This is a genomic window from Streptomyces gamaensis (genome assembly GCF_042656465.1).
Taxonomy (GTDB): domain Bacteria; phylum Actinomycetota; class Actinomycetes; order Streptomycetales; family Streptomycetaceae; genus Streptomyces; species Streptomyces gamaensis.
The window spans coordinates 1-40,786 of the sequence record NZ_JBHSPB010000003.1 but is presented as its reverse complement, the minus strand read 5'-3'; the positions used below and the strand labels follow the sequence as shown (position 1 = coordinate 40,786).

Annotated in this window: 31 protein-coding genes and 10 tRNA genes; 22 read left to right on the top strand and 19 right to left on the bottom strand. The window is 72.6% G+C overall.

The window, feature by feature from the left end; all coding sequences use genetic code 11:
• Nucleotides 1-97 precede the first annotated feature (97 nt).
• On the top strand, nt 98-748 hold the full coding sequence (locus ACFP1Z_RS05085; RefSeq protein WP_390314663.1) for a hypothetical protein: 651 nt from the start codon (nt 98-100) through the stop codon (nt 746-748).
• 143 nt (nt 749-891) lie between these two features.
• On the opposite strand, the gene ACFP1Z_RS05080 is transcribed toward ACFP1Z_RS05085, so the two are convergent.
• A complete protein-coding gene (locus ACFP1Z_RS05080) occupies nt 892-1,623 on the bottom strand; it encodes an SLATT domain-containing protein (RefSeq protein ID WP_390314662.1) in 732 nt (243 codons plus the stop codon).
• 283 nt (nt 1,624-1,906) lie between these two features.
• Here ACFP1Z_RS05080 and purD point away from each other — a divergent pair, with 283 nt between their 5' ends.
• From purD to ACFP1Z_RS05050, 6 genes are all read left to right on the top strand, one after another.
• Nucleotides 1,907-3,157, top strand: coding sequence for a phosphoribosylamine--glycine ligase (purD, locus tag ACFP1Z_RS05075; protein WP_390315049.1), 1,251 nt, complete (start codon nt 1,907-1,909; stop codon nt 3,155-3,157).
• Nucleotides 3,158-3,458: 301 nt separating this feature from the next.
• Nucleotides 3,459-6,038: a hypothetical protein gene (locus ACFP1Z_RS05070; protein ID WP_390314661.1), complete on the top strand. Its 2,580-nt coding sequence runs from the start codon at nt 3,459-3,461 to the stop codon at nt 6,036-6,038.
• 194 nt (nt 6,039-6,232) lie between these two features.
• Nucleotides 6,233-7,750 (top strand): N,N-dimethylformamidase beta subunit family domain-containing protein, encoded by a 1,518-nt coding sequence (locus tag ACFP1Z_RS05065; RefSeq protein ID WP_390314660.1) that lies wholly within the window; start codon nt 6,233-6,235, stop codon nt 7,748-7,750.
• A 93-nt stretch (nt 7,751-7,843) separates the two neighbouring features.
• Entirely contained in the window at nt 7,844-8,743 is a 900-nt protein-coding gene (locus tag ACFP1Z_RS05060; RefSeq protein ID WP_390314659.1) for a phosphoribosylaminoimidazolesuccinocarboxamide synthase, read from the top strand.
• An 86-nt stretch (nt 8,744-8,829) separates the two neighbouring features.
• A complete protein-coding gene (locus tag ACFP1Z_RS05055) occupies nt 8,830-9,516 on the top strand; it encodes a response regulator transcription factor (RefSeq protein WP_390314658.1) in 687 nt (228 codons plus the stop codon).
• Nucleotides 9,517-9,743: 227 nt separating this feature from the next.
• Nucleotides 9,744-11,105 carry a sensor histidine kinase gene (locus ACFP1Z_RS05050; protein WP_390315048.1) on the top strand — a complete coding sequence of 454 codons (1,362 nt, stop codon included), beginning with the start codon at nt 9,744-9,746 and terminating at the stop codon, nt 11,103-11,105.
• Nucleotides 11,106-11,184: 79 nt separating this feature from the next.
• Here ACFP1Z_RS05050 and ACFP1Z_RS05045 read toward each other — a convergent pair.
• The 10 genes from ACFP1Z_RS05045 to ACFP1Z_RS05000 all read right to left on the bottom strand — a co-directional run bounded on the left by ACFP1Z_RS05045 (nt 11,185) and on the right by ACFP1Z_RS05000 (nt 16,340).
• A tRNA-Gly gene (locus ACFP1Z_RS05045) sits at nt 11,185-11,257 on the bottom strand.
• Between the two features lie 34 nt (nt 11,258-11,291).
• Complete coding sequence (locus ACFP1Z_RS05040) at nt 11,292-11,972, bottom strand: response regulator transcription factor (RefSeq protein ID WP_390314657.1); 681 nt, start codon at nt 11,970-11,972, stop codon at nt 11,292-11,294.
• Entirely contained in the window at nt 11,969-13,243 is a 1,275-nt protein-coding gene (locus ACFP1Z_RS05035) for a sensor histidine kinase (RefSeq protein WP_390314656.1), read from the bottom strand. Before ACFP1Z_RS05035 ends, ACFP1Z_RS05040 begins: the two co-directional genes overlap by 4 nt.
• A gap of 122 nt (nt 13,244-13,365) precedes the next feature.
• Nucleotides 13,366-14,160, bottom strand: a complete 795-nt coding sequence (locus ACFP1Z_RS05030) for an ABC transporter permease (protein WP_390314655.1) — start codon at nt 14,158-14,160, stop codon at nt 13,366-13,368.
• Nucleotides 14,160-15,182, bottom strand: a complete 1,023-nt coding sequence (locus ACFP1Z_RS05025; RefSeq protein ID WP_390314654.1) for an ABC transporter ATP-binding protein — start codon at nt 15,180-15,182, stop codon at nt 14,160-14,162. Before ACFP1Z_RS05025 ends, ACFP1Z_RS05030 begins: the two co-directional genes overlap by 1 nt.
• A gap of 136 nt (nt 15,183-15,318) precedes the next feature.
• Nucleotides 15,319-15,391: transfer RNA gene (locus ACFP1Z_RS05020), tRNA-Gly, on the bottom strand.
• A gap of 79 nt (nt 15,392-15,470) precedes the next feature.
• Nucleotides 15,471-15,542 (bottom strand) — tRNA-Gly (locus ACFP1Z_RS05015).
• A 45-nt stretch (nt 15,543-15,587) separates the two neighbouring features.
• A tRNA-Gly gene (locus tag ACFP1Z_RS05010) sits at nt 15,588-15,659 on the bottom strand.
• 45 nt (nt 15,660-15,704) lie between these two features.
• Nucleotides 15,705-15,776: transfer RNA gene (locus ACFP1Z_RS05005), tRNA-Gly, on the bottom strand.
• Between the two features lie 246 nt (nt 15,777-16,022).
• Complete coding sequence (locus tag ACFP1Z_RS05000; RefSeq protein ID WP_390314653.1) at nt 16,023-16,340, bottom strand: histone-like nucleoid-structuring protein Lsr2; 318 nt, start codon at nt 16,338-16,340, stop codon at nt 16,023-16,025.
• Nucleotides 16,341-16,697: 357 nt separating this feature from the next.
• On the opposite strand from ACFP1Z_RS05000, the gene purS reads away from it, so the two are divergent.
• From purS to purM, 6 genes are all read left to right on the top strand, one after another.
• Complete coding sequence (gene purS / locus ACFP1Z_RS04995; protein WP_390314652.1) at nt 16,698-16,970, top strand: phosphoribosylformylglycinamidine synthase subunit PurS; 273 nt, start codon at nt 16,698-16,700, stop codon at nt 16,968-16,970.
• Nucleotides 16,967-17,653, top strand: a complete 687-nt coding sequence (purQ, locus tag ACFP1Z_RS04990; protein ID WP_390314651.1) for a phosphoribosylformylglycinamidine synthase subunit PurQ — start codon at nt 16,967-16,969, stop codon at nt 17,651-17,653. Before purS ends, purQ begins: the two co-directional genes overlap by 4 nt.
• A complete protein-coding gene (gene purL, locus ACFP1Z_RS04985) occupies nt 17,650-19,899 on the top strand; it encodes a phosphoribosylformylglycinamidine synthase subunit PurL (RefSeq protein ID WP_390314650.1) in 2,250 nt (749 codons plus the stop codon). Before purQ ends, purL begins: the two co-directional genes overlap by 4 nt.
• A 147-nt stretch (nt 19,900-20,046) precedes the next feature.
• Nucleotides 20,047-20,784, top strand: a complete 738-nt coding sequence (locus ACFP1Z_RS04980) for a sterol carrier family protein (RefSeq protein WP_390314649.1) — start codon at nt 20,047-20,049, stop codon at nt 20,782-20,784.
• Nucleotides 20,785-20,898: 114 nt separating this feature from the next.
• Nucleotides 20,899-22,416 (top strand): amidophosphoribosyltransferase, encoded by a 1,518-nt coding sequence (gene purF, locus ACFP1Z_RS04975; protein WP_390314648.1) that lies wholly within the window; start codon nt 20,899-20,901, stop codon nt 22,414-22,416.
• Between the two features lie 42 nt (nt 22,417-22,458).
• Nucleotides 22,459-23,535 carry a phosphoribosylformylglycinamidine cyclo-ligase gene (gene purM / locus ACFP1Z_RS04970; RefSeq protein ID WP_390314647.1) on the top strand — a complete coding sequence of 359 codons (1,077 nt, stop codon included), beginning with the start codon at nt 22,459-22,461 and terminating at the stop codon, nt 23,533-23,535.
• Nucleotides 23,536-23,684: 149 nt separating this feature from the next.
• Here purM and ACFP1Z_RS04965 read toward each other — a convergent pair whose 3' ends face one another.
• On the bottom strand, nt 23,685-23,939 hold the full coding sequence (locus tag ACFP1Z_RS04965) for a DUF3073 domain-containing protein (protein ID WP_390314646.1): 255 nt from the start codon (nt 23,937-23,939) through the stop codon (nt 23,685-23,687).
• Between the two features lie 407 nt (nt 23,940-24,346).
• Nucleotides 24,347-25,462: a Leu/Phe/Val dehydrogenase gene (locus ACFP1Z_RS04960; protein WP_390314645.1), complete on the bottom strand. Its 1,116-nt coding sequence runs from the start codon at nt 25,460-25,462 to the stop codon at nt 24,347-24,349.
• Nucleotides 25,463-25,665: 203 nt separating this feature from the next.
• On the opposite strand from ACFP1Z_RS04960, the gene ACFP1Z_RS04955 reads away from it, so the two are divergent.
• The gene (locus tag ACFP1Z_RS04955) at nt 25,666-26,511 is read left to right on the top strand and encodes a DUF8083 family protein (protein WP_390314644.1); all 846 of its coding nucleotides are present in this window, start codon (nt 25,666-25,668) and stop codon (nt 26,509-26,511) included.
• Between the two features lie 538 nt (nt 26,512-27,049).
• Complete coding sequence (gene bldC, locus ACFP1Z_RS04950) at nt 27,050-27,256, top strand: developmental transcriptional regulator BldC (protein WP_003949541.1); 207 nt, start codon at nt 27,050-27,052, stop codon at nt 27,254-27,256.
• Between the two features lie 585 nt (nt 27,257-27,841).
• Here bldC and ACFP1Z_RS04945 read toward each other — a convergent pair.
• The 6 genes from ACFP1Z_RS04945 to ACFP1Z_RS04920 all read right to left on the bottom strand — a co-directional run bounded on the left by ACFP1Z_RS04945 (nt 27,842) and on the right by ACFP1Z_RS04920 (nt 32,980).
• Nucleotides 27,842-28,033, bottom strand: a complete 192-nt coding sequence (locus ACFP1Z_RS04945) for a DUF6274 family protein (protein WP_390314643.1) — start codon at nt 28,031-28,033, stop codon at nt 27,842-27,844.
• Nucleotides 28,034-28,134: 101 nt separating this feature from the next.
• Nucleotides 28,135-28,209 (bottom strand) — tRNA-Asp (locus ACFP1Z_RS04940).
• A 148-nt stretch (nt 28,210-28,357) separates the two neighbouring features.
• Nucleotides 28,358-32,365, bottom strand: a complete 4,008-nt coding sequence (hrpA, locus tag ACFP1Z_RS04935) for an ATP-dependent RNA helicase HrpA (protein WP_390314642.1) — start codon at nt 32,363-32,365, stop codon at nt 28,358-28,360.
• A gap of 330 nt (nt 32,366-32,695) precedes the next feature.
• Nucleotides 32,696-32,769 (bottom strand) — tRNA-Phe (locus ACFP1Z_RS04930).
• Between the two features lie 24 nt (nt 32,770-32,793).
• Nucleotides 32,794-32,868 (bottom strand) — tRNA-Asp (locus ACFP1Z_RS04925).
• Nucleotides 32,869-32,907: 39 nt separating this feature from the next.
• Nucleotides 32,908-32,980: transfer RNA gene (locus ACFP1Z_RS04920), tRNA-Glu, on the bottom strand.
• A 195-nt stretch (nt 32,981-33,175) separates the two neighbouring features.
• Here ACFP1Z_RS04920 and ACFP1Z_RS04915 point away from each other — a divergent pair.
• The 7 genes from ACFP1Z_RS04915 (at nt 33,176) to ACFP1Z_RS04885 (ending at nt 40,685) form a co-directional block, all read left to right on the top strand.
• Nucleotides 33,176-33,526: a metallopeptidase family protein gene (locus tag ACFP1Z_RS04915; protein WP_390314641.1), complete on the top strand. Its 351-nt coding sequence runs from the start codon at nt 33,176-33,178 to the stop codon at nt 33,524-33,526.
• A 269-nt stretch (nt 33,527-33,795) separates the two neighbouring features.
• The gene (locus ACFP1Z_RS04910) at nt 33,796-34,314 is read left to right on the top strand and encodes a hypothetical protein (protein ID WP_390314640.1); all 519 of its coding nucleotides are present in this window, start codon (nt 33,796-33,798) and stop codon (nt 34,312-34,314) included.
• A 255-nt stretch (nt 34,315-34,569) separates the two neighbouring features.
• Nucleotides 34,570-36,756: a DEAD/DEAH box helicase gene (locus ACFP1Z_RS04905; protein WP_390314639.1), complete on the top strand. Its 2,187-nt coding sequence runs from the start codon at nt 34,570-34,572 to the stop codon at nt 36,754-36,756.
• Nucleotides 36,757-36,889: 133 nt separating this feature from the next.
• Nucleotides 36,890-36,962 (top strand) — tRNA-Lys (locus ACFP1Z_RS04900).
• A gap of 340 nt (nt 36,963-37,302) precedes the next feature.
• Entirely contained in the window at nt 37,303-38,148 is an 846-nt protein-coding gene (locus ACFP1Z_RS04895) for a DUF6227 family protein (RefSeq protein ID WP_390314638.1), read from the top strand.
• Nucleotides 38,149-38,384: 236 nt separating this feature from the next.
• Nucleotides 38,385-38,588: a cold-shock protein gene (locus tag ACFP1Z_RS04890; RefSeq protein WP_390314637.1), complete on the top strand. Its 204-nt coding sequence runs from the start codon at nt 38,385-38,387 to the stop codon at nt 38,586-38,588.
• A 225-nt stretch (nt 38,589-38,813) separates the two neighbouring features.
• Nucleotides 38,814-40,685, top strand: a complete 1,872-nt coding sequence (locus tag ACFP1Z_RS04885; protein ID WP_390314636.1) for a DEAD/DEAH box helicase — start codon at nt 38,814-38,816, stop codon at nt 40,683-40,685.
• The last annotated feature ends 101 nt before the right edge of the window (nt 40,686-40,786 follow it).

Below are 40,786 nucleotides of genomic sequence, written 5' to 3'. Positions count from 1 at the left end.
CGCGCCTGCCTCGTCCCTGAGGCTCCGTCCCCGTGGCCCCGTCCCTGAGGCTCCGTCCCCGAGGCCCCGTCCCGTACCCGACCGAGAGTGAGCTCACGTGGCCTGTGATCTCTGGCTTGTCCCCCTCGTCGACGTGCTGTGCCACAGCCCCGACAACCCCTTCGCCGAGGAACTCGCCGTGTACGACAAGGCGCTCGGCGAGGCCGGGCTGCCGTCCGTGCCCGTCTTCGGCTACATGCCGGGCCTGTCCGGGGACGTGGCCCCGGTCGCGGGCTTCGACTACGACGCGCTGCACTTCCTGCGCCGCGCCCATCTGCTGAACCTGTGCGGGCTGCCGGTCACCCCCGTCGACGAACTCGGCGGCGACTACGAGCAGTTGCTGGAGATGTTCGAGGCCACGGCCCGGCAGTCGCACCTGGTGTGGCACTACGACCACGCCGGGGCGTACGTGCCGGTCGACTTCGCCCACCCGCTGTCCAATGACGAACTCCTCGCGGGCGGCGGACCGTTGGGGTCCAGCCAGGGGCTGCTGCGGGAACTGGAGTCCGTGGCCCCCGCGCTGGGCATCGACCCCGCCGACCCGCCGGCCGTCCCGGCCCCGCCGCAGCGCCCCACCGGCCTCGACGAGCGCGCCGCCCCGGGCCCGTACGACGCGAGCCCCTTCGCCCGCGAACGGCACGTCTGGCTGGGTCTGTACGCGGCGGCGACGCGCAGCCTGGGACAGGGCTCGATGATCGTGTTCAGCTGAGAGCGGCTGAGAGCGGCTCAGCAGGTCGGGCGAAGTTCACTGCGGTACGGCAGCGCCCCGAAGGGGCGCGGGGACCTGCGTGACCAGCCACGACGGCGCCGCAGTCGGTCGACGACCCGTTCGCGGCACTTCCAGCGGAGCGCTCAGCGGGGCGACTCCGGCGGCCGCTGACGCGGCATGTTCGGACGCGTGCCCGGCGCCATCGGGAAGCGCGGCATGGGGCCGCCGCCCTCCCCGCGGGGGCCCCACGAGACCAGCGACTGCGTCAGCAGCGGCGTCGGCCCCGCCCGGAACTCCACCATCCAGTCGGCGGTTTCGGCCCGCACCAGCTCCGAGACGTCCTCGGAGAAACGGCGCAGCACCGTCAGACAGCGCTCGGCGGCCTCACTGGCCGTGCCCTCCGTCGGGCCGAGCACCTCGCGCACGCACTCCGAGGCCCAGTCGAACTGCAGGGCCTCCAGGCGCCGTTGGACCGCCTGCGCCGTCGACACCGCACGCATCCAGCCCGACGTCAGCCCGAAGAAACGGTCGCAGGCCAGGCACGCCACCGCGCCCAGCAGCACGACGAAGCCCCAAGCGGCCCCGGTACGAAGGACGGTGGTCAGCTGCAGCAGCGGCAGCAGCGCGCCGACGAACGCGAAAGCGGCGGCCCCCACGCGCAGCGCGCGCGCCCAACGGCGTTTCCACGCGCGGTCGGCGAGATACCAGTCGACCAGATACAGCGCCCCTCTCTCGACCCAGCGGTACAGCTCGTCGAGACGCTCCGCGGGCTCCCCCCAGTCACCGAGGGGGAAGGTCCGGCCGCGCAGGTCGCCCCGGATCCTCACACCCTGCTCCCGGGGGAGCCCCTCGGGCTGCATCTCCGGCTGGCTCACCCGTGCACTCCCTCTGCCGTGGCGGATCGCGAGCCCCCTTCCTACCGCCGAACGGCTGGCCTGCGACACAAGATCCCCGGTTTTTGGCCCGTAAGCGCTGCGGAATCCGGTATAGGAACCGGCCGGATGCACTCGAAAGGGTGGCAACCGTTTCCGGGGAACCCGTCCCACCTGCGGTGCCCCGCCGGCGCCGGGGCGCCGTGATGACGCCCCGGGGCCCGGTTCCCCGGCGGGTCCGTGCCCCGCCGGGGAGATGTGTCGACGAGGCAATAGGGTGACTGCTGTGAAGGTCCTCGTCATCGGCGGCGGCGCCCGCGAACATGCCCTGTGCCGCTCACTGTCCCTCGATCCCGACGTCACCGCGCTGCACTGCGCCCCCGGCAACGCCGGGATCGCCGAGGTCGCCGAGGTGCACCCGGTGGACGCCCGCGACGGCGCGGCCGTCCGCGCGCTGGCCGCCTCGCTGGAGGCGGACCTGGTGGTGATCGGCCCGGAGGCCCCGCTGGTCGCCGGTGTCGCCGACGCCCTGCGCGAGCACGGCGTCCCCGTCTTCGGCCCGTCCGCAGAGGCGGCCCGGCTGGAGGGCTCCAAGGCCTTCGCCAAGGACGTCATGGCCGCCGCGAACGTCCCCACCGCCCGCGCCTACGTGTGCACCACCCCCGACGAGATCGACCGGGCGCTCGACGCCTTCGGCCCCCCGTACGTGGTCAAGGACGACGGGCTCGCCGCCGGCAAGGGCGTCGTCGTCACCGCCGACCCCGCAGCGGCCCGCGAGCACGCGCTCGCCTGCGGCCGCGTGGTGATCGAGGAGTTCCTGGACGGGCCCGAGGTCTCCCTCTTCGCGGTCACCGACGGCGAGACGGTCGTCCCGCTGCAGCCCGCCCAGGACTTCAAGCGCGCCCTCGACGGCGACGAGGGCCCCAACACCGGTGGCATGGGCGCCTACTCGCCGCTGCCGTGGGCCGACGCCGGGCTCGTCGACGAGGTGCTGCGCACCGTGCTGCAGCCCACCGTCGACGAACTGCGGCGCCGGGGCACGCCGTTCAGCGGACTGCTGTACGCGGGGCTCGCGATCACCTCGCGCGGCGTGCGTGTCATCGAGTTCAACGCGCGCTTCGGCGACCCGGAGACGCAGGTCGTCCTCGCCCGCCTGAAGACCCCGCTGGCCGGGCTGCTGTACGCGGCCGCCACCGGCACCCTCGCCTCCGTGCCGCCGCTGCGCTGGAGCGACGGCGCCGCCGTCACCGTCGTCGTCGCCTCCCACAACTACCCGGACGCGCCGCGCACCGGCGACGTCATCGAGGGCCTGGCCGAGGCCGCCGGGGTGGAGGGCGCGTACGTGCTGCACGCGGGCACCGCCCGTACGGACAGCGGGGACGTGGTGAGCGCGGGGGGTCGCGTGCTGTCCGTCACCGCGTCCGGCGACAGCCTGGCCACGGCGCGCGGGCGCGCGTACGAGGCCGTCTCCCGTATCCGGCTCGACGGCTCGCACCACCGCACCGACATCGCCGCCAAGGCCGCCGCCTCCGCCTGAGGGGCCCGGCAACGACCTCCCTGTTTGGCCCGGCTTTGACCAAGGCCATTCCATCGGGTGACCGGTTGTCCAATCGGCTGACGTGCGCCCCCCGCCGGATCTATGGTGCGGCGCAGCCGGCTGCCGGACTCCGGCAACTGGCCCACCGGCATTGCGATGTCAGAGCCCGGTGCCACAGTGGGGGGAAGGCAACCCGGGGCAGCGCCGTCGGCGCTGTCGCCCGGGACCGCCTTGTCCCGCTTTGGTCGCACTCCTCGGCTCGTCGGCAGAGCACAACTGGCAACAGGGGGTGATCGGTCCCGTGGCAGTTCCGGAAGCAGGCGCGCTGGCCGCGCGCACCCGAGCCCTCGCGGTGCTGCGCATCCGCAGCGCCGCGCTGGCCGTCGCCCTGCTGCCCGCGGCGGCCGCCGTCGTGCTGCTGACGGGCGGCGCCACCGGCCACATCCCCAGCGGCGGCGGCTGGGCCGCCGCCCGCTGGGCCGTGGCCGGGGCCGCCGCCGTGGCCCTGACCCTCGCCGTCGCCGTCGGCGCGGTCGTCGCCCGGGCCCGGCCCGCCCTCAGCCCCACGGTGCCCATCCCCGAGGAGACCGCCCCCGACCTCTACCGGCTCGTGCGCGACCTCGCCGAGCGGCTCGGCGTCCCCGCGCCCTCCGCGATGGCCCTGACCCCCGACTGCGACAGCTGGCTGGAGGACCGCACCCACCCCGCGCTGGGCCCGCCGCGCGGCCGGGCCCGCCCGCTGCGCCGCACCGGGGCCGCGCCCGTCCTCGTCATCGGCTCGCCCTTCCTGTGGTGGATGCGCGTCGCCGAGCTGCGCGCCCTGCTCGCGCCCGTCGTCGCCGGCACGGGCCCCTCGGCCCATCCCGACATAGCGGCCGCCCGCCGTTTCGTGCGCGGGCTGGACGCCGCCGTCGCGGTCGCCGCCGGGCGGCCCGTCCTCGCCTTCGTGGGCGGCGTCGCCCGGCTGCTCCTGCACTCCTGCCGCGACCACGTCGCGGAGATGGAGCGCGGGGTGGCCGCCGCCGCCTCCGAGCGCGCCCAGACCGTCGACTACGGCCTGCGCATCGCCGCCCAGGAGCAGGTCGGCCTCGCCTACGCCGGCTGGGACCGGCTGCTGACCCGGGTGGCGCTGCCCGCCTGGCGCATGGGCCGCTGGCCCTCCCGGCTCGACGCGGGCGTCGTCGCCGCCCTCACCGAGCTCTCCCGCCGCGACCGCCTGGCCGAGGGCTTCACCTCACGCCTGGGCGAGCGCCCCGCCTGCGACCTGCTGGAGGAGCCCGGCGCCATCGACGAGGCCGCCTCCCTCCTAGCGGCCCGCCTCTTCCACGGCGGCCCGCCCGCCCCCGGCCCCGACTGGTGCCCCGTCGCCTGGGGCCAGTACCCGGAGGAGGTCGTCGACCGCAAATGGCGCCTGGAAGCGGCCCGGCTGCACCGCGTGCTGGAAGACATCCCGACCCCACTGCCGGGCCGGGCCCCGGAACGCGCGGCCGAGTGGCCACCGGCCGCGGGTGGCGGCTGCGCCGATGGGGGCGGTTCCGGGGCGGTGGATGCCGCTGCGGTGGGGGGTACGTGCGGGGGGTCGGCGGTGGCGGGCGACGGTGGGACGGCACCGGCGGTGCCCACGGCTGCGGGTGGCGGTTGTGGCGCGGAGGTGTGCGACGGGGTCGCACGGGGCGGTGCGGTGGATGCCGCTGTGGCGGCGGGTATGCGCGAGGAGTCGGCGGAGGCGGCCGATGGCGGGAGCGGCTCCCGTTCCGGTGCGGGGGCGTGCGCGGGGCCCGGGGCCGACGGGGGCGCCCGGACGGCGGGAGCGGCCGGGGGCCTGGCCGGCCCCGGCGGGGATCCGGTCGCGGCCCTGGCCGTCGAGCGTGCCGCGGGCGGCGTCGCCGGGATATCCCGGCCCGGGCCCGCACAGGAGCCCACGGCCTCGGCGCACCGGGCACTCCCGGCGACCCCGGACCGCGTGGCTGTGCCTCCGGCGGGGCCTGTTGCGGCGCCGGATCGTGTGGCCGTCCCCCCGGCGGAGCCTGTCGCGGAGCCCGCAGTCGCGGGACCGGGCCTCATCGGCGATCCCGGCCTCCCGGCCGGGGGGAAGCCGGCGGCGCCGGATCCTGCGGGGGCTCCCGGTGCGCCGGTTGCCACGGCCGGGCCGGGGACCGTGCCGGACGCCCCGGCACATCCGGCCCCCGCGCCGTCGCCGGGCCCCCGCGCGTGCGGCCCCGCACTCCCTGCGAACCCGGACCCCATGACCGTGCCTCCGGCGGAGCCCGTCGTGGCGCCGGGCTCCGCGCACGCCCCCGCACTCCCGACGGCCCCGGACCGCTCGGCCGTGCCCCCGGCGGAGCCCGTCGCGGAGCCCGTCGCGGCACCGGCGCCGGCCCGCGCGGCCGGCCCCGCCCTCCCGGTGAAACCGGACTCGCAGCCGGCCGTCGCCAGTGTCGGCCGGGTCATCGAGCGGCTGGCGGGGCCCGCGGGCAGCGGGGTCGCGGAGGAGTTGGAGGCGCGGCTCAGTGCCGAGGTGGCACGGGAGGCCGCGCAGGGCGGGCGGGGCGTGGACCGGGGCCCGTTCGGGGCGCCCGGCGGTGGTGAGCCCTGGGCGGACGGGCTCGCCCCGCTCTTCCCGCTGCAGCCGCCCCGCAGCGGCAGGGAGCTGCTCGCCGACCACGTGACGGCCATGGTGTGCTGCGCCGCCGTCGACACCGCGGGCGCCGCCCCCGGCCTGGACTGGCTCGACGGCCCCGCCCTGCTCGTCGACGGTGTCCGCCGCGCCGACCTGGCCCGTACCGTCCTCAGCCTCATCGAGGACGGCGACGACGGCCCGCTGCGCTCCTGGCTCGGCGAGGTCGGGGTCCGGCCCGAGAAGCCGGTCCGGCTGGGGTGAGCGGCGGCGCGGCCCGCGGGCGCGCCGCCGGCCCGCCCGCCCCGGCGCGTACCGGGAAATGACCCGACGAGCGGTGACGGGCCGGGCGCGCGGTGTGATGTGCTGGGCCCGGCCGCGCCGCCGATCCGTACGCGCCGCACGCGGGCACCGCCGCGGGCCGGGACACGTCGAGGGCGCAGGGGAGGGAGGCGCACATGGGGACGGAGCAGATCCGCCGCTGGGAGTCGGGGGCGCTCGCGCACGCCGTCTCGGACCCCTTCGGGCAGGGTCCCCTGCCCTGGCTGCGCGGCAGTGAGTGCTACTTCGACGGCACGGGCCGGATCATCCCCTGGTACGCCGAGCACGTCCCCGCCGCGGGCCGCACCCCCCGTATCCCCGCCCCGCGCGCCCGCTCGCAGGCCCCGGGCCGCGCGGGCGCCGAGGGAGGCGGCCCCCGCACCGCCGACGACGTCCGCTGCCAGATCAAGGGTTTCGCCTCCACCAGCGCGGTCGCGCCCGGCGAGGCCATGGACTTCCGGATCACGGTGGATCCGCCGCAGCAGTTCGGCGTCGACGTCTACCGCATCGGCCACTACGCGGGCGACGGCGCCGCGAAGATGACCAGCAGTCCGCGGCTGTCCGGCATCGTGCAGCCCGCCCCGCTGACCGTGGGCCGCACGGTCTCCTGCCACCACTGGTGGCTGTCCTGGCGGCTGCAGATCCCCGGCTACTGGAGCCCGGGCGCGTACGTCGCGGTCCTGACCACCGCCGACGGCTACCGCAGTCACATCCCTTTCCTGGTCCGTGACGCGCACCCGGCCGATCTGCTGCTCGTGCTGCCGGACATCACCTGGCAGGCGTACAACCTGTATCCGGAGGACGGCCGCACGGGCGCGAGCCTGTACCACGCGTGGGACGAGCACGGCCGGCTGCTCGGCGAGGAGGCCGCGGCGACCACCGTCTCCTTCGACCGGCCCTTCGCGGGCGCGGGCCTGCCCCTGCACGTGGGTCACGCCTACGACTTCATCCGCTGGGCCGAGCGCTACGGCTACGACCTCGCCTACGCCGACACCCGCGATCTGCACGCCGGCCGCGTCGACTGCTCCCGCTACCGGGGCCTGGTCTTCCCCGGCCACGACGAGTACTGGTCGGCGCCGATGCGCCGGGCCGCCGAGGCCGCCCGCGACGCGGGCACCTCCCTGGTCTTCCTCTCCGCCAACACCATGTACTGGCAGGTCGAGCTGGCCCCCTCCCCGGCCGGCCAGGACCACCTGCTCAGCTGCCGAAAACACCGCGGCCCCGGCCGCTCCGCGCTGTGGCGCGACCTCGCACCGCCCGAGCAGCAGCTGCTGGGCATCCAGTACGCGGGCCGGGTGCCCGAGCCCGCGCCGCTGGTGGTGCGCAACGCCGGCCACTGGCTGTGGGACGCGACCGGCGCCGCCGAGGGCGACGAGCTGCCCGGCCTGGTCGCCGGCGAGGCCGACCGCTATTTCCCGCGGACGGCCCTGCCCGCGCACACCCGCCGCATCCTGCTCGCGCACTCCCCGTACACCGACGGCGAGGGCGCGCTCCGCCACCAGGAGACCTCGCTGTACCGGGCCCCCAGCGGCGCCCTCGTCTTCGCCTCCGGCACCTTCGCCTGGTCCCCGGCCCTGGACCGGCCGGGCCACACCGATGTCCGGATCCAGCGGGCCACGGCCAACCTCCTCGACCGCATCTGCAAGCGGGGTTGATCTTTCCGCCGGGGAGTGACCGCCCCTGAGCGGGGCAGACGCACGCCCGTACGGCAGAATCAGTGGTGCTTGGACAAACCACCAGGAGGGCGTGTGTCCGGATTCGTAGAGAAGCCCGAGCCTGTCGAGGTTCCCGGCCTTGTGCATCTGCACACGGGCAAGGTCCGTGACCTCTACCGGGACGCGGAGGGACGGCTGGTGATGGTCGCCAGCGACCGCACCTCGGCCTACGACTGGGTGCTCGCCACCGAGATCCCGGACAAGGGGCGCATCCTCACCCAGCTGTCCCTGTGGTGGTTCGAGCGGCTCACCGACCTCGTGCCGCACCACGTGCTCTCCACCGAGGTGCCCGCCGGTGCCCCCGCCGACTGGGAGGGCCGCACGCTGATCTGCCGGCCCCTGGAGATGGTGCCCGTCGAGTGCGTGGCGCGCGGCTATCTGACGGGCTCCGGGCTCGCCGAGTACGAGGAGAACCGCACCGTGTGCGGCCTGGCCCTGCCCGAGGGCCTGACCGACGGCTCCGAACTGCCCTCCCCGATCTTCACGCCCGCCACCAAGGCGGAGGTCGGCGAGCACGACGAGAACGTCTCCTACGAGGAGGTGGCCCGCCGGGTCGGCGCCGAGACCGCCGCGCTGCTGCGCCAGACCACGCTGTCGGTGTACGGCCGGGCCCGCGACATCGCCCGCGACCGGGGCATCATCCTCGCCGACACGAAGTTCGAGTTCGGTTTCGCGGACGGGGGCCTGGTGCTCGCCGACGAGGTCCTCACCCCCGACTCCTCCCGCTTCTGGCCCGCCGAGGACTGGGAGCCCGGCCGGACGCAGCCGTCCTTCGACAAGCAGATCATCCGGAACTGGCTCGCCTCCCCCGCCTCCGGCTGGGACCGGCACGGCGACACCCCGCCGCCCCCGCTGCCCGCCGAGGTCGCCGAACGCACCCGGGCCAAGTACCTGGAGGCCTACCAGCGGCTGACGGGCACCAAGTGGGAGTGAGCGGGGCGTAGCGGTTCCGGCCCGCCGCCGGGGTGCTCGCATCTGCGAAGGTGGGAAGCCCCATCCCGTATCCCGCCGGAGGACCGATGTACAGCGTGCTCGTAGTCGAGGACGACCCCGAGGTGCGGGCGGCGGTGGCCGACGGGCTGCACATCGAGGGCTACGAGGTGCGCTGCGCCGCCGACGGTCTCGAAGCCCTCTCGGCCGTCGCCGCGGCACCGCCCTCCGCGATCGTGCTGGACGTGACGATGCCGGTGCTCGACGGCCTCGCCGTGTGCCGTCGGCTGCGTGCCCTCGGCGACCGTACGCCCGTCCTCGTGCTGACCGCCCGCGACGCCGTCTCCGACCGGGTCGCGGGCCTGGACGCCGGTGCGGACGACTACCTCGTCAAGCCGTTCGCGCTGGACGAGTTGTGCGCGCGGCTGCGGGCGCTGCTGCGCCGTGCCGCGCCGGCCGCGGCGGCGGAGGAGGGTGACGGGCTCGCGTTCGCGGACCTCACCGTGGACCCGGCCACCCGCACCGGCAGCCGCGGCGGCGTCCCCCTGGAGTTCACCCGCACCGAATTCGCCCTGCTCGAAGTGCTGTTGCTGCACCCGGGGCAGGTGCTGCCGCGCGAGGTGATCCAGGAGCGCGTCTGGGGCACCGACTTCGGCCCGGACTCCAACTCCCTGGCCGTCTACGTCGGTTACCTCCGCCGCAAACTGGAGGCGGGCGGAGCGCCACGCCTGGTCCACACCGTGCACGGCGTCGGCTACCGCCTGGCGGAGGCGTGAACCGCGGACGCGGCGAGGCCGCGGCCCATGGCCGGGACCGTACTGATGGCGTTGGCCGTGTCGTCGGCGTTGGCCGTGTCGACGGCGTGAACTGCCCCGACGGCGCAGACCGCCCCGACGGCGTGAACCGCGCCATCGGCGTCGACCGTCCGCGCAGCCGGAACCGTGCCGGCGACGCGGACCGTGCACGCCGCACCCCGCTCGGCCGCCTCCTGGCCCGCCGCCCGCTGCGGGCCCGGCTGGCCGTGGTCACCTCCGTCGCGGTCGCCCTCGTCGCGCTCGGGGTGCTCGGCGCCGCGTACGTCGTCATCCGCTACGAACTCGTCCGCCAGCTCGACCTGCAACTCAAACAGCAGGCCACGCTGATCGTCCAGGAGAGCCAGGGGCCCAACAGCCGTTTCGGCATGGGCACCCTGTACGGGGAGTGCACCTGGCTCGCGGCCCCCGCCTGCGCCCAGACCGTCGGCGCCGACCCCGCCGCCCCGGGCCAGCACGGGCTGGTGCTGCCGGTGACGGGCGCCACGCGCCGCGTCGCGGCCGGCACCCTCGGCGCGTACTACAGCGACATCACCCTCGACGGGCGCAAGCTGCGCATGTTCACCACGCGCGTGAAGGACGGGCGGGCCCTCCAGGTCGCCGTCCGCTCCGACACCGTCGACGAGGGCGTCAAGCAGGCGGGCCTGCTGCTGGGCGCGGTCGGCGGTGCGGGCGTCCTTCTCGCGGCGGGGCTGGGCTACTTCGCGTCCCGTACGTCCCTGCGCCCCGTCACGCGGCTCACCGCCACCGCCGAACGCATCGCCGCCACCCGCGATCCCGCGCACCGCATCGAGCTCGCCCCCTACGAGGAGCGCCGCCAGGACGAGATCACGCGCCTCGCGGACAGCTTCAACACGATGCTCGGCGAACTGGAGGAGGCGGTCGCCGCCCAGCGCCGGCTCGTCGCCGACGCCTCCCACGAACTGCGCACCCCGCTCACCGCCCTGCGCACCAACGCCGAACTCCTCGCCCGCGCCGACCGGCTCACCCCCGAGCGGCGCGAGCGGGCGGCTGCCGCGCTCGGCCGCCAGCTGCGCGAGGTCACCGGCATGGTGGGCGATCTCATCGAGCTCGCCCGGGACGAGGAGCCGCAGCAACTCGTCGAGCCGGTCCGCCTCGACGCCCTCGTCGAGCGGGTCGTCGCCGACGCCCGGGGCCACTGGCCCGCCGCCGTCTTCACGGTGGACGTGACCGTGACCGGTACGGCCGCCGTCGTCCCCGGGGTTCCGGCCCGGCTCGCCCGGCTGCTGTCCAACCTGCTCGACAACGCGGCCAAGTTCAGCCCGCCCGGCGGCGCCGTCGAGGTACGGCTGGCCCGTACGGACAGCGGTCTCGATCTCACCGTCCGCGACCACGGCCCCGGGATCGCCCCCGAGGACCTGCCCTATGTCTTCGACCGCTTCTACCGCTCCCGGCAGGCCCGCGCCCTGCCCGGTTCCGGTCTGGGCCTGGCCATGGCCCGGCAGATCGCCCGCGCCCACGGCGCCGGGCTGACCGCCGGGACGGCGCGGACGGGCGGCGCCCTCTTCCGGCTGCGGTTCCCGGCGGGCTGAGCGCGGGGGCCCGCCGGGGCCTTCGGCCCCGGGAACGCCGAAGGCCCCGGTCGTGATGACCGGGGCCTTCGTTTCGCTGAGCGGACGACGAGACTCGAACTCGCGACATCCACCTTGGCAAGGTGGTGCTCTACCAACTGAGCTACGTCCGCCTGCCCCGCGGGTTTCCCCTGCGGTGCGGTTCCACTATAGCCAACCTTGAGCGCGTGCGATGCGCGCTGCCGCGTGACGGTTCTCCGCACCGAGCTTCGCGACGGCCGCCGAGAGGTAATTGCGGACCGTCCCCGGCGTCAGCGAGGCACGCTCCGCGATCTCCGCGACCGGAGCGCCGTCCTCCGCCAGCTCCAGCAGCTCCGCCTCGCGCGCGTTCAGCGGGGAGTCCCCCGCGCTGATCGCGTCGGCCGCCAACTCCGGGTCCACGTAACGGTTTCCGGCGTGCACGCTGCGGATGATGCACGCGAGCTGCTGCGCGGAGACGGTCTTCGGCACGAAGCCGCGCACCCCCGCCTCCAGGGCCCGCTTCAGATGTCCCGGCCGGCCGTGACCGGTCACGATCATGGCCCGGCAGTCCGGGACCTCGGCCCGCAGCGATGTGGCCACTGTCACACCGTCCGCCCCCGGCATCTGCAGATCCAGCACCGCCACATCGGGCCGGTGCGCCCGCGCCATCGCGAGCGCCTCCGGCCCCGAGGCGGCCTCGGCGACGACCAGCAGATCGTCCTCCAGCCCCAGCAGTGCCGCGAGCGCCCCCCGGATCAGATGCTCGTCGTCCGCCAGCAGTACGCGTACGGGCGCACCCGGCCCGCCGGCCGCGCCCGTACGCGCGTCTGCGCCCCCGCCCCCGGGCCGGACCTGCTCGCCGCTCATGCCTTCCCCTCACCCGCGCCGACGGACCCGGCCGCGGCCGGAACGGTCCCCGTCGCCCGCTGTTCCTCTTCCTGCTCCGGTTCCCGCTCCGGTTCCTGCTCCGGCGAGGGCGCCTCCACACCCTTCCCCGCTTCCGGGGCCGCGGTCAGCGGAACGCGCGCGGCCAGCCGGAACGTACGGCGCGCCCGGCGCTCGGCCGTCAGCGTGCCGCCCAGCACGGTCACCCGCTCCCGCAGGCCCGCCAGCCCCGAACCCGCCCCGGACCCCGGCCCGGCGTCCTGCACCCCGTCGTTCTCCATGGTCAGTACGGCCTCCCCGTCGGCGGCCCGCAGCCGGATCGCGCACCGGCGGGCGTCCGCGTGCCGCAGCACATTGGTGGTGCCCTCGCGCACCACCCACGCCAGTACGGACTGCACCGGCACCGGCAGTTCCCGGCCCGAGCGGTCGTCGATGCGGCACTCGATGCCGGCCGCCGCCAGCACGCCCCGCGCGCCCACGAGTTCGGTGTGCAGATCGGCCTGCCGGTAGCCCCGCACGAGCTCCCGCATCTCCCGCTGCGACTCCCGCGCCAGCCGCTGGACCTCGTCCATCTGCTCCAGCGCCGCCTCCGAGCCGCGCCGCGCCAGCTGCCCGGCGAGCTCGCTCTTGAGCGCGATCACCGCGAGGTTGCGGCCGAGCACGTCGTGCATGTCCCGCCCGAAGCGCAGCCGCTCCTCCGCGACCGCGAGCCGCGCCTGCACGCCCCGGGCGGCCTCCAGTTCCCACAGGACGGAGAGTATCCAGCCGGAGGTGCGCAGTGTGGCCATGCTCCACAGGCCGATGCCCATCAGGAACACGGCGACCGTGACCCCGCCGCTCCACTCGCCCGTGGGCAGGACGACGAGGACTCCGAGGCCGAGGGCGGTCGCGGCGGTGACGGCCAGGTATTTGCGGATGCGGGTCAGCAGGCTGCACGGACCGAAGAACATCAGCCCGCTGGCCTGCAGCACCATGCCCATGGTCGTCAGGTGCGCCATCCCGTCGACAGCGACCTTGACGACGAGGACGGTCGCCACGGTCGCGAACAGCACACCGGAGAAGAACAGGCGCCACCAGGGGGCGGGGCGCTTCCACAGGTAGTGGTCCAAACAGCGGGTGCCCAGACCGATGTTGTGGACGCAGTGGGCGAGGGACACGCCCAGCAGCAGCCACCCGAGGGGCCGGGGGCCGGGGCCGCCGAGCAGCGACGCGGCATTCGCCAGTGGGAACACGAAGGTGATGCCGGCCAGCATCCACCGTGTATAGCTGTCGACCTGGGCCGCCTTGCTCCGGCCCCGCCACTCCCGTACTCGCCCGCGCAGCCCCATGCGCCCGGCCCCCGTTCGTTCTCGCTACCCGCCGCCTCCCGGCCGGCTCACCGTCGCGGCTCCCAGCGGAACCACCGTCGTACAGCAAACACGGCCAGCGCCACCCACACCAACGCGGTCACCAGATACTGCACGACGTCGCCCGCGCTCGCGCCGCCGAGCCAGCCGCCGCGCATCAGCTGTACGGCCGGGGTGAGCGGCAGCAGCCGGCAGGCCTGGGCCACCGGGTCCGGGAAGATCTCCAGCGGGATGAACAGCCCGGAGCCCAGGAGGGACAGCAGGAACAGGGGAGTGGTCACGAACTGGGCGCCCTCGACGGACTTGGCCCAGGCCGAGGTGGCCGCCGCCAGGGCGACGCACAGCACGAGGCCCAACAGCAGCCCGGCCACGAGGAGTTCGGGGCGCTCGACGGCCCGCAGGCGCAGCAGGGCCATGCCGCCGACGACCAGCAGCAGGCACTGCGCCACCGCCACGGTCACCGCCGGCAGCGCCGTGCCCGCGAGGATCTCCGTGTCGCTCGCCTCGCCCGTCCGCAGCCGCTTGAGGACCAGTTCCTCGCGGCGGGCGACATAGGCGGTGACCAGATTCTGATAGACGGCGAAAATCAGGATGTAACCGAATCCACCGGTGATGGACACTTCCAGAAGTGACATCCCGGTCTTTTCGACGTCGAGTTCCCCGGTCGCCCGGTGCATCGCGAACACCATGAGGGCAGGCATCAACAGCCCCATGTACAGCGCGGTCTTGCTGCGCCGGAGCAGCAGCAGCTCCGCCTTCCCCAGCGCCAGAACGCGCGATCCCGCCGTGGACGCCGCCGTGGATCCCGTAGTTGATGTCGCCATCACTTGCTCCTCCTCGAACCGGCCCCGGCCACCGCACGCCGCGCCGGCCCCGACTCCTCTTCCGGCTTCGGCTCCGGGGCCGAAGTCCCTTCCCCCGCACCGGCTATCGCCAGGAACGCCTCCTCCAGCGAGGCGGTGCGCGCGTCGAGCCCCTCCAGCTCCACGCCCTCGTCGCGGGCCCACAGCAGCAGCCCCGTCAGCGTGCGCTGCAACTCCCGCGTCTGGAGCTCTATTCGGCCCTGGCTCTCCTCGTGCCGGATCACGCCCAGCTCGGCCAGCGGCGGCAGATCGCCGACGAACCAGCCCACCGGCACCGCGAAGCGGATGCGCGAGGGATACTCCCCGATGACCTCGGAGGGGGCGCCGGAGGTCACGATCCGCCCCTCGCGCATGATGGCCAGCCGGTCCGCGAGCGCCTCGGCCTCTTCCAGATAGTGCGTGGTGAGCAGCACCGTCGTGCCGTCCTCGCGCAGCCGGCGCACCAACTCCCAGGTGGTGTGCCGGGCTTCGGGGTCGAGGCCGGTCGTCGGCTCGTCCAGGAAGAGCACCTCGGGCCGCCCGAGCAGCGCGAGCGCGAGGTCGAGCCGGCGCCGCTCGCCGCCGGAGAGCTGCTTGACCCGTACGTCCCGGCGCGGCCCCAGCCCCACGAGCTCCAGCGCCTCGCCGACGGGCCTGGCCCCCGTGGTGCAGCCCGCCCACATCCGCGTGGTCTCCGCCACCGTGAGGTCCGCGGGGAAGCCGCCTTCCTGGAGCATCACCCCGATCCGGGGCCGCACCGCGCGCCGCTCCGTGAACGGGTCGTGCCCCAGCACCCGCACCTGACCGCCCGTCGGGCGCGCCAGCCCCTCCAGGAGCTCGACCGTGGACGTCTTGCCCGCCCCGTTCGTCCCCAGGAGCGCGAACAACTCGCCGCGCCGCACGGTGAAGGAGACGTCCCGCACCGCCTCGAATCCCTTGCCGCCCTGCGGCCCGTAGCGGCGCCGCAGCCCCGCGGCCTCGATCACACAGTCCCCGATGTCCATGCTTCAAGGCTTCCGCCGGCCCGGCCCCGACATCAGTGCGGACTGTCATGACCTCGGATGACGTTTGTCATGAGGCCCCGGGCACCCCCGACACGACGAAGGCCCCGGTCGCAATGACCGGGGCCTTCATTCCCTGAGCGGACGACGAGATTCGAACTCGCGACCCTCACCTTGGCAAGGTGATGCTCTACCAACTGAGCCACGTCCGCATGCTCCCGACCGGCTCTCACCGGGCGGCGCGAACACCACTGTACCTGATCCACCGGGGTGGTCGGTAACCGTGATGAGAGCGGGTGACAGGGATCGCACGCTGCGCCTTCCCCTTGGAAAGGGGACGCTCTACTACTGAGCTACACCCGCATGACTCGCCCCAGCCGACCGCTCGCGCGGTCGGAGGACGATCAGAGCGGGTGACAGGAATCGCACACTGCGCCTTCCTCTTGGAAAGAGGACGCTCTACTACTGAGCTACACCCGCATGACTCGCCGCACCCGGCCACTGGCGTGGCCGGAGGACGATCAGAGCGGGTGACAGGAATCGCACACTGCGCCTCCCCCTTGGAAAGGGGGCGCTCTACTACTGAGCTACACCCGCGCGACCTCGGGCCCCGGCCGGTTTCCCGTCCGCGCCCCTCGGCGTTGATCCAGACTGTAGCTGATCATCCCGGGTGCTTGGCAAATCGAGTCCGGGAGAGGCCGGCGAGCGGACCCGCCGGGTCCGTCGCCCGCCTCACAGTGCGTCAGTGACCGCCCACGCGCGGGGCGTTGGAGCGGACGGAACCCGGACGGAGTCCGGACGAACCCGGACGGAACCGAGGTCGCCCCGCGCCGCCCCGCTCCCTCAGCGGGCCGCGTTGAACGCCTCGTACACCTTCTTCGGGATGCGGCCGCGCGGCGGCACGTCCATCCCGTGCGAGCGCGCCCACGCCCGCACCGCCGCCGGGTCCGGCGCGACGGCCGTGCGCTTGAAGGTCTTGCCGGAGCGGGAGTGCTTGCGGCCGGCCGCCACGTAAGGCGCCAGGGCACTCCGCAGTTTCTTCGCATTGGCAGCGTTCAGGTCGATCTCGTACGACTTGCCGTCGAGGCCGAAGATGACCGTCTCCGCGGCTTCCCCGCCGTCGATGTCGTCGGAGAGCGTGACCACTACTCGTTGCGCCACGGAAATCGGTCCTTTCGGCAGGCAGCACTGCGGTGATCTGCGGAGATGCTGCGGTTCCGGTTGTTTCTGAGCAAGGCTTATTCATTTGTACATCGAAGGGCAATGGAATGTGAAGCCCATAAAATTCCGGTCGGGCGGTCCGGCCGGCGTCGGCGCGGTGCCACAACCAGAGGTTGCCCTCTTTGCCGCCCATTCGGCACCCGGCTTCCCGGGCATTTTCCCGAGATTTTCCGGAGGGCCGGGGCGGGTCGATGCGTAAACGTGACAGGACGCCCACCATATCTATGCGCGTAGATTTTTTGAAGCTGTACGCTGGCGGCACCGCTTCAGCTCACGCACCACACACCGGGAGTGCCAGTGGCACGCGTCGTAGTCGACGTCATGCTCAAGCCGGAGATCCTCGACCCGCAGGGGCAGGCGGTGCAGCGCGCGCTGCCCCGCCTGGGTTTCGAGGGGATCGCCGACGTCCGTCAGGGCAAGCGCTTTGAACTGGAGGTGGAGGGTCCGGTCGACGAGGCCGCCCTCGCCCGAATCCACGAGATGGCGGAAACGTTTCTCGCCAACACGGTGATCGAGGACTTCACCGTGCGGGTCGACGGGGAGGCCGCAGCCGCCGGAGCGGACCGGTGACGGCACGTATCGGGGTCGTCACCTTCCCCGGCACGCTCGACGACCGCGACACCCAGCGCGCGGTCCGTATCGCCGGCCTGGAGCCCGTACCGCTGTGGCACCGCGACAAGGACCTCAAGCAGGTCGACGCGGTGGTGCTGCCCGGCGGCTTCTCCTACGGGGACTACCTGCGGGCGGGCGCCATCTCCCGCTTCTCGCCCGTGATGGGGACCGTCATCGACCAGGCGCGCGCGGGCCTGCCCGTGCTCGGCATCTGCAACGGCTTCCAGGTGCTCACCGAGTCGCACCTGCTGCCCGGCGCGATGCTGCGCAACGACCACCTGCACTTCGTCTGCCGCGACCAGAAGCTGCGGGTGGAGAACGCGGACACCGCCTGGACCAGTGACTACACGGCCGGCCAGGAGATCTCCGTCCCGCTGAAGAACATCGACGGGCGGTACGTCGCCGACGAGCGCACCCTGGACGAACTGGAGGCCGAGGGCCGCGTCGTCTTCCGCTACCTGGACGGCAACCCGAACGGTTCGCTCCGCGACATCGCCGGCATCACCAACGCCGCCGGCAACGTCGTCGGCCTGATGCCGCACCCCGAGCACGCCGTCGAGCCGCTGATCGGCACCGGCCGCACGGACGGGCTCGGCTTCTTCACCTCGATCCTCAAGAAGCTGGTCAAGGACGCAGCATGACTCTCGACACCGTCAAGCACGCCGGGGAGACCCCGGACGTCGAGCAGCCCTGGGCCGAACTCGGCCTGAAGCCGGACGAGTACGCGCGGATCCGCGACATCCTCGGCCGCCGCCCCACCGGTGCCGAGCTCGCCATGTACTCCGTGATGTGGTCCGAGCACTGCTCGTACAAGAGCAGCAAGGTCCACCTGCGCCAGTTCGGCGAGAAGGCCCCCGAGAACGATGCCCTGCTCGTCGGCATCGGCGAGAACGCCGGTGTCGTCGACGTGGGCCAGGGCTACGCGGTCACCTTCAAGGTCGAGTCGCACAACCACCCCTCGTACATCGAGCCCTACCAGGGCGCGGCCACCGGCGTCGGCGGCATCGTCCGCGACATCCTCGCGATGGGCGCCCGCCCGGTCGCGGTCATGGACCCGCTGCGCTTCGGCGCCGCCGACCACCCCGACACCAAGCGCGTCCTGCCGGGCGTCGTCGCGGGCATCGGCGGCTACGGCAACTGCCTGGGCCTGCCCAACATCGGCGGCGAGGTCGTCTTCGACGCCTGCTACCAGGGCAATCCGCTCGTCAACGCCCTGTGCGTGGGCGTGATGAAGCACGAGGACATCCACCTCGCGAAGGCCTCCGGCACGGGCAACAAGGTCATCCTGTACGGGGCCCGCACGGGCGGCGACGGCATCGGCGGCGTCTCGGTACTGGCCTCGGAGACCTTCGAATCGACCGGCCCGGCGAAGCGCCCCGCCGTCCAGGTCGGCGACCCCTTCCAGGAGAAGCTCCTCATCGAGTGCACCCTGGAGCTCTTCCGCGAGCACCTCGTCGAGGGCATCCAGGACCTCGGCGGCGCCGGTCTGTCCTGCGCCACCTCCGAGCTGGCCAGCGCCGGTTCCGGCGGGATGCGCGTCGAGCTGGACCGGGTGCCGCTGCGCGACGCGACGCTCTCGCCGGAGGAGATCCTCATGAGCGAGTCGCAGGAGCGCATGTGCGCGGTCGTCGCGCCCGGCAAGGTCGAGCGCTTCCTCGCGATCTGCGAGAAGTGGGACGTGATCGCCACCGTCGTCGGCGAGGTCACCGACGGCGACCGGCTGGAGATCTTCTGGCACGGCGAGCAGATCGTGGACGTACCGCCGCGTACGGTCGCCCACGAGGGCCCGGTGTACGAGCGCCCGTACGCCCGTCCCGACTGGCAGGACGCCCTGCGGGCCGACGACGCCAACAAGCTGCCGCGCCCGGAGCGCCCCGAGGAACTGCGCGAGCAGGTCCTGAAGGTGGTCTCCTCCCCGAACCAGGCGTCCAAGTCCTGGATCACCGACCAGTACGACCGTTTCGTGCAGGGCAATACGGTGCTGGCGCAGCCGGAGGACTCCGGCATGGTCCGCGTCGACGAGGACACCGATCTGGGTGTCGCGGTCGCCACGGACGGCAACGGCCGCTACACCAAGCTCGATCCGTACGCCGGGGCGCAGCTCGCGCTCGCCGAGTCGTACCGCAACGTGGCCGCCACCGGCGCGCGTCCGCTGGCCATCTCCAACTGCCTGAACTTCGGTTCGCCCGAGGACCCGGCGGTGATGTGGCAGTTCGCGGAGGCCACGCGCGGACTGGCGGACGGCTGTCTGGCCCTCGGTACGCCCGTCACCGGCGGCAACGTCTCGCTGTACAACCAGACCGGCGAGAACGCCATCCACCCGACCCCCGTGGTCGCGGTGCTCGGCGTCATCGACGACGTCAACCGCCGTACGCCGATGGCTTTCTCGGACGAGGGACATCTGCTCTATCTCCTGGGTGACACCGAGGAGGAGCTGGGCGGCTCCGCCTGGTCGCAGGTGGTCCACGGCCACCTCGGCGGGCTGCCGCCGGCCGTCGACCTGGACCGCGAGAAGCTCCTCGGCGAGATCCTGATCGCCGCCTCCCGCGACGGCATGATCGACGCGGCGCACGACCTGTCGGACGGCGGTCTGATCCAGGCCGTGACCGAGTCCTGCCTGCGTGGCGGGAAGGGCGCGCGCCTGGTCGTGCCGGACGGGCTGGACGCCTTCACGTTCCTGTTCTCCGAGTCGGCGGGCCGCGCGGTCGTCGCGGTGCCGCGCAGCGAGGAGCTGCGCTTCTCCGACATGTGCGGTGCACGCGGGCTGCCCGCGACCCGTATCGGTGTCGTGGACGGCCAGGAGATCGACGTGCAGGGCCAGTTCACGATCCCGCTGGCCGAGTTGCGCGAGGCGCACGAGGAGACGATCCCGGCGCTTTTGGCGTAACGAACGCGAACGCCGTTGCGGCGGAAGGAAATTCCGCCGCAACGGCACGGCAGCGTGCCCGAGGCCGCCGACGGCGGCAAGCCCCCACAAGGGACCGAACGACCGTGTTCCGAGCAACGGGTGGCGCGCGGGGCTAAGGTCGCCCACATGCCCCCCGCACAACGCAAGGCGCGCCCCCGCACCTACGACCTCGCGAAGACGCGCACGGCGCTGACAGCGCAACTCACGCACGTACGCGAAGCCATCGCATCCCAGGACGAAAGCAAGGTCGCGCACACCGCACAGCACATCACGGCAAGCGTGAACACCGTCACCCGCCTGCTGAACCGCCCCGCCCCCGCAAAACGCGACCTGACCGCCGCCCAGTGGGCGGCCAACGCGCCCGAACTGGCCCCGGACACAGAGGCACTCGACCAAACCGCACTCGACCAAGCCGCACGCGACCTCACCGAAGCCACCACCACCGCCCCCGGCGACAGACTCCTCGCAACCCCCGCCGGAGGCATACGACTCGACGACTTCCTCGCCACCCGCTGCGTCGAACTCGTCGTGCTCACCCACGATCTGGCGGCCGCGCTGGGCACGGAGATCCCCTACGACCGCCAGGCCCTGGCCACCGCCACCCGTGTCCTGGCGGACGCGCTCGCCGTGCGGGCGCCCGGCGGCGCCGTGGAGGTCCGTATCCCGCCGTTCGCCGTGGTCCAGTGCGTCGAGGGGCCCCGGCACACCCGGGGTACCCCGCCGGGGGTGGTCGAGACCGACCCGCTGACCTGGCTGCGCCTGGCCACGGGCCGTACGGGCTGGGCGGAGGCCGTGGAGTCCGCGGCGGTCACGGCCAGTGGCGAACGGGCCGATCTCTCGGCGCAACTCCCCCTGCTCACTTGAGTGAACGGGGACAATCGGTGATGCGCTGTAGGCGCTGTGTGGCTGTGCGTGGTGTGAGGCATCCGGGCCCGTCCCCGGTTCGGATGAACCTGCTCCCTGCCATAGACTCGTGGTGTGCCTCGTGGTGACGGACGACTCAGCCACGACCTGCTCCCCGGTGAGAAGGGCCCCCAGGACGCCTGCGGCGTCTTCGGTGTCTGGGCTCCGGGAGAAGAGGTCGCCAAACTCACCTATTTCGGGCTGTATGCGCTGCAGCACCGTGGACAGGAGTCCGCGGGCATCGCGGTGAGCAACGGCTCCCAGATCCTCGTGTTCAAGGACATGGGGCTGGTCTCCCAGGTCTTCGACGAGACCTCTCTCAGCTCTCTCCAGGGCCATATCGCCATCGGCCACGCCCGCTACTCCACCACCGGTGCCTCGGTGTGGGAGAACGCGCAGCCGACCTTCCGGGCGACCGCGAACGGCTCCATCGCCCTCGGTCACAACGGCAACCTGGTCAACACGGCCGAGCTCGCCGAGCTGGTCGCCGCCCTGCCCCGGGAGAACGGCCGGGCCACCCAGGTCGCCGCGACCAACGACACCGACCTGGTCACCGCCCTGCTCGCGGGCCAGACCGACGCGGACGGCAAGCCGCTGGCCATCGAGGACGCCGCCAAGAAGGTCCTCCCGGACGTCAAGGGCGCCTTCTGTCTCGTCTTCATGAACGAGCACACCCTCTACGCCGCCCGTGACCCGCAGGGCGTCCGCCCGCTGGTCCTCGGCCGGCTGGAGCGCGGCTGGGTGGTGGCCTCCGAGACCGCCGCCCTGGACATCTGCGGGGCCTCCTTCGTCCGCGAGATCGAGCCGGGCGAGCTGATCGCCATCGACGAGCACGGGGTGCGCTCCTCCCGCTTCGCGCAGGCCCGGCCCCGCGGCTGCGTCTTCGAGTACGTGTATCTCGCCCGCCCGGACACCGACATCGCGGGCCGCAACGTCTATCTCTCCCGCGTGGAGATGGGCCGCCGGCTCGCCCAGGAGGCCCCGGTCGAGGCCGATCTGGTGATACCGACCCCGGAGTCCGGCACCCCGGCCGCCGTCGGCTACGCCGAGGCCAGCGGCATCCCCTACGGCGCGGGCCTGGTGAAGAACGCCTACGTGGGCCGTACCTTCATCCAGCCCAGCCAGACCATCCGCCAGCTCGGCATCCGCCTCAAGCTCAACCCGCTCAAGGACGTCATCAAGGGCAAGCGCCTGGTCGTCGTCGACGACTCGATCGTGCGCGGCAACACCCAGCGCGCCCTGGTGCGGATGCTGCGCGAGGCCGGCGCCGCCGAGGTGCACGTGCGGATCTCGTCGCCGCCGGTGAAGTGGCCGTGCTTCTTCGGTATCGACTTCGCGACCCGCGCCGAGCTGATCGCCAACGGGATGTCCGTCGAGGAGATCGGCAGGTCGCTGGGCGCGGACTCGCTGGCGTACATCTCCCTCGACAGCATGATCGAGGCGACGACGATCCCGAAGTCGGACCTGTGCCGTGCCTGCTTCGACGGCGAGTACCCGATGGAGCTGCCCGACCCCGAGCTGCTCGGCAAGCAGCTGCTGGAGACCGAGCTGGCCGGCGGCGCGGACGCCGCCGACGCCCTCCGTCGCCCGTGAAGGCCCCCGCAGTACCGGAACGACACGAAAGACTTCGACGCCATGTCTGAGACCACCAGTGCCACCGGCGCCAGCTACGCGGCCGCGGGCGTCGACATCGAGGCGGGCGACCGCGCCGTCGAGCTCATGAAGACGTGGGTGCGCAAGGCCACCCGCCCCGAGGTCGTCGGCGGCCTCGGCGGCTTCGCGGGCCTCTTCGACGCGAGCGCCCTCAAGGGGTACGAGCGCCCGCTGCTCGCCTCCGCGACCGACGGCGTCGGCACCAAGGTCGACATCGCCCGCCGCATGGGCGTCTACGACACGATCGGCCACGACCTGGTCGGCATGGTCGTCGACGACCTCGTCGTCTGCGGCGCCGAGCCGCTGTTCATGACCGACTACATCTGCGTCGGCCGGGTCCGCCCCGAGCGGGTCGCCGCGATCGTCAAGGGCATCGCCGAGGGCTGCGTCCTCGCGGGCTGCGCCCTGGTCGGCGGCGAGACCGCCGAGCACCCCGGGCTGCTCGGCGAGGACGAGTTCGACGTGGCCGGGGCCGGTACCGGGGTCGTCGAGGCGGACCGGCTGCTGGGCGCGGAGCTCGTCCGCGAGGGTGATGCGGTCATCGCCATGGCCTCCTCGGGACTTCACTCGAACGGGTACTCACTGGTCCGCCATGTGCTGTTCGACCGGGCGGGCTGGAAGCTGGACCGCGAGGTCCCGGAGTTCGGCCGCACCCTCGGCGAGGAGATGCTGGAGCCGACGCGGATCTACTCGCTGGACTGCCTGGCCCTGGCCCGTACGGCCGAGGTGCACGCCTTCTCGCACATCACCGGCGGCGGGCTGGCGGCCAATCTGGCCCGGGTGATCCCGGACGGGCTGCACGCGCGCATCGACCGGTCGACGTGGACGCCGGGCGCGGTCTTCGAGCTGGTCGGCCGGCTCGGTCAGGTCGAGCGGCTGGAGCTGGAGAAGACGCTCAACATGGGCGTCGGGATGGTCGCGGTCGTTCCCGGGCAGTCGGTCGAGGTCGCGCTCGCGGCCCTCGCGGACCGGGGCGTGGACGCCTGGGTCGCCGGCGAGATCGTCGAACTCGGCGATCGCACCGAGGCCGTGGCTCTGACCGGGGCATATGCGGGCTGAGCTGTGCCTCGTGGGGGCGGGCACGCAGGGGCCGGCACCGCAGTGCGGGGGGCGGCCGGTGTGCCCGGGAGGCCGAGCGGCAGCGGTGCGGCAAGCGCACAGAACCCGGTCCGGGGCGGGCCCCGGACCGGGTCAGGAGGAATGCGGCGTCAAGCGCGGCGACGGTACGAGGAGCGGTCGGGCGACTGCTCGTCCTCTTCCTCGTCGTCCTTGTTGTAACGCTCCGCGTACTGAGCGTACGGATCCTCGTCAGGCTCGTCGTCGAACGGCTCGCGGTTCGGCGGCTGCTTCGACGTCGCTGCGCCCAGCTCAGTGGCCAGACGTGAGAGGTCCGTCCCGCCGCTGTTGTACTTCAGCTGGCGGGCGACCTTTGTCTGCTTGGCCTTGGCCCGGCCGCGCCCCATGGCTCGACCCCCTCAATGACGGGGCTCGACGGCCCCAGAGTCTTGACACGCGTTCACGTTCATGAGTCAGAGCGGACCCCGAAGAAGGATCCGGCCTGTAGGGCTTCAACGGTACCTGCTTCCGCGGCCATACGGTACGTCGCCCGCATGACGTGCCACGCAGCACAACCCGCGGGGAGCCCTGTCCTCGCTGGTCAGCTGCGATTTTAACGTGTCCTGGACGCCGACCCGCCGAGGGGTGGTGAGGCATCTCTCGCTCACCACCGTTCCCGGGGCCCGCCTGTAGGGACCCGCAGGGGCGCGAGGGGACCGTTGTACGGGCCTCGGACACCCCTGCGTCCTTCGTCGGTCCGTCACCTTGCGACGGGTTCGCGTCGCGCGGGGTGACCGGACGCGCGTCGGCGGGGTCAGCGGCCGACGCCTCCGGTGGTCCGCTGCCGGGCCTCGGCCATGCGCTGCTCGGCGAGCCGGTCCGCCGCCACCGCCGGCGGAATCCCGTCCGCCTTCGCCCGATCGAATATGGCCAAAGTCGTGTCGAAAATCTTTGCCGCCTTGGCCTTCGCGCGGTCGAAATCAAAACCGTGGAGTTCGTCCGCGACCTGGATCACGCCGCCCGCGTTCACCACGTAGTCGGGGGCGTAGAGGATGCCGCGGTCGGCGAGATCCTTCTCGACGCCGGGGTGGGCGAGCTGGTTGTTGGCCGCGCCGCACACGATCCGCGCGGTCAGGGCCGCCACGGTCGCGTCGTCCAGCGCGCCGCCGAGCGCGCACGGCGCGTACACGTCCAGCGGGGAGCGGACCAGGACCTCGGCGTCGACGACGGACGTCACCTTCGGGTGGCGGGCGATGATCCGTTCGACGGCCTCGGCGCGCACATCGGTGATCACGACCTCGGCGCCGTCCTCGACGAGGTGGTCGACGAGGTGCCGGCCGACCTTGCCGACGCCGGCGACGCCGACCCGGCGGCCGCGCAGCGTCGGCGAGCCCCACTGCGTCTGCGCTGCGGCGCGCATGCCCTGGAAGACGCCGAAGGCGGTGAGCACGGAGGAGTCGCCCGCGCCGCCTTGCTCGGGGGAGCGGCCGGTGGTCCAGCGGTTGACGCGGGCGACGACGTCCATGTCCTCGACGTAGGTGCCGACGTCGCACGCCGTGACGTAGCGCCCGCCGAGGGAGGCCACGAAACGCCCGTAGGCGAGCAGGAGTTGCTCGGTCTTGATCTGGTCGGGATCACCGATGATCACGGCCTTCCCGCCGCCGTGATCGAGCCCCGCGAGGGCGTTCTTGTAGGACATGCCGCGCGAGAGGTTGAGCGCGTCGAGGACCGCCTCCTCGTCCGAGGCATAGGCGTGGAAGCGGGTGCCGCCGAGGGCCGGGCCCAGGGCGGTGGAGTGCAGGGCGATCACGGCGCGCAGGCCGCTCTCCCGGTCCTGGCACAGCACCACCTGCTCATGGCCACCCTGCTCGGTGCGGAACAGGGTGTGCAGGACTCCGTCGGCATCCGGGGAAGGACGTACGTCAGCCACTGTGGTGACTCCATAGGTCGCGGAGGTCGCCCTCCGTGGGGTGGTGGAGGGCCGGTTGGCACGAGCGTAGGCCCAACCGGCCCGCGCGACGGGGGCAGTGCAGAGGATCACTCTCCCGTGGAGCGCCGCCGTGGGACGATCAGGGCAGCGGGCGGGGAGGGGCGGCAACTCCCCGGGAGATCCTCCGGCTTGAGGGAGCGGGTGTGGGTTCGGCGTCGACGGTGACCGTGCCGTACGCGGCATACCTACGGGTCTACGAGCCGCTGGCCGCGTTCCCCGGACCGGAGCGCGCGCACTGGGCGCGCTATGCCCGGCGCGAGGAGCTGCCCGGCGCGCAGGAGGAGCTGCGGCGCTCGCTCGCCGATCTGCTCCCGACGCCGCCGGTGCCCGTCCCGGTGCACGAGAGCGGCGACGCTTTCATCGCGTATCAGGACGGGGTGCTGTGCGTGTGCCCGTGGCGGACCCGGCTGCGGGGCTGGCTCGCGCTGGGGGAGCTCGCCGGGGCGCTGCCGGCGCCGGTGCTGGACGCGGCGCTGCCGCCGGTGGTGCGCCGGCAGGCCGAGGCGGACTACGAGCGCTGGCTGGAGCGCAATCCGGACGCCCGGCCGTGGATCCGTACCGCGACCTGGCAGGTGCCGTTGCGCTGGTTCGTCCTCTTCGCGGACGAGGAGCGCGAGTTCGGCAAGGGCGAGCCGGGTGGTGAGGGGCTCGTGCTGCGCTACCGCACGCCCATGGTGCAGGCGCGGCGCCGGGTGGCGCGGGGGCTGCGCACGCTCAAGGACGCCATGGACGAGGGGCCGCTGATCGACGGGCTGGTGGATGTGGGGCGGTGGCTGGAGGAGTTCCATCCGCGTTCCCTGGTGGAGCTGGACTACGGGGGGCTGGTGCACATGGTGCCCGAGAAGCACCTGGCCGAGGACCGTTCCGCGTTCGACACCGCCGAGGGGCTGGCCGCGCTGCGTGCCGGGGACGGGGCGCGGGCCGGGGAGGCCTACCGGAGGCTGACGGAACGTTGGGCCGTGGTCCGCAACCGGCAGTACGCGAATTGAACTTCCTTGCTCAGCGCGCAATTGATGGCCTGGATCGGACGGTGTGGCCGCGCGCGTGGTGCAGGGTGGAACTCCTGTGGAACACGGGCCGGGACCTAGGTCCCGATACGGTCCTATGCGGGCAACCGTGACCTAACGCACTTACGTCAGGTCTTGCGCCCATCGCCCATCCTCATGGCAAAATAGGACAAGGAGTCCAGGAAGGGCTCCTTCCGCTCAACTTGGGGCGGAAGTATCGGTATTGCACTCCTTGGCAGAGTTGATGACCCCTGATCCCGCTGTGACTGATCGTCACTGTGGCGTGACTGTCCGCTATGGCATGGTCCATCGGCTTCCGTCGAGGTTGAACACCTGAGAGGGCAATTCCATCGGTTTGGCCGACGAGGCTGGACAGATGGTGTAGTTGTAGTGCCGAGGACAAGCCGTTCGTCCTATAACCGACTCGGCCCGCGTCCGCCATTTCGGGCAACGCGGGTCAAGGTGCAGAATTTAGAGGAAAGAACCGACCCCGTGCTCGGTTCTCCCGAGGAGGCCGCTCATGACCGCTCGCACCCCTGATGCCGAGCCGCTGCTGACCCCGGCTGAGGTTGCCACGATGTTCCGCGTGGACCCGAAGACGGTCACGCGGTGGGCGAAGGCAGGCAAGCTCACGTCCATCCGTACGCTCGGAGGACACCGCCGTTACCGCGAAGCGGAGGTCCGCGCCCTGCTGGCGGGCATTCCGCAGCAGCGCAGCGAGGCCTGAACAACCGTATGACCGGGCGTTTTTCCGGGGCCCCCAACCCGGCGGAACACCCGCGCACCACCTGAGCTCCAAGCGACCCGGCGCCTGCCCCAACAGGCGCCGTGCCCACCGACTTGGGCGGTCGCCGATCGCGCTGGACTCCGCCGGGTCCAGCGCGATCTTTTTGTGTCTGGACGCCACCCCGGTGGCCGTCCTGGAGGTGCCGGCGGCCGTTCCGGGACGGGTTTCTGGCGGTGTTTCAGGTGAACGTGGCGTCAACGTCGCGTCAAAGAAGGGGGGTTGGGTCACCCGGGCCCGCAGTCGCCCCGGAGCGCTCCGGAGTCAGTGCAATTGCACATATTAAATTGACCCGTTGCCGACAGGGTGTGAGTTCCCGTACCCGGGAAAGTCTTCGCGTGACTCCCGTCACATTGCCGCAGGGTCCGCCGGCGCCCGGCGTGGAGGTGAGGAGGCCCGTTCCGCGGGGCACGGTGCTGCCGTTCGCCCTGTGTGCCGCGCGCTGTTCCCAGCCTGGCATCCGACTCCCGCCGGGACAGCCGCCGTTGGTCACCCGCGGCCGGGACTTTCGGCCCCCCGGGGACAGGGTCAGCCGGCCCCTGTGCCGTCCGGCGTGCTCCCGGCCTCCTGGGCGAGCCGCAGGAGCCGGTGGCACACCGCGCAGTGCCGGGTCAGATGGCGATAGCCGGAGGCGGCCGCCAGGTGGGCGCGCAGCAGTGCCCGCGTCTCGTGCCGGATGCTCTCGGTCCGTTTGGATGCGGTCCCGGTGGTCGTCGTCATGGAGCGCAGCACCTCCACTGTCTGGGTACCCCTGGCACGTGTCCCAGTCAAGGTCGAACGCGAAAGGCCCAGCCCCCAAGGGGCCGGGCCTTCAACTGCTGCGGTCCTGACGGGATTTGAACCCGCGGCCTCCACCTTGACAGGGTGGCGAGCACTCCAAACTGCTCCACAGGACCTTGCTCCGCTTCCCACTCCCGTGGGCTGCTGAGGAGACTCTACAGCAGGTCAGGGGGTGCGGTCGAACCCGATCACGGCCATGCCCCCGGCTTCCGCCCCGGCCCGGCCCCCGCACCGCCCACGGCCCGTACGCCCCTGGGGCAGGACCTAGGGGACCAGCCGGTCGATCGCCTTCGTGATCCGCTTGTCGGAGACCGGGTGGGCCGTGCCCAGGGCGTGCGCGAAGTAGCTCACCCGCAGCTCCTCGATCATCCAGCGGACCTCGCGGACCTCCTGCGGCACCGGGTGCCCCTGGGGGAACTGCTCCAGCAGCCACGCGTACTCGTCCTGCATGTCCCGCGCCTTCGCCATCCGGGCGCGGTCGCGCTCGGCGTTCGACGGCAGCTGGGTGAGCCGCCGGTCGACGGCCACGAGATACCGCAGCAGATCCGGCAGCCGGCGGACCCCGTGCTCGGTCACGAAGCCCGGCGCGACGAGCCACGCGAGCTGCTCACGCACATCCGCGAGCGACTCCGCCAGGACCGCGCTCGTGGACAGCGGCGGCGACTTCAGCCGGCGCTCGCACGACTGCCAGGCGGCCAGCACCTCCTGCGTCCTGCGGACCGCGTCCAGCGTCGCGTCGACGATGTCGGCGCGCACGGCGTCGAACAGCTTGCGGAAGGACTCCTCGTCCCACGCCGGACCGCCGTGCGCGGCGATCAGCTTGTCGGCGGCACCGGAGACGCAGTCGTCGAAGAGGGCCGTGATCGAGCCGTGCGGGTTCGCCGACAGCGCCAGCTTCTGCGGATTGCTCAGCCGGTCCTGGGCGAACTTCGCCGGGTTCGACGGCAGGTTCAGAAGAATCAGCCGGCGGGTGCCCCGCCACATCGCCTCGCCCTGCTCGGCCTCCGTGTCGAACAGCTTCACCGCCACCGAGGAACCCTCGTCGACCAGCGCCGGGTACGCCTTGACCGGCTGCCCGGCCCGCCGGGTCTCGAAGACGCGCTCCAGAGTGCCGATCGTCCACTGCGTGAGCCCGGACCGCTGCTCCGGCCCGCGCGCTGCCGCGCCGTCCCCGGAGGCCCGGCCGCCCCGTCTGTCGCGCCCGTCCCGCTCGGCCTGCTCGAAGGCGCGGTTGATCGCGGCCTGCGTCTTCGGCCTGAGGCGGATCCGCAGGGCTTCGAGGTCCTTGTCCTCCGCGATCTTCCGCCTGCGCTCGTCGGTGATCCGGAACGTGACCTTCAGATGGTCGGGGACCTTCGCCAGGTCGAAGTCCTCCGCCGTCACCGGCACGCCCACCATCCGCTGGAGCTCGCGCGCCAGCGCGGCCGGCAGCGGCTCCTGCAGGGGCACGGCCCGCTCCAGGAACGCCTTCGCGTAGTTCGGCGCCGGCACGTAGTTGCGGCGGATCACCTTGGGCAGCGAACGGATCAGCTCGGTCACCAGATCCTCGCGCAGCCCCGGGATCTGCCAGTCGAAGCCCTCGGCCGTGACCTGGTTGAGCACCTGGAGCGGAACATGGACGGTCACACCGTCCGCGTCCGCGCCCGGCTCGAACTGGTAGGTCACCTTGAACTTCAGCCGGCCCTGCCGCCAGGAGTCCGGATAGTCCTCCTTGGTGACCGCCCCGGCCTTCTCGTTGATGAGCATGGAGTGCTCGAAGTTCAGCAACTCCGGCTCTTCGCGCCGCTTGTGCTTCCACCAGGAGTCGAAGTGGGCGCCGGAGACGATGTGTTCGGGCAGCCGCTGGTCGTAGAAGTCGAAGAGCGTCTCGTCGTCGACGAGGATGTCGCGGCGGCGGGCCCGGTGCTCCAGCTCCTCGACCTCGCCGAGGAGTCTGCGGTTGTCGTGGAAGAACTGGTGGTGCGTGCGCCAGTCGCCCTCCACGAGCGCGTTGCGGATGAACAGCTCGCGGCTGGTCTCCGGGTCGATACGCCCGTAGTTCACCTTCCGCTGGGCCACGACCGGCACGCCGTAGAGCGTCACGCGCTCGTACGCCATCACGGCCGCCTGCTTCTGCTCCCAGTGCGGCTCGCTGTAATTGCGCTTGACCAGATGCTGGGCCAGCGGCTCGATCCACTCCGGCTCGATCTTCGCGTTGACCCGGGCCCACAGCCGCGAGGTCTCCACGAGCTCGGCCGACATCACCCAGCGCGGCTGCTTCCTGAACAGCGCCGAACCCGGGAAAACGGCGAACTTGGCGCTGCGGGCACCCAGATACTCGTTCTTCTCGGTGTCCTTCAGACCGATATGGGAGAGCAAGCCCGCGAGCAGTGACTGGTGCACGCGCTCCGGCGCCGCGTCCTCCTCCGACAGATGCACACCCATGGACTTGGCGACCGTCCGCAGCTGCGAGTAGATGTCCTGCCACTCACGTATGCGCAGATAGTTCAGGAACTCCGCACGGCACATGCGGCGGAACGCCGACGACGACAGCGCCTTCTGCTGCTCCCGCACATACCGCCACAGGTTCAGGAAGGCCAGGAAGTCGCTGGACTCGTCCTTGAACCGGGCATGCTGCTGGTCGGCCTGCTGCTGCTTGTCCGTGGGCCGCTCGCGCGGATCCTGGATCGACAGCGCCGCCGCGATCACCATGACCTCGCGGACACAGCCGTTGGTATCCGCCTCCAGCACCATACGGGCCAGCCGCGGGTCGACCGGCAGCTGCGAGAGCTTGCGCCCCAGTCCCGTGAGCCGCTTCTTCGCATCTTTCTGCTTCGGATCGAGCGCCCCCAGCTCCACCAGCAGGTCCACGCCGTCCTTGATGTTGCGGCGGTCCGGCGGGTCGATGAACGGGAACTTCTCGATGTCGCCGAGACCGGCCGCCGTCATCTGCAGAATGACGGACGCCAGATTCGTCCGCAGGATCTCGGCGTCGGTGAACTCCGGCCGGGAGAGAAAGTCGTCCTCCGAGTACAGCCGGATACAGATGCCGTCGGAGGTACGGCCGCAGCGGCCCTTGCGCTGGTTCGCGCTTGCCTGCGACACCGGCTCGATCGGCAGCCGCTGCACCTTCGTGCGATGGCTGTAGCGGGAGATACGGGCGAACCCCGGGTCGATGACATAACGGATGCCCGGCACCGTCAGCGAGGTCTCCGCGACATTCGTCGCCAGCACGATGCGGCGGCCCGCGTGCGGCTGGAAGACACGGTGCTGCTCGGCGTGCGACAGCCGCGCGTACAACGGCAGGATCTCCGTGCTCTGCCCGACCGCGCCGCCGGCGCTCTGCAGCTTCTTGTGCAGCGCGTCCGCCGTGTCACGGATCTCCCGCTCGCCGGAGAGGAAGACGAGGATGTCGCCCGGACCCTCGGCCCGCAGCTCGTCCACCGCGTCACAGATCGCGGTCACCTGATCGCGGTCGGCCTCCCCGGAATTCTCCTCCAGCAGCGGCCGGTAACGGACCTCCACCGGATACGTGCGGCCACTCACCTCGACGATCGGGGCATCCCCGAAATGCCGCGAGAAACGCTCCGGGTCGATCGTCGCCGACGTGATGACGACCTTCAGGTCGGGGCGGCGCGGCAGCAGCTGCGCGAGATAGCCCAGGATGAAGTCGATGTTGAGGCTGCGCTCGTGCGCCTCGTCGATGATGATCGTGTCGTACTGGCGCAGCTCCCGGTCCGTCTGGATCTCGGCCAGCAGAATGCCGTCCGTCATCAGCTTGACCAGGGTCTCGCCGCCGACCTGGTCGGTGAAACGGACCTTCCAGCCGACCGCCTCGCCCAGCGGGGACCGCAGCTCCTCGGCGACCCGCTCCGCGACCGTGCGCGCCGCGATCCGGCGCGGCTGCGTGTGCCCGATCAGGCCCTTGACGCCACGGCCCAGCTCCAGACAGATCTTCGGGATCTGCGTGGTCTTGCCGGAACCGGTCTCGCCCGCGACGATCACGACCTGGTGGTCGCGGATCGCCTTGAGGATCTCGTCCTTCTTCTGGCTGACCGGCAGCTGCTCCGGATACGAGACCGCCGGCACGGACGCACGACGCCCCGCGACACGCGACTCCGCCTCCACGACCCCCTCCGCGATCTCGGCCAGCACGGCCTCACGGGCCTCGGTCTTACGGATACGACGCGCACCGTCCAGCCGCCGCCCCAGCCGCTGCTGATCGCGGAGCGTCAGCTCGGACAGGCGGCCGGCAAGACCGGCGAAGGTGGCGAGGGCAGGCTGCGTAGACATACGGGATCCAGGATCGCACCCTGCGCCACGAAGCGGCGAACGCATTTAGGGGGCCGGCCCCCTGGCCCCGGGCCCCGGCGGGGCGGCCCGCCCGCCGAGGCTGGCCGGGGGCGCGTGGGGCCGGGCCGACCGGGGGCGGGCCCCTGGCCCCGACCCGGTCCTCCGGGGGCAGCGACGGCTGGCCGGGGACGCGTGGGCTCGGGGGCACCCCGAAAACATCGGACCCCGGTGCGGGGCGGGTGCCTCACCGCAGCCGGGGCTGCGGAACCGGCGGCCGGGCATGCCCGGAAAAAGCACTGGGCCCCCCGACGCGAGTCGGGGGGCCCACCGTGGCTGGGGCCGGGGTCGAACCGGCGACCTTCCGCTTTTCAGGCGGACGCTCGTACCAACTGAGCTACCCAGCCGAGCGATCACGCAAGTGATCACAGCGGTCCTGACGGGATTTGAACCCGCGGCCTCCACCTTGACAGGGTGGCGAGCACTCCAAACTGCTCCACAGGACCAAGCAATGTGCGAGCACTAGTCTCGCACATGGTGATGCGTGCCCCCAACGGGATTCGAACCCGTGCTACCGCCTTGAAAGGGCGGCGTCCTGGGCCACTAGACGATGAGGGCTGATGGCCCACCTGGGCGCTTCGCAGCGCGTCGGGGACGTGAGAAGCATATGGGATGCGAGGTGGGAACGCCAAAACGGTTACCCGCGACGGGGGAGCGCGACAGGGGAGCGGCCCCTGGCCGACGTGACCGGCGCCGCCACGGCGCCCCCGCACGGCCCGCGCGTCCCCCGCCCCCGTGGCCGACAATGGCCGCGTGCTGGAGATGACGCGCGAGGAGTTCGAGGAACTGGTCGCCGAGGCCCTGGACCGCATCCCCCCGGAGCTGACGCGGCTGATGGACAACGTGGCCGTGTTCGTCGAGGACGAGCCGCCGGCGGAGGATCCGGAGCTGCTCGGTCTGTACGAGGGGACGCCGCTGACCGAGCGCGGCGAGTGGTACGCGGGCTCGCTGCCGGACCGGATCACGGTCTTCCGGGGGCCGACGCTGCGGATGTGCGAGAGCCGGGAAGAGGTCGTACGCGAGGCCGAGGTGACGGTCGTTCACGAGGTGGCCCACCACTTCGGTATCGACGACGCGCGCCTCCACGAACTCGGCTACGGCTGACAGGCACGGGTGCAGGCGCGCGTACGGGCGCAGGAACAAGCACCGGCACCGGATACGGCTGAGGCGCCGGCACCCCGCAGTGGCGCACGGGGTGCGTGGGGGCGGCGCGCCGCGGGTTGAGGCGGCGGCGTGCGCGCCGCGCGTGTCCTGGGCGGGGCGGGCCCAGTTGGGCAGGGGGCCCTGTCCTGTGCGGGTCCCGCGCCAGCCCCATCGCGGGTCCCGCGCCGGCCCCCACGCGAGTCCCGCGCGAACCCGAAGGCGGTCCGTCCATGCGCCCCCAGCAAGCCCACGCAGCCGTCACCCGGATCGCGGCCACGGCCGTCGCGGCCCTGGCCCTCGGCGGGTGCATGAGCGTGAGCGACCCGCAGCGCCCGGCGCCGTCGACGCGCTCGGACAAGGTGCGCGAGACGGGGTCCGAGCTGGACGACGGGGTGCGGGCCCCGGGCCGCGCGCCCGGCGCCCGTATGGACGGCAAGTCGGCCAAGGGCGGCGCGAGCGGCGGCCCGGCGTCGCGCGGTGCCTCGCCGGTGGCGTCCGGTTCGGGGGCGCCTTCGGAGGCGCCCGCGCAGCCCTCGGCGGATCCGGGGCGGCGCCCGGCGCCGAAGCCGAAGCCGCCGTCGAGCTCGGGTCCGGGCCCGCTGCCTCCGCCGCAGCGGCCGTCCTCGCCGTCCCCGGCGGCGCCGACGCAGCCGTCCAGCCCGTCCCCGGAGTCGCCGGTGTCGCATCCGCCGTCGACGTCGTCCCCGCCGTCGCCGCAGCCGGGGCCGCGGTCGGCCTCGGCGTCGTGAGGGCGTCCGGTGGCGGAGTCCTGTGCAGGACGTGTGGCGGACGTCATGGGGGCGAGCCGGGCAGCGGCTTGCGCCGCCTGCCCCGAGGTGCGTATGGTGGTAGATCGTTTGATCCCATTTGCCCGGCGCCACGTAGAAGCGCGCCGTGTGGCGCGTTCCTTACCTTGCCGTGGCTGACCGCATCGAGGCGGTCATTTGTGAAGCCGACACGGAGCTTGGGCGCGTGCCGAAACTCCGGAAGGTTTCGCATTTCGCATGACTGTTTCTCCTGACCTCACCGCTGACGTCACCCTCGACGAGCTGGAGCAGGCCGTGGCCGCCGACGCCGTCGACACCACCAACGCTGTCGACACCGCCGACACCGCCGACGCCGTCGAGAGCGCGGAGGCCGCCGAGGCCGCCGAGCCCACCATCACCTTCGCCGACCTCGGTCTGGACGAGGCGATCGTCCGCAAGCTCGCGCAGAACGGCGTGACCACGCCCTTCCCGATCCAGGCCGCGACCATCCCGGACGCTCTGGCCGGCAAGGACATCCTGGGCCGTGGCCGTACGGGCTCCGGCAAGACCCTCTCCTTCGGTCTGCCGCTGCTGTCCCTGCTGGCCGGCGGCCGCACGGAGAAGAAGCGCCCCCGCGGTCTGATCCTCACCCCGACCCGTGAGCTGGCGATGCAGGTCGCCGACGCCCTGCAGCCCTACGGCGACGTCCTCGGCCTGAAGATGAAGGTCGTCTGCGGCGGTACGTCGATGGGCAACCAGATCTACGCCCTGGAGCGCGGCGTCGACATCCTCGTCGCCACCCCGGGCCGGCTGCGCGACATCATCAACCGGGGCGCCGCCTCCCTGGACGAGGTGAAGGTCGCCGTCCTCGACGAGGCGGACCAGATGGCCGACATGGGCTTCCTGCCCGAGGTCACCGAGATCCTCGACCTGGTGCCGACGGACGGCCAGCGCCTGCTGTTCTCCGCGACGCTGGAGAACGAGATCGACACCCTGGTCAAGCGCTACCTGGTCGACCCGGTCACGCACGAGGTCGACCCGTCGGCCGGCGCCGTGACCACGATGACCCACCACGTCCTGGTCGTGAAGCCGAAGGACAAGGCCCCGGTCACCGCCGCGATCGCCGCCCGCAAGGGCCGCACCATCATCTTCGTCCGCACCCAGCTGGGCGCCGACCGTGTCGCCGAGCAGCTGCGCGAGTCGGGCGTGCGCGCCGACGCGCTGCACGGCGGTATGACCCAGGGCGCGCGTACCCGTGTCCTGGAGGACTTCAAGGCCGGTCACGTGGGTGTCCTGGTCGCCACCGACGTCGCCGCGCGCGGTATCCACGTCGACGGCATCGACCTGGTCCTCAACGTCGACCCGGCCGGTGACCACAAGGACTACCTGCACCGCTCGGGCCGTACCGCCCGCGCCGGCCAGTCCGGCACCGTCGTCTCGCTGGCGCTGCCGCACCAGCGCCGCCAGATCTTCCGGCTGATGGAGGACGCGGGCGTCGACGCCTCGCGTCACATCGTCGGCGGGGCCGGTGTCTTCGACGAGGACGTGGCCCGTATCACGGGTGCCCGTTCGCTGACCGAGGTGCAGGCCGACTCGGCGGCCAACGCCGCCAAGCAGGCCGAGCGCGAACTGGCCGAGCTGAACCGGGAGATGGAGCGTCTGCAGCGGCGCGCGTCCGAGCTGCGCGAGGAGGCCGACCGTCTGCTGGCGCGCGCGGCCCGCGAGCGCGGCGAGGACCCGGAGGCGGCTCTCGCGGCCGCGGCCGAGGCGGCCGAGGCGGAGCGCAAGGCGGAGGCGGAGGCCGAGGCCGCTGCCGCCGCGGAGCGTGCCGAGCGCGCCGAGCGTGAGCGCCGCGAGCGCCGTGACGAGCGCGGCAACTTCGAGCGCCGCGGGGACCGTTCGTACGGCCGCGACCGTGACGACCGTCGCGAGGACCGTGGCGGCTTCCGCCGCGATGACCGTCGTGACGACCGCCGTGACGACCGCCGTGACGACCGTGGTGGCTTCCGTCGTGACGACCGTCGCGAGGACCGCCCCTTCAACCGTGACCGCGACCGGGACCGCCAGGACCGCCCGTTCAACCGGGACCGCCGCGACGAGCGCCCCTTCAACCGTGACGACCGTCCCGGCTTCCGCCGTGAGGACCGCGGTGGCTTCCGCCGCGACGACCGCCGTGACGACCGTGGTGGCTTCCGCCGTGACGACCGTCGCGAGGACCGTGGTGGCTTCCGCCGCGACGACCGCCCCTCGGGCGGCGGTTTCCGCCGTGACGACCGTCCGGGCTTCCGCTCCGGCGGCGGCGACCGTCCGTTCAACCGTGACCGCCGTGACGAGCGTCCCGGCTTCCGCTCGGGCGGCGACCGCCCGTACGGCCGCCGTGACGACCACCGCGGCGGTTCCTTCGGCCGCCGCGAGGACAAGCCGCGCTGGAAGCGCAACGGCTGACGCGCACAGTCGAGTTGGGGCCCGTACACCGTGCCGGCGGTGTACGGGCCCCGTCCCTTTCCCGCCGCGCGTCGCGGGCCTCGGCCCTATCGACTCTGGATAATGCGGTCGGCCGGGCTATGCTGCGGGGTGCGGGCCGTTAGCTCAATTGGCAGAGCAGTGGACTTTTAATCCATTGGTTGTGGGTTCGAGTCCCACACGGCCTACGCGATGCGGACCGGGGCCGGCCCCCGTGGTCCGCGGCTGACGCCCCGTCCGGGTTCTCCCGGGCGGGGCGCTTCGGCGTTGTGGGGCCCGTACGGGCCCGGCGGCCGGTCCGGTCAAGGACGTCAAAGGCGCCAAGGGTGCTTTTTCCGCCAAAGATGCCGACATGATCGCCCGGACGCCCCGCCCTGCCCACGCACGTAGGCCGCCCCACTCCCCTCACGGCAGCACCACCGCCCGATATCGGTTAGCCAAAACCCCACCCCCGTCCCGTGTTCGCGCCGCTACGGTAAGTGCGCGCAGTGGGCGAGGCGATGGCGAGGGTCGGGAGGTCGATGAGCCGTGGAGAACTCGCGGGCCGCTGACGGCGAGGGCGGCACCAGGGGCAGGGGACGGCGCGGTTTCGAGGAGGAGCAGGGCGGCAGCCTCGCGGCGACGCCCGCCGAGCATGTGAGGGATCTGCTGGAGCGGGCCCAGAACGGGTTCGAGTTCGACGAGCCGCTGCTGGCGCGGCTGCGTACGGCGCTGATGCACCAGGCGGAGCTGCGTTCGTACCGGCAGCGCAACGACGAGCCGAGGCCGCTGCGGTGCAACACCTACCGGCACATCTTCCTGCTGTCCGACGGCAGCAGTCTGCTGCTGTACGAGCTGGAGCACGACACCGGCGACGAGGAGGGGTTCCTCTACGAGCTGTACGCGCACGAGGAGGCCCTCGACCGCGCCGAGCGCCGGGTGCACGAGCGCATCGGCGGCGGGCTCGGCCCCGGCTGGGACGGCGAGGAGGTGCCGGCGTGGCTGGCGGAGGAGCTGCTGCTGGCCATGCAGCCGACCCGGCCGCGCCGGGAGTACGTGTGCGACGCCTCCCCGGACCACGCCCGCCGGCTGCTGCGCCGCGCGGAGAACACGGACGGGCCCGGCGAGGTCGTGCGTGAGCTGTTGCAGGGGGCGCTGGGCCACCACATCGCGCTGATCACCAAGCCGCGCCGCCGGGGCACCGGGCGGGACGCGACCTGGTGCCGTTTCTACGAGCACGCGTTCCTGCTGGAGGGCGGCGCCGAGCTGAGCCTGTGGGAGCTGGAGCACAACATGAACACCGACGGCCGGCTCGTGTGTGAGGTGTATCTCGACGAGGCCGAGGCGGAGGTCGCCGCGGACCGGCACGCGCGGGCCCAGGGGGTGGAGCTGTAGCGGGGGACGGCCCCGTCGGCGGTGATCGGGAAGCGGTGATCGGGAAGGCGGTCGTGAAGGCGATCGTGAAAACGACCGGCCGTGATCGCCGCCGACGTGCTACGGTTGAACGAAGTTGCAGTTGTGGTACCCATGAACTCGTGTGCGCCTGACGGTATGTAGCCCCGCAGGCGCATTTTTGTTTTTTCCGGTCCTTTCCGGTGCGGTGCCCAAAACAGACATGTGAGGAGAACAACATGGCCACGGGTACCGTGAAGTGGTTCAACGCGGAAAAGGGCTTCGGCTTCATCGAGCAGGACGGCGGCGGCCCCGACGTCTTCGCCCACTACTCGAACATCGCCGCGCAGGGCTTCCGTGAGCTCCTTGAGGGCCAGAAGGTCTCCTTCGAGGCCACCCAGGGCCCGAAGGGCCTGCAGGCCGAGAACATCACGGTCATCTGAACCGGGTGAATTCCCGCGGCTGTTGAGCCGCGAAGGCAATGGGGTCCGTACCGCGAGGTGCGGGCCCCATTGCCGAACCCTGTGCTTGATCTGAACCCCAACTCTCGTTATTCATCGCGCCCTTTCCTGGCGCCCCGCCGCCGCCCGTTCCGTGTGACCGGGCCGCCGAGCGGAGCGAAGTCCTGTACCGGGCGCCCCCCTTGAGCCCCTTGAGGGAAGGTCCCCATGACTCGCTCCGCCCGCCCCGACGCCGGTTCGCCGTCCGGCGAGGGTTCCCCCCGCTCGTCCCGTACCCGCCGCCGTTCCTCCGGTACGGGCGGTACGGCGCCCCGTACGGCCGGCTCCGCCACGGGCTCGGAGCCGACCGGCACCCGGTCCCGTAACCCCCGCCGCACCCCGCAGAACGACCGGCCGGCCCGCGCCGGCGCCCCGGCCGCTGACGCGGGGCCCGCACGTGACGGCCGGACCGCCGATGCCGCCGCCGGTGACCGCTCTGCCCGTTCCGCGCGCGGCGACCGGTCCACCCGCGCCGGTCAGGCGCCCCGTACGGACGTGACCTCGCGCGACGCGAACGGCCGCCCCGTCGACGGCACCGGCACCCCGGCCCGTACCGGCCGCCCCGCCCGCAACGACCGGTCCGCCCGTGCCGGCAAGGCACCCCGCTCCGGCGAGGCGCCCCGCAACGGCCGCCGTCCCGCGGCGCAGCCCGCCGCCGACTTCGCGATGCCCGAGTCGACGACTCCGGCGCTGCCCCCGGTCGCGTCCTTCGCCGACCTCGACATGCCCGGCGCGCTGCTGGACGCGCTGGCCCGGCAGGGCGTCACCGAGCCGTTCCCGATCCAGGCCGCGACGCTGCCGAACTCCCTGCACGGCCGCGACGTCCTCGGCCGGGGCCGTACGGGCTCGGGCAAGACCCTCGCCTTCGGCCTCGCCGTGCTGGCCCGTACCTCCGGGAAGCGCGCGAAGGCGGGCCGCCCGCTCGCGCTCGTCCTCGTGCCCACGCGCGAGCTCGCGCAGCAGGTCACCGACTCGCTCACCCCGTACGCGGCCTCCGTCGGCCTGCGGGTGGCGACCGTCGTCGGCGGTCTGTCGATCGGCCGGCAGGCGCAGACCCTCGCGCGCGGCGCGGAGGTCCTCGTCGCGACCCCGGGCCGCCTCGCGGACCTGATCCAGCGCGGCGACTGCGCGCTCGGCGACGTGGCGATCACCGTGCTCGACGAGGCCGACCAGATGGCCGACATGGGCTTCCTGCCGCAGGTCACGCGGCTGCTGGAGCAGGTCGCGCCGGGCGGGCAGCGCATGCTGTTCTCCGCGACCCTCGACCGCAACGTCGACCGTCTCGTGCGCCGCTTCCTCACCGACCCGGTCACGCACTCCGTCGACGGCTCGGTGGGCGCGGTCAGCACGATGGAGCACCACCTGCTGCACGTCGGCGAGCTCGACAAGAAGGACGCCGTCACGCGCATCGCCGCCCGCGAGGGCCGCGTGATCATGTTCGTGGACACCAAGCGGGGCGCCGACCGGCTGGTGAAGAAGCTGCTGGCACAGGGCGTACGCGCCGCCGCGCTGCACGGCGGCAAGAGCCAGCCGCAGCGCAACCGCACGCTGGAGCTGTTCCGTACGGACCAGGTCACCGCCCTGATCGCGACGAACGTGGCCGCGCGCGGCATCCACATCGACGGCCTCGACCTCGTCGTCAACATCGACCCGCCCGTCGACCACAAGGACTACCTCCACCGCGGCGGCCGCACGGCCCGCGCGGGCGAGTCCGGCACGGTCGTCACGCTCGTCCTGCCCGAGCAGCGCCGCGAGATGTCCCGCATGATGACCACCGCCAAGATCACCCCGAACGTGGTGAAGGTGGCGAGCCCCCAGGACGAGGAACTGACCCGCATCACGGGCGCCCGCGAACCGAGCGGCGTCCCGGTCACGATCGCGCCATCGCCTGCGGCGAGCGGCGGCAATGGCGGCTCGGGCACGCGCCGCCGAGGCGGAAGCCAGGCCACGCGCGAGTCCTCGGGCACGCGCCGAGGCGCGGGAACACGAACCCGCAGGACGGCCGGAACCGGCGGCCGCACGCCGCGCACGCGCCCGTAACCCGGGCCGCCTGTAGCCGAGCGGGCGGCGGGCGCGTTCTCCCCGCCGCCCGCCGCCCGCCGCCCGCCGCCCGCCGCGCGCCGCGCGCCGCGCGCCGCGCG

What these genes read in the sequence shown, in the direction of transcription:
- ACFP1Z_RS05065 (WP_390314660.1), top strand. Translation starts at nt 6,233, where the DNA reads ATGGGGACGGAGCAGATCCGCCGCTGGGAGTCGGGGGCGCTCGCGCAC.
- ACFP1Z_RS05055 (WP_390314658.1), top strand. Translation starts at nt 8,830, where the DNA reads ATGTACAGCGTGCTCGTAGTCGAGGACGACCCCGAGGTGCGGGCGGCG.
- ACFP1Z_RS05040 (WP_390314657.1), bottom strand. Translation starts at nt 11,972, where the DNA reads ATGAGCGGCGAGCAGGTCCGGCCCGGGGGCGGGGGCGCAGACGCGCGT.
- ACFP1Z_RS05035 (WP_390314656.1), bottom strand. Translation starts at nt 13,243, where the DNA reads ATGCTGGCCGGCATCACCTTCGTGTTCCCACTGGCGAATGCCGCGTCG.
- ACFP1Z_RS05030 (WP_390314655.1), bottom strand. Translation starts at nt 14,160, where the DNA reads ATGGCGACATCAACTACGGGATCCACGGCGGCGTCCACGGCGGGATCG.
- ACFP1Z_RS05025 (WP_390314654.1), bottom strand. Translation starts at nt 15,182, where the DNA reads ATGGACATCGGGGACTGTGTGATCGAGGCCGCGGGGCTGCGGCGCCGC.
- purL (WP_390314650.1), top strand. Translation starts at nt 17,650, where the DNA reads ATGACTCTCGACACCGTCAAGCACGCCGGGGAGACCCCGGACGTCGAG.
- ACFP1Z_RS04980 (WP_390314649.1), top strand. Translation starts at nt 20,047, where the DNA reads ATGCCCCCCGCACAACGCAAGGCGCGCCCCCGCACCTACGACCTCGCG.
- purM (WP_390314647.1), top strand. Translation starts at nt 22,459, where the DNA reads ATGTCTGAGACCACCAGTGCCACCGGCGCCAGCTACGCGGCCGCGGGC.
- ACFP1Z_RS04965 (WP_390314646.1), bottom strand. Translation starts at nt 23,939, where the DNA reads ATGGGGCGCGGCCGGGCCAAGGCCAAGCAGACAAAGGTCGCCCGCCAG.
- bldC (WP_003949541.1), top strand. Translation starts at nt 27,050, where the DNA reads ATGACCGCTCGCACCCCTGATGCCGAGCCGCTGCTGACCCCGGCTGAG.
- ACFP1Z_RS04945 (WP_390314643.1), bottom strand. Translation starts at nt 28,033, where the DNA reads ATGACGACGACCACCGGGACCGCATCCAAACGGACCGAGAGCATCCGG.
- hrpA (WP_390314642.1), bottom strand. Translation starts at nt 32,365, where the DNA reads ATGTCTACGCAGCCTGCCCTCGCCACCTTCGCCGGTCTTGCCGGCCGC.
- ACFP1Z_RS04910 (WP_390314640.1), top strand. Translation starts at nt 33,796, where the DNA reads ATGCGCCCCCAGCAAGCCCACGCAGCCGTCACCCGGATCGCGGCCACG.
- ACFP1Z_RS04905 (WP_390314639.1), top strand. Translation starts at nt 34,570, where the DNA reads ATGACTGTTTCTCCTGACCTCACCGCTGACGTCACCCTCGACGAGCTG.
- ACFP1Z_RS04890 (WP_390314637.1), top strand. Translation starts at nt 38,385, where the DNA reads ATGGCCACGGGTACCGTGAAGTGGTTCAACGCGGAAAAGGGCTTCGGC.
- ACFP1Z_RS04885 (WP_390314636.1), top strand. Translation starts at nt 38,814, where the DNA reads ATGACTCGCTCCGCCCGCCCCGACGCCGGTTCGCCGTCCGGCGAGGGT.